The organism is Leisingera aquaemixtae, assembly GCF_001458395.1.
Lineage (GTDB): Bacteria > Pseudomonadota > Alphaproteobacteria > Rhodobacterales > Rhodobacteraceae > Leisingera > Leisingera aquaemixtae.
Genome location: NZ_CYSR01000040.1, coordinates 165,892 through 220,641 on the forward strand (window position 1 = coordinate 165,892; position 54,750 = coordinate 220,641).

55 protein-coding genes and 1 tRNA gene (2 of these 56 cut by a window edge) are annotated in these 54,750 nt (G+C 66.0%); 30 read left to right on the top strand and 26 right to left on the bottom strand.

Features of this window, described 5'->3' with window-relative positions; translation table 11 throughout:
* On the bottom strand, nt 1-1,339 hold the 5' portion of the coding sequence (locus PHA8399_RS20920) for an acetolactate synthase 3 large subunit (RefSeq protein ID WP_058288168.1). It extends 413 nt beyond the left edge of the window; only the first 1,339 of its 1,752 coding nucleotides appear in the window; it begins with the start codon at nt 1,337-1,339; its stop codon lies off the left edge, out of view.
* 405 nt (nt 1,340-1,744) lie between these two features.
* Between PHA8399_RS20920 and PHA8399_RS20925 the strand changes: the two genes are divergently transcribed.
* The 3 genes from PHA8399_RS20925 to PHA8399_RS20935 all read left to right on the top strand — a co-directional run bounded on the left by PHA8399_RS20925 (nt 1,745) and on the right by PHA8399_RS20935 (nt 4,943).
* Nucleotides 1,745-2,596 carry a HalD/BesD family halogenase gene (locus PHA8399_RS20925; protein WP_058288015.1) on the top strand — a complete coding sequence of 284 codons (852 nt, stop codon included), beginning with the start codon at nt 1,745-1,747 and terminating at the stop codon, nt 2,594-2,596.
* Nucleotides 2,597-2,673: 77 nt separating this feature from the next.
* The gene (locus PHA8399_RS20930; protein ID WP_058288016.1) at nt 2,674-3,675 is read left to right on the top strand and encodes a capsular polysaccharide export protein, LipB/KpsS family; all 1,002 of its coding nucleotides are present in this window, start codon (nt 2,674-2,676) and stop codon (nt 3,673-3,675) included.
* Nucleotides 3,676-3,797: 122 nt separating this feature from the next.
* Nucleotides 3,798-4,943: a lytic murein transglycosylase gene (locus PHA8399_RS20935; protein WP_058288017.1), complete on the top strand. Its 1,146-nt coding sequence runs from the start codon at nt 3,798-3,800 to the stop codon at nt 4,941-4,943.
* 12 nt (nt 4,944-4,955) lie between these two features.
* On the opposite strand, the gene PHA8399_RS20940 is transcribed toward PHA8399_RS20935, so the two are convergent.
* Together PHA8399_RS20940 and PHA8399_RS20945 are read right to left on the bottom strand one after the other, a co-directional pair.
* A complete protein-coding gene (locus PHA8399_RS20940; RefSeq protein WP_008553820.1) occupies nt 4,956-5,600 on the bottom strand; it encodes a response regulator transcription factor in 645 nt (214 codons plus the stop codon).
* A 61-nt stretch (nt 5,601-5,661) separates the two neighbouring features.
* Nucleotides 5,662-7,089, bottom strand: a complete 1,428-nt coding sequence (locus PHA8399_RS20945; protein WP_058288018.1) for a cache domain-containing protein — start codon at nt 7,087-7,089, stop codon at nt 5,662-5,664.
* Nucleotides 7,090-7,371: 282 nt separating this feature from the next.
* Between PHA8399_RS20945 and PHA8399_RS20950 the strand changes: the two genes are divergently transcribed.
* From PHA8399_RS20950 to PHA8399_RS20960, 3 genes are all read left to right on the top strand, one after another.
* The gene (locus PHA8399_RS20950) at nt 7,372-8,454 is read left to right on the top strand and encodes a TRAP transporter substrate-binding protein (protein WP_058288019.1); all 1,083 of its coding nucleotides are present in this window, start codon (nt 7,372-7,374) and stop codon (nt 8,452-8,454) included.
* 141 nt (nt 8,455-8,595) lie between these two features.
* Nucleotides 8,596-9,522 (top strand): TRAP transporter small permease subunit, encoded by a 927-nt coding sequence (locus tag PHA8399_RS20955; protein ID WP_058288020.1) that lies wholly within the window; start codon nt 8,596-8,598, stop codon nt 9,520-9,522.
* 14 nt (nt 9,523-9,536) lie between these two features.
* On the top strand, nt 9,537-11,891 hold the full coding sequence (locus tag PHA8399_RS20960; protein WP_058288021.1) for a TRAP transporter large permease: 2,355 nt from the start codon (nt 9,537-9,539) through the stop codon (nt 11,889-11,891).
* 170 nt (nt 11,892-12,061) lie between these two features.
* On the opposite strand, the gene PHA8399_RS20965 is transcribed toward PHA8399_RS20960, so the two are convergent.
* The 4 genes from PHA8399_RS20965 to PHA8399_RS20980 all read right to left on the bottom strand — a co-directional run bounded on the left by PHA8399_RS20965 (nt 12,062) and on the right by PHA8399_RS20980 (nt 14,377).
* Entirely contained in the window at nt 12,062-12,445 is a 384-nt protein-coding gene (locus PHA8399_RS20965; protein ID WP_058288022.1) for a VOC family protein, read from the bottom strand.
* A complete protein-coding gene (locus tag PHA8399_RS20970) occupies nt 12,445-13,269 on the bottom strand; it encodes an arginyltransferase (RefSeq protein WP_058288023.1) in 825 nt (274 codons plus the stop codon). The genes PHA8399_RS20965 and PHA8399_RS20970 overlap by 1 nt, the downstream gene beginning before the upstream one ends.
* Before the next feature lie 130 nt (nt 13,270-13,399).
* Nucleotides 13,400-13,831: an RDD family protein gene (locus PHA8399_RS20975; RefSeq protein ID WP_008553980.1), complete on the bottom strand. Its 432-nt coding sequence runs from the start codon at nt 13,829-13,831 to the stop codon at nt 13,400-13,402.
* Nucleotides 13,832-13,915: 84 nt separating this feature from the next.
* Nucleotides 13,916-14,377, bottom strand: a complete 462-nt coding sequence (locus PHA8399_RS20980) for a DUF2852 domain-containing protein (RefSeq protein WP_058288024.1) — start codon at nt 14,375-14,377, stop codon at nt 13,916-13,918.
* 167 nt (nt 14,378-14,544) lie between these two features.
* Between PHA8399_RS20980 and PHA8399_RS20985 the strand changes: the two genes are divergently transcribed.
* From PHA8399_RS20985 to PHA8399_RS21015, 7 genes are all read left to right on the top strand, one after another.
* Nucleotides 14,545-17,349 carry a [protein-PII] uridylyltransferase family protein gene (locus PHA8399_RS20985; RefSeq protein ID WP_058288025.1) on the top strand — a complete coding sequence of 935 codons (2,805 nt, stop codon included), beginning with the start codon at nt 14,545-14,547 and terminating at the stop codon, nt 17,347-17,349.
* The gene (locus PHA8399_RS20990) at nt 17,333-17,602 is read left to right on the top strand and encodes a hypothetical protein (RefSeq protein WP_058288026.1); all 270 of its coding nucleotides are present in this window, start codon (nt 17,333-17,335) and stop codon (nt 17,600-17,602) included. The genes PHA8399_RS20985 and PHA8399_RS20990 overlap by 17 nt, the downstream gene beginning before the upstream one ends.
* 117 nt (nt 17,603-17,719) lie before the next feature.
* The gene (locus PHA8399_RS20995) at nt 17,720-18,178 is read left to right on the top strand and encodes a MarR family winged helix-turn-helix transcriptional regulator (protein ID WP_082649600.1); all 459 of its coding nucleotides are present in this window, start codon (nt 17,720-17,722) and stop codon (nt 18,176-18,178) included.
* Nucleotides 18,175-18,552, top strand: coding sequence for a hypothetical protein (locus PHA8399_RS21000; protein WP_058288028.1), 378 nt, complete (start codon nt 18,175-18,177; stop codon nt 18,550-18,552). Before PHA8399_RS20995 ends, PHA8399_RS21000 begins: the two co-directional genes overlap by 4 nt.
* Before the next feature lie 31 nt (nt 18,553-18,583).
* On the top strand, nt 18,584-18,898 hold the full coding sequence (locus tag PHA8399_RS21005) for a monooxygenase (RefSeq protein WP_058288029.1): 315 nt from the start codon (nt 18,584-18,586) through the stop codon (nt 18,896-18,898).
* A 90-nt stretch (nt 18,899-18,988) separates the two neighbouring features.
* Nucleotides 18,989-20,203: an RSP_2647 family RNA methyltransferase gene (locus PHA8399_RS21010; protein ID WP_058288030.1), complete on the top strand. Its 1,215-nt coding sequence runs from the start codon at nt 18,989-18,991 to the stop codon at nt 20,201-20,203.
* A gap of 6 nt (nt 20,204-20,209) precedes the next feature.
* Nucleotides 20,210-20,752 (top strand): RSP_2648 family PIN domain-containing protein, encoded by a 543-nt coding sequence (locus PHA8399_RS21015; protein ID WP_058288031.1) that lies wholly within the window; start codon nt 20,210-20,212, stop codon nt 20,750-20,752.
* Nucleotides 20,753-20,827: 75 nt separating this feature from the next.
* Here PHA8399_RS21015 and PHA8399_RS21020 read toward each other — a convergent pair whose 3' ends face one another.
* Nucleotides 20,828-21,514 (bottom strand): M48 family metallopeptidase, encoded by a 687-nt coding sequence (locus PHA8399_RS21020; RefSeq protein WP_058288032.1) that lies wholly within the window; start codon nt 21,512-21,514, stop codon nt 20,828-20,830.
* A 161-nt stretch (nt 21,515-21,675) separates the two neighbouring features.
* On the opposite strand from PHA8399_RS21020, the gene PHA8399_RS21025 reads away from it, so the two are divergent.
* On the top strand, nt 21,676-22,848 hold the full coding sequence (locus PHA8399_RS21025; protein ID WP_058288033.1) for a threonine/serine exporter family protein: 1,173 nt from the start codon (nt 21,676-21,678) through the stop codon (nt 22,846-22,848).
* Here the strand turns inward: PHA8399_RS21025 and PHA8399_RS21030 are convergent.
* From PHA8399_RS21030 to PHA8399_RS21050, 5 genes are all read right to left on the bottom strand, one after another.
* A complete protein-coding gene (locus tag PHA8399_RS21030) occupies nt 22,845-24,296 on the bottom strand; it encodes an HD-GYP domain-containing protein (protein ID WP_058288034.1) in 1,452 nt (483 codons plus the stop codon). The two genes, PHA8399_RS21025 and PHA8399_RS21030, sit on opposite strands and share 4 nt — an antisense overlap.
* Before the next feature lie 185 nt (nt 24,297-24,481).
* Nucleotides 24,482-24,745: a cell division topological specificity factor MinE gene (minE, locus tag PHA8399_RS21035; protein WP_058288035.1), complete on the bottom strand. Its 264-nt coding sequence runs from the start codon at nt 24,743-24,745 to the stop codon at nt 24,482-24,484.
* Between the two features lie 4 nt (nt 24,746-24,749).
* Nucleotides 24,750-25,598 (bottom strand): septum site-determining protein MinD, encoded by an 849-nt coding sequence (minD, locus tag PHA8399_RS21040; protein WP_058288036.1) that lies wholly within the window; start codon nt 25,596-25,598, stop codon nt 24,750-24,752.
* A 38-nt stretch (nt 25,599-25,636) separates the two neighbouring features.
* A complete protein-coding gene (gene minC / locus PHA8399_RS21045) occupies nt 25,637-26,401 on the bottom strand; it encodes a septum site-determining protein MinC (protein WP_058288037.1) in 765 nt (254 codons plus the stop codon).
* A 199-nt stretch (nt 26,402-26,600) separates the two neighbouring features.
* The gene (locus PHA8399_RS21050) at nt 26,601-28,031 is read right to left on the bottom strand and encodes an alkaline phosphatase D family protein (RefSeq protein ID WP_058288038.1); all 1,431 of its coding nucleotides are present in this window, start codon (nt 28,029-28,031) and stop codon (nt 26,601-26,603) included.
* A gap of 175 nt (nt 28,032-28,206) precedes the next feature.
* Between PHA8399_RS21050 and PHA8399_RS21055 the strand changes: the two genes are divergently transcribed.
* Entirely contained in the window at nt 28,207-28,575 is a 369-nt protein-coding gene (locus PHA8399_RS21055) for a hypothetical protein (RefSeq protein ID WP_058288039.1), read from the top strand.
* A 224-nt stretch (nt 28,576-28,799) separates the two neighbouring features.
* Here PHA8399_RS21055 and PHA8399_RS21060 read toward each other — a convergent pair whose 3' ends face one another.
* From PHA8399_RS21060 to PHA8399_RS21075, 4 genes are all read right to left on the bottom strand, one after another.
* The gene (locus PHA8399_RS21060) at nt 28,800-29,984 is read right to left on the bottom strand and encodes a vWA domain-containing protein (RefSeq protein ID WP_058288040.1); all 1,185 of its coding nucleotides are present in this window, start codon (nt 29,982-29,984) and stop codon (nt 28,800-28,802) included.
* 21 nt (nt 29,985-30,005) lie between these two features.
* On the bottom strand, nt 30,006-30,173 hold the full coding sequence (locus tag PHA8399_RS22685; RefSeq protein WP_058288041.1) for a hypothetical protein: 168 nt from the start codon (nt 30,171-30,173) through the stop codon (nt 30,006-30,008).
* Nucleotides 30,174-30,206: 33 nt separating this feature from the next.
* Nucleotides 30,207-31,628, bottom strand: coding sequence for a DUF2927 domain-containing protein (locus PHA8399_RS21070; RefSeq protein WP_082649601.1), 1,422 nt, complete (start codon nt 31,626-31,628; stop codon nt 30,207-30,209).
* A 129-nt stretch (nt 31,629-31,757) separates the two neighbouring features.
* Nucleotides 31,758-32,597 (bottom strand): AAA family ATPase, encoded by an 840-nt coding sequence (locus PHA8399_RS21075; protein ID WP_058288042.1) that lies wholly within the window; start codon nt 32,595-32,597, stop codon nt 31,758-31,760.
* A 187-nt stretch (nt 32,598-32,784) separates the two neighbouring features.
* On the opposite strand from PHA8399_RS21075, the gene dksA reads away from it, so the two are divergent.
* Nucleotides 32,785-33,207, top strand: coding sequence for an RNA polymerase-binding protein DksA (gene dksA / locus PHA8399_RS21080; RefSeq protein ID WP_027243706.1), 423 nt, complete (start codon nt 32,785-32,787; stop codon nt 33,205-33,207).
* 102 nt (nt 33,208-33,309) lie between these two features.
* On the top strand, nt 33,310-34,476 hold the full coding sequence (locus PHA8399_RS21085) for an FAD-dependent monooxygenase (RefSeq protein WP_058288043.1): 1,167 nt from the start codon (nt 33,310-33,312) through the stop codon (nt 34,474-34,476).
* Nucleotides 34,477-34,596: 120 nt separating this feature from the next.
* On the opposite strand, the gene xth is transcribed toward PHA8399_RS21085, so the two are convergent.
* Nucleotides 34,597-35,403 carry an exodeoxyribonuclease III gene (xth, locus tag PHA8399_RS21090; protein WP_058288044.1) on the bottom strand — a complete coding sequence of 269 codons (807 nt, stop codon included), beginning with the start codon at nt 35,401-35,403 and terminating at the stop codon, nt 34,597-34,599.
* A gap of 282 nt (nt 35,404-35,685) precedes the next feature.
* Here xth and PHA8399_RS21095 point away from each other — a divergent pair, with 282 nt between their 5' ends.
* From PHA8399_RS21095 to PHA8399_RS21105, 3 genes are all read left to right on the top strand, one after another.
* Nucleotides 35,686-36,366, top strand: a complete 681-nt coding sequence (locus PHA8399_RS21095) for a DUF6749 family protein (protein ID WP_244270276.1) — start codon at nt 35,686-35,688, stop codon at nt 36,364-36,366.
* Nucleotides 36,367-36,461: 95 nt separating this feature from the next.
* Nucleotides 36,462-37,523, top strand: a complete 1,062-nt coding sequence (locus PHA8399_RS21100) for a DUF6902 family protein (protein ID WP_058288045.1) — start codon at nt 36,462-36,464, stop codon at nt 37,521-37,523.
* A complete protein-coding gene (locus PHA8399_RS21105) occupies nt 37,523-38,434 on the top strand; it encodes a DMT family transporter (RefSeq protein WP_058288046.1) in 912 nt (303 codons plus the stop codon). Before PHA8399_RS21100 ends, PHA8399_RS21105 begins: the two co-directional genes overlap by 1 nt.
* A gap of 110 nt (nt 38,435-38,544) precedes the next feature.
* Here PHA8399_RS21105 and PHA8399_RS21110 read toward each other — a convergent pair whose 3' ends face one another.
* The gene (locus PHA8399_RS21110) at nt 38,545-38,868 is read right to left on the bottom strand and encodes a HesB/IscA family protein (protein ID WP_058288047.1); all 324 of its coding nucleotides are present in this window, start codon (nt 38,866-38,868) and stop codon (nt 38,545-38,547) included.
* Between the two features lie 90 nt (nt 38,869-38,958).
* Between PHA8399_RS21110 and PHA8399_RS21115 the strand changes: the two genes are divergently transcribed.
* The 9 genes from PHA8399_RS21115 (at nt 38,959) to PHA8399_RS21155 (ending at nt 47,589) form a co-directional block, all read left to right on the top strand.
* A complete protein-coding gene (locus tag PHA8399_RS21115) occupies nt 38,959-40,110 on the top strand; it encodes a deoxyguanosinetriphosphate triphosphohydrolase (protein WP_058288048.1) in 1,152 nt (383 codons plus the stop codon).
* 394 nt (nt 40,111-40,504) lie between these two features.
* A complete protein-coding gene (locus PHA8399_RS21120) occupies nt 40,505-40,897 on the top strand; it encodes a GFA family protein (RefSeq protein ID WP_058288049.1) in 393 nt (130 codons plus the stop codon).
* Nucleotides 40,898-41,171: 274 nt separating this feature from the next.
* Nucleotides 41,172-41,471, top strand: a complete 300-nt coding sequence (locus PHA8399_RS21125; protein WP_058288171.1) for a YciI family protein — start codon at nt 41,172-41,174, stop codon at nt 41,469-41,471.
* Between the two features lie 184 nt (nt 41,472-41,655).
* Complete coding sequence (gene argS / locus PHA8399_RS21130) at nt 41,656-43,401, top strand: arginine--tRNA ligase (RefSeq protein ID WP_058288050.1); 1,746 nt, start codon at nt 41,656-41,658, stop codon at nt 43,399-43,401.
* A gap of 117 nt (nt 43,402-43,518) precedes the next feature.
* A complete protein-coding gene (locus PHA8399_RS21135) occupies nt 43,519-44,685 on the top strand; it encodes an SPOR domain-containing protein (RefSeq protein WP_058288051.1) in 1,167 nt (388 codons plus the stop codon).
* A 117-nt stretch (nt 44,686-44,802) separates the two neighbouring features.
* Nucleotides 44,803-45,807, top strand: a complete 1,005-nt coding sequence (nagZ, locus tag PHA8399_RS21140) for a beta-N-acetylhexosaminidase (protein ID WP_058288052.1) — start codon at nt 44,803-44,805, stop codon at nt 45,805-45,807.
* Nucleotides 45,800-46,594: a segregation and condensation protein A gene (locus tag PHA8399_RS21145; protein WP_058288053.1), complete on the top strand. Its 795-nt coding sequence runs from the start codon at nt 45,800-45,802 to the stop codon at nt 46,592-46,594. Before nagZ ends, PHA8399_RS21145 begins: the two co-directional genes overlap by 8 nt.
* Nucleotides 46,595-46,608: 14 nt before the next feature.
* Nucleotides 46,609-47,277, top strand: coding sequence for an SMC-Scp complex subunit ScpB (gene scpB, locus PHA8399_RS21150; RefSeq protein WP_058288172.1), 669 nt, complete (start codon nt 46,609-46,611; stop codon nt 47,275-47,277).
* Between the two features lie 111 nt (nt 47,278-47,388).
* A complete protein-coding gene (locus PHA8399_RS21155; protein WP_058288054.1) occupies nt 47,389-47,589 on the top strand; it encodes a hypothetical protein in 201 nt (66 codons plus the stop codon).
* Here the strand turns inward: PHA8399_RS21155 and PHA8399_RS21160 are convergent.
* Nucleotides 47,564-48,715 (bottom strand): MFS transporter, encoded by a 1,152-nt coding sequence (locus PHA8399_RS21160; protein WP_058288055.1) that lies wholly within the window; start codon nt 48,713-48,715, stop codon nt 47,564-47,566. The genes PHA8399_RS21155 and PHA8399_RS21160 overlap by 26 nt on opposite strands.
* 134 nt (nt 48,716-48,849) lie before the next feature.
* Between PHA8399_RS21160 and PHA8399_RS21165 the strand changes: the two genes are divergently transcribed.
* Entirely contained in the window at nt 48,850-49,317 is a 468-nt protein-coding gene (locus PHA8399_RS21165) for an Lrp/AsnC family transcriptional regulator (RefSeq protein ID WP_244270277.1), read from the top strand.
* 124 nt (nt 49,318-49,441) lie between these two features.
* Here the strand turns inward: PHA8399_RS21165 and PHA8399_RS21170 are convergent, their stop codons facing one another.
* The 6 genes from PHA8399_RS21170 to plsX form a co-directional block, all read right to left on the bottom strand.
* On the bottom strand, nt 49,442-50,521 hold the full coding sequence (locus PHA8399_RS21170; RefSeq protein ID WP_058288057.1) for a 2'-deoxycytidine 5'-triphosphate deaminase: 1,080 nt from the start codon (nt 50,519-50,521) through the stop codon (nt 49,442-49,444).
* A gap of 125 nt (nt 50,522-50,646) precedes the next feature.
* Nucleotides 50,647-50,723, bottom strand: a tRNA-Pro gene (locus PHA8399_RS21175).
* A gap of 162 nt (nt 50,724-50,885) precedes the next feature.
* Complete coding sequence (locus tag PHA8399_RS22855; RefSeq protein WP_244270278.1) at nt 50,886-52,634, bottom strand: MerR family transcriptional regulator; 1,749 nt, start codon at nt 52,632-52,634, stop codon at nt 50,886-50,888.
* Nucleotides 52,635-52,650: 16 nt separating this feature from the next.
* Entirely contained in the window at nt 52,651-52,953 is a 303-nt protein-coding gene (ihfA, locus tag PHA8399_RS21185) for an integration host factor subunit alpha (RefSeq protein WP_008207184.1), read from the bottom strand.
* Between the two features lie 101 nt (nt 52,954-53,054).
* A complete protein-coding gene (locus tag PHA8399_RS21190) occupies nt 53,055-54,029 on the bottom strand; it encodes a beta-ketoacyl-ACP synthase III (protein WP_058288058.1) in 975 nt (324 codons plus the stop codon).
* A gap of 16 nt (nt 54,030-54,045) precedes the next feature.
* Nucleotides 54,046-54,750 carry the 3' portion of a phosphate acyltransferase PlsX gene (gene plsX, locus PHA8399_RS21195; RefSeq protein WP_058288059.1) on the bottom strand. 408 nt of this gene lie beyond the right edge of the window, so only the last 705 of its 1,113 coding nucleotides appear in the window; its start codon lies off the right edge, out of view — the gene reads right to left on this strand; it ends in the stop codon at nt 54,046-54,048.

Sequence of the window (54,750 nt, forward strand, 5' to 3'; positions counted from 1 at the left end):
CGACGTTGATCACCAGCGCCTCCGGATGCGCCATCTGCGCACCGATCGAGGCCGGGAAGCCATAGCCCATGGTGCCGAGGCCGCCGGAAGTCATCCAGCGGTTCGGGTCCTCAAAGCCCAGGTACTGGGCCGCCCACATCTGGTGCTGGCCGACCTCGGTGGTGACATAGCGGTCGCGGCCCTTGGTCAGCGCCTCAAGGCGCTGCAGCGCGTATTGCGGCTTGATGGTCTTTTCCGAGTTCTTGAACGACAGGCAGTTCACCGCGCGCCATTCGTCGATCTGCTTTTGCCATTTGGCCAGCGCCTCGCGGTTCACCTTGCGGCCGCGCGATTTCCAGACCTTCAGGATGTCTTCCAGCACATGGGCGACGTCGCCGACAATCGGGATATCGACCCGGATCACCTTGTTGATCGAGGAGGGGTCGATGTCGATATGCGCCTTTTTCGATTTCGGGCTGAAGGCGTCGATGCGGCCGGTGATCCGGTCGTCGAACCGGGCGCCGATGTTGATCATCAGGTCGCAGCCGTGCATCGCCATGTTGGCCTCGTACAGCCCGTGCATTCCCAGCATGCCCAGCCAGTTCTTGCCGGACGCAGGGTAGGCGCCCAGGCCCATCAGGGTCGAGGTGACCGGAATGCCGGTGCCGTCCACCAGCTCGCGCAGCAGCTGGCTGGCCGCGGTGCCGGAGTTGATGACGCCGCCGCCGGTATAGAACACCGGGCGCTTGGCCTTTTCGATGGCCTCGACCAGCTCGGTGATCGCCTCCATGTCGCCTTTGACCTGCGGCTGGTAATGCGAGGCCGAGGGTTTCGGCCCTTGGTAGGTGCCGCTGGCGAATTGGACGTCCTTGGGAATGTCGACCAGAACCGGGCCGGGGCGGCCGGACTTGGCGACGTGGAAGGCCTCATGCAGGGTGCGGGCCAGCGCGTCGGTATCCTTGACCAGCCAGTTGTGCTTGGTGCAGGGGCGGGTGATGCCCACGGTGTCGGCCTCCTGGAAGGCGTCGGAGCCGATCATGAAGGTCGGCACCTGGCCGGTCAGCACCACGATCGGGATCGAGTCCAAAAGCGCGTCGGTGAGGCCGGTGACCGCATTGGTGGCACCGGGGCCGGAAGTCACCAGAACCACGCCGGGTTTGCCGGTGGAGCGGGCATAGCCTTCCGCCGCGTGGACCGCGCCCTGTTCGTGACGGACCAGAACGTGGCGGATGTCATTTTGCAGAAAGATCTCGTCATAGATCGGCAGCACGGCGCCGCCAGGGTATCCGAAGACCACATCCACCCCCTGATCCTTCAGGGCCTGAACAACCATTTTCGCGCCGGTCATCTCACGTGTCATCTGCTTTTTGCTCCAATTGGCGGCATCGTCATTACGCATAAAAAAAGCCCCCGATTTCAAGTCGGAGGCGCATGGGTTCGATTATGGTCAACCGTCACCGGCCCATGCGCTTGGTTCCTACGATTACGACTAGGGTGGTCACGTCCACAGGCTCCTCATTGCGTTGCAGCGGACATTATGGGCGGCGGACAGGGGCGTCAACCGGCAAACGTGTCAAAAAGGACGCTCCCGGAGACATTTTCTTGCTTGCGCCCCGGGGTGCGGCGAAATTTCCGCGAAAGCGGCGGCCCGCTGAGGCGGGAAATCGTTCAAATCCGGCACGCCCGTGTCCCGTTTGTGCCAGATCGGTGCTCCCGCAGCAGGCAAGCTCAGCCTCAGCAAAGGATAGAAGGGAAGGAAGCGGACATGGTTCAACTCTCCGATCTGGTGGATCTCGGACGCTATCCCATCGACCGGCCCGGCTCCAGCGCCTGCGCCCGGCTGATCGCGGATCTGCAGCGCGATCTTGCAGCGGACGGCTGTGCGGTGCTGCCCGGGTTCGTGCATCAGGACGGCGTTGCCAGGCTGGTGGCGGAGGCCGATGCGGTGGCAGGCCAGGGGCACAGGTCCTTCAGCCGCACCAATCCCTATTTCTCCCAGGACGACAGCACCCTGCCGGAAACCCATCCGGTGCGGCAGTTTTTCGGCCGCTCCAACGCCTTTGTCCCTGCGGACAACTTTGGCCCGGACAGCCCGCTGCGCGCGATCTACGAGCACCCCGGATTCATGCCGTTTGTCCGCGAAGCGCTGGGAGAGCCGGAGGACCGGTTCTTCCGCTATGACGATCCGCTGGCCGATGTGATCATCAACATGGTCGAGGCGGGGCAGGGCTTCCCCTGGCATTTCGATACCAACAATTACACCGTGACGCTGGCGATCCAGAACGGCGAGAGCGGCGGCGCGTTCGAATACGTGCCAATGCTGCGCACCCCGGCGGATGAGAATTTCGAGGGCGTTGCGCGGGTGCTGGCGGGCGGCTCGCCGCTGCTGCGCAGGCTGGTGCTGCGGCCCGGCGACCTGCAGATCTTCCGGGGCCGCTATTCGTTGCACCGGGTGGCCCCGGTCGAGGGGGCGCGCAGGCGCTATGTCGGGATCTTCTCCTTTGTCGAGCAGGAGGGCATGTGCGGCGGGGTAGAGCGCACCCGGCAGCTTTATGGCAGGGTCCTGCCGCGCCATTACGAGCGTGAGGGACTGCGTGCCGACGCGCTGCGGGATTAACCGGGCCTGCGTCAGGGGGCTGGACCTGCCGCGCGGGATCGGGATACTCATTTGCAGTATTCCGCAGGAAGCCGCCGGTGCCCAAAGTCATTATCCATCTGCGCAAAAAGCATATTGAGAGCGACCTTTCACGCGGCTTCCTGCAGCTTTTCGGCGTGATTCAGAAAATGCTGGCGGCAGAGGGGATCGGCTGTGACATCCGCGCCTTGGACGCCGGCATCACCAGCCGCATGCGGCAGGTTCCCGGGGATTGCTTCGCGGACGGCAATCTGCACATTCTGGATGACCGCAGCGTGCAGATGCCGAATGTGCTGAATGCGGCCTTGGCGTATCTGGACGGTTTCTGGCATCTGGACCCGGAGGGAACCCGCGGGTTCAGCTCCATCGCGGCCCGGGATTTCCGGGAGGACATGATCCCTTACCAGTACGCCAAGCAGTTCTTCGGGCGGCTGCAACGGACGTGGAAGGACGCCCGCCGGACCCGGTACAGCGCGCCAAGGGAGCGGGAGGATATTCCGCAGGGGTGTATTTCGGTATTTTTCCAGGGGTCTTACCCGGTCCGGACCGGGGCAACAGAATTTACCGATATCGCGATGCTGCAGGATGTGCTGCAGGGGGCAGGACACCGGACCGTGCTGGTCAAGCCGCATCCCTTGCTGGCGAGCATCGCCACCATGGCGGAGTTGGCAGAGATCGCGGCCGGGGACAGACGGGTGGTGATCAGTGGCGCCAACATCCACGATATTCTCGCCGCCAGCTGCGTGACGGTCTCGATCAACTCGACTGCGGCGATGGAAGGGTTCCTGCACCGGACGCCTGCCATTCTCTACGGCACGTCCGATTTTCACCACATGGCGGAAACCATCACCGGGCCGGGGCAGTTCGCCGGGGCGCTGCAACGGGCGCTGGCGCGCAAAGGCGGCTATGCGCAGTTCCTGACCTGGTATTTCCGCAAGAACTGCCTGGAAATCGGCGCGCCGGACGTGGAGCAGCGGATCTGGGAGATCTTTGGCCGCGCAGGCTTCCCGCGGGCGCGCTTCACGGCCGAACGGCCACCGGACCGGCTGGCAGGGCGCTAGGGCGGCAGGTCTTCGCTCTGGCGCTATTCCGGACCTTGGCGGCCCGCGCTGTTTCTGGCAGCCTGTCCTGCAAAGGCCCTGCTGCACAAGGCAGGCGGCAATCAGCAGAACGGGCAGATAACATGAACATCACACGGCGTCATTTCGGGTTTGGTCTTGCAGCGTTTGGGCTTACGGCCTGCAGCAGCACGGTTCCGGCCGGGGGCAGCTCCCGCAGCACCGGCCTGCCGGCGGATCTGCGGCCGGTGCCCAATGCCGGATATGACCGGTGGGTGGCGGCCTTCCGGTCCCGGGCTGAGGCCATGGGCATTTCCCAATCCACCCTGCGCGCCGCGTTTCGCGGGGCGGGGTATCTGCCGGGGGTCATCAAGCGCGACCGCAACCAGACCGAGTTCAAGCGCTCGCTGGAGGATTACCTGTCCATCGCCGTCTCGGACGAGCGGCTGGCCAAGGGCCGCGCCGCCTTTGCCCGCCACGGCGCCACCCTGCAGGCGCTGGAGCGGGCCTATGGCGTTGATGCGGAAATCATCTGCGCCATCTGGGGGCTGGAAAGCTTCTTTGGCGAGCGCCGCGGTGACGTGCCGGTGATTTCCGCCACCTCGACGCTGGCCTACGACGGGCGGCGCGGGGCGTTTTTTGAAAAGCAGCTGCTGGCGGCGCTGAAGATCCTGCAAAGCGGTGACATCACCCCCGCCCGGATGACCGGCAGCTGGGCTGGCGCCATGGGGCATACCCAGTTCATTCCGACCTCCTACCAGGCCTTTGCGGTGGATTTCACCGGCGACGGGCGGCGCGATATCTGGTCGGAGGATCCCAGCGACGCGCTGGCGTCCACAGCCGCGTATCTGCAAAGGAACGGCTGGACCCGCGGGCTGAAATGGGGCGGCGAGGCCGGGGCGCCCGGCACCCCCGCAGGCCGCATCCTCCAGCCGCAGGCGGGCGGGCCGAAGTTTGCCGTCACCAGCAATTTCAACGCCATCAAGCGCTACAACAACTCGGATGCCTACGCGATCGGGGTGGGCCACCTGGCCGACCGTATTGCCGGAGGCGGCCCGCTGCGAGCGGGCTTCCCGCCGGACACATACGGTCTGACCAAGGATGACCGCATCCTGCTGCAGAAACGCCTGACGGCCAAAGGCTTCGATACCGGCGGTGCCGACGGCGTGCTGGGCCCGAAAAGCCGCGCTGCGATCAGCGGCTACCAGTCCAGCCGCGGCCTGCCGGCGACGGGCGATCCGTCCCCGGCGCTGCTGGCCAGCCTGAACTAGGGGCAGGGAGGATCAGAACGCGGCGCCGGTGCCCTGCAGCACCCCATGCTCCAGCGCATAGCGGGTGAGGCCGGCGGTGGAGGATATGCCCAGCTTGCGCTTGATGTTCTTGCGGTGAGTTTCGACGGTTCTGACAGAGATATCAAGCGCTTGGGCGACTTCCTTGTTGGATTTGCCCTGCGCCAGCTCCAGCAGGATGGTCTGCTCGCGCCCGGTCAGCGCCTCGCGGGCGCCGTTATCCTTGGGCTTCAGGGAGCCAGCCGCACCGGTGCAGAGATAGGTCTGCCCCTCCATTACCGCGTCGATGGCCTGCTTGATCTCATCGGTCGGGACATCCTTCAGCACATAGCCCATCGCGCCGTGGCTCAGCGCGGTGGAGATATATTCGGCGCTGTCATGCATCGACAGGATCAGGATGCGGGTGCCGGGGTGCTGTTCCAGAATGATCTCGGTGGCGCTGAGGCCGCCCAGCTTGGGCATGTTCAGGTCCATCAGCACCACGTCGGGCGCCAGCCTGCCCATCTGGTTCACCGCATCGCGGCCATCGGTCAGCGAGCCGACCACCTGGATGTCGTCATAGCTCTCAAGGATCGACTGGATGCCTTCGGCCACCATCGGGTGGTCATCCACGATCAGAACCTTTACCGGATCAGCCATCATTCCCCCAATGCAGCATTCCATTGCCCGGGAGCCTCGCACCTTGCCGCATCCTCCCCGGTCACGGCAGCTGTGCAGGCGTTCCCTCCTCGCCCGGCGGCAGCAAATGGCTGAGAGGCAGGCTTGCCTCGATCACCGTGCCGCTTTGGGTGCCCCGTGATGACAGAATGCGCAAGGTGCCGTCAAGCTGCTCGATCCGCTCCTGCATGTTGCGCAACCCGATCCCGGGGCCGGTGCGGGCATCCCTGGGCGGCAGGCCGCGGCCATTGTCGGTGATCCGCATGGTGGCGCCCTTGGTATGGCCGCGCAGGTCGATGCTGACCTTGGTAGCCTCGGCATGGCGTTCGATATTGGTCAGCGCCTCCTGGGCGATGCGGTAAAGCGCAATCTTGGAGTCTTGGTCCAGCCGGTTGCGGAACACCACGGTGGAGAACGCCGTCTCGATCCCTGTGCGGGCCGCGAAATCATCGGTCAGCGCCTTCAGCGCCGGGCCCAGCCCGAGGTCGTCCAGCACGCCCGGGCGCAGGTCGCGGCTGATCCGGCGCACTTCGGTGATGGCGGTCAGCAGGCTTTCGGTGCCTTTCTCCAGGGGCGCCGCCGCGCCCTCGCCATCGCCGCGGGTCAGGCGGCGGCGGGTGTTGTCCAGCGCATAGCGCACCCCGACCAGCAGCTGGCTGATCCCGTCATGCAGCTCCCGCGCCACCCGGCCGCGCTCCTCCTCCTGGGCGTCGAACACGCGCTGGGTCAGCTCCTTCAGCTTGGCATCTGCCAGCCGCCGCTCGCGGATGTTCAGGAACATGCCGGAGGCAAAGACCAGCCCCAGCGAAATCAGCGTGATCGCCCCGATGTAAAAGAAGGTGCGCCGCACCCGCGCCTCCACCTCCGCCCGTGAGGCGGCGACGGTGGCCAGCACATCGTCGATGAACACGCCGGTGCCGATCGCCCATTGCCAGTCCTGCAGCCCCAGCACATAGGCGATCATCTGCGCCTCCTCGCCGGTGGAGGGCTTTTCCCAGGTGAAGCTGTGCCAGCCAGCCCCGTCGCGCGCCAGGCGGATGAACTCATCCACCACCGGCACGCCGGCGCTGTCGGTCAGGCCCGCCCAATTGCGGTTGATGAACTCGGTCTGCCGCGGGCTGACCAGATTGGTGCCGTCGTAGTCGTAGACAAAGAAGAACCCGTCCTTGCCGTAGATCATCGCGCTGAGGATCTGCGCCACCTGTTCCTTGGCCTCTGCATCATCGGGTGCTGCCAGGCCATAGATATGGGCAAAGCCGTTGCGGGCCTGGGTCACGTAGTTGCGCAGCTCCGCCTTCTTGGCGGCCAGCAGTTGCATCTCCAGCGCCTGGATCTCGCGCTCTGCCAGGGCGCGCGACTGATAGCCCACCAGAACCGCAATCGCCGTGCCTGCCACAATCAGCGGCAAGGTCATCAAAAGCGACAGTTTCTGCGCGTAGGTCGGGCGCAAAAGGGTTTGGAACAGACGCATCAATGGGGTCCCGGAATTGGTCAAAAACTTGTACCGAATCATTGCCCGGCCGCCCAGAGGAATCAAAGGCACGCGACACATTTGCGCCCCAGGCGTGTGCCGACATTCAGCGATTCGCGCCAAAAATGCGCCAACTGACCCGGTGCAGCCGCGAAAAACGTGCCGTTCTACGCAGTACTTGGTATTCACATAAAATTCGCCGCCGCTAGGCTGGCCCCACTCGAACCGATCCGCCCGGGGGGACCTTCCGGGCAATCCGAATGATTATGGGAGGAAAACTTTATGGATCGCCGTTCTTTCTTGAAAACGTCCGCACTGGGCGGCTCCGCCGCAGCAGCCAGCACCCTGGCCGCACCGGCATATGCCCAGGGCAAGCGCACCCTGACCATGGTTACCACCTGGGGCCGCGGTCTGGCCGGTGTGCATGATTCTGCACAATATGTTGCCGACTCCATCACGGCCATGTCCGGTGGCGACCTGACCGTTGACGTCAAAGCCGCAGGCGAGTTGGTTGGCGCGTTCGAAGTGTTCGACGCCGTGACCGCCGGCCAGGCCGACATGTACCACGCTGCCGACTATTATTTCGTCAGCCAGCACCCGGGCTATGCGTATTTCACCGCGGTGCCCTTTGGCATGACCCCGCAGGAACTGACCAACTGGTACTACCACGGCGAAGGCATGGCGCTGCATGATGAACTGGGCCAGATCTTTGGCCTGAAGTCTTTCATCGGCGGCAACACCGGCCCGCAGTCCGGCGGCTGGTTCAACAAGGAAATCTCTGGCCCCGAAGACTTCAACGGCCTGAAGTTCCGGATGCCGGGCCTGGGCGGCAAGGCGCTGGGCAAGCTGGGCGCCTCGGTGCAGAACATTCCGGGTTCCGAAGTGTATCAGGCGCTGTCCTCCGGCGCCATCGACGGCACCGAGTGGATCGGCCCCTGGGCGGACGAGAAGGCTGGTTTCCAGGAAATCACCAAGACCTACTACACCGCGGGCTTCCACGAGCCGGGCGCGGCGCTGTCGGTTGCCACCAACCGCGAAGTGTTCGAAAGCCTGTCGCCGGCCCATCAGAAGATCATCGAGATGGCATCGGCCGCCGGCCACCAGTGGAGCCTGGCGCAGTTCATGAACAACAACGGTGCAGCGCTGCAGCGCCTGCAGTCCGGCGGCGTCAAGACCCTGGAATTCCCGGACAGCGTCTGGGACGCCTTCGGCAAGGCCACCAAGGAAACCCTGGACGAGTTCATGGGCGACGAGCTGTTCGCGAAAATCCGCGGCAGCGTCGAATCCTCGATGAAAGCCTCCTCCGGCTGGATCACCAAATCCGAAGGCGCCTACCGCGTTCAGCGCGACCGCGTCCTGGCCTGATCCGCCTGACCGTCATTAACCGGATCCCCCGCCGCAGGCGGGGGGTCCATATGCAGTTGCCCTTAGCGCGGGCCGGCCGGCCAGCAGCGCCGTGTGCCCAGCCCTCAGCCGCAACTTCGCAGCAATCTTCCCGGGGGAAACATGCAGGAAGAGAGTGGCATCACCTTCTTTGGCGCAATCTGGGGCGGACTTGTCTGGCTGATCCAGAACATCGCCGGCGCCTTTTATAATCTCGGCTACGCCGTCACCCATCCGCAGCTTTGGCTCGACTGGTCCGACAAGGCTTCGATCATGCGCTTCGTCTACTATGGCGGCTCGGTCGAATTCTTCTTTGTCGTGTTCACCACCTTCCTGGTGCTGACCGCCATCGGCCTCTATTTCCGCAGCTTCATGTGGGCCATGGTCCGCGGGCTGGAGGGGATGGCCAACACCATTGGCCGCTTCTTTGCCTGGGCGGGGCTTCTGATGGTGGTGCAGCAGATCATCATCGTCTTCCTGCAGCGCGTGTTCGCGCGGCCCGACATCAGCTTCGGCTTTGGCATCCCGTTCAGCCAGGACATCAGCTGGTTTGCGGAGGAATTGAAGTTTTACAATGCCTTGGTGGTCTGCCTTTGCGTGACTTACACCTTTGTGCAGGGCGGCCATGTGCGGGTGGACCTGATCTATTCCGGCATCAGCTTCCGCGCCAAAAAGGTGGTGGACATGATCGGCTCGCTGATCTTCATGATGCCCGCCGCGGTGCTGACGTGGATGTACGGCTGGTTCTTCCTGTGGCGGCACCTGATCGTGCCGAACCCCTCGGCTTCGGACACGCTGGAGCGGCTGGTGATGAAATCCCGCGCCCTGCGGTGGAACGTGGAAACCATCGGCTTCAGCCCCAACGGGTTCAACGCCTACTTCCTGTTCAAGATCCTGCTGATCGCCTTCGCGGGCCTCGTGTTCCTGCACGCCATCGCCTTCTTCTACCGCTCCTTCCTGGAGTTCGTCGAAGGCCAGGGCAGCGAAAACAAATACCTCGACAAGGACAGCCTTGGAGAGGGTGAAGAAGCCTACGAAGGCACGCATTAAGGGACGTCGGAAACATGCTATTTGGACTTGATGGCGTCGAGATCGGCCTGCTCATCGTATTTTTCTGCCTCTTCGGGGGCATTCTCTCCGGCTTTCCGGTGGCCTTTGCCATCGGCGGCGCCGGGATCATCTCCTTCGGGATCATCGCCGCGCTGGACAGCGCGGGCATCCTGATCCACCAGGCCATCGACACCTCGTCGCAGGCCTACCGCGACCTGGTGAACTCGGGCGTCAGGCCGGACAAGGTCTCAGTCTTCCGGTACCCGGATTTGCCAAGGATGGCGGAACCGGTGTTCGTCCAGGGCTGGGAAGTGGCGCTGGACCGCAACGTCTCCTTCATCGTCAACCGGATGAACGAGCGGGTTCTGGCGGGCGCGTCGATTGAAACCCTGCTGGCGGTGCTGATGTTCGTTCTGATGGGCATCACTCTGGAACGCTCGAAGATCGCCAACGACCTGCTGACCACCATGGCGCGCGTCTTTGGCCCGCTGCCCGGCGGCCTGGCGGTGTCGATCGTGGTTGTGGGCGCGTTCCTTGCGGCCTCCACCGGCATCGTCGGCGCGACCGTGGTGACCATGGGCCTGCTGGCGCTGCCTACCATGCTGCGCAACAACTACTCGCCGGAGCTGGCAACCGGCGTGATCGCCGCCTCCGGCACCCTGGGCCAGATCATTCCGCCGTCCATCGTGATCGTTCTTTTGGGCACCCTGGCGGGCGACCTTTATTCCACCGCGCAGGAAACCCGCGCGATGGAGGCGGGCTGCTCTGACGCGCTGACGTATCTGGGCGAGCCGGCGGTGGTGTCGGTCGGCACCTTGTTCCAGGCGGCGCTGCTGCCGGGCATCCTGCTGGCGATCCTCTATGCCACCTATGCCTTTGGCTATGCGCTGCTGAACCCGCACAAGGCGCCCGCGGTCGCCATCGAAGGCGGCACCGGCGAAGTGATCACCCGCAACGAAGGCCTGACCTGGTTCCTGGCGGTTCCGGCCGCGCTGATCGGCGGCGCGATCCTGCTGTCGAGCTTTAACGTGATCGGCAGCCAGAACATCACCGTCTCGACCTTCTCGGATGCTGGTGAAACCGCCTCGCTGCGCACCACTGTCGGGCCGCAGTGCAAGGAGGCCATGATCGAGCTGCACGGGCAGGACGCCTGGGATGCCGCCGTGGCGGAGCAGGAAGCCATCGACGCGGCTGGCGGCGTGGCTCTGTCTGCGAAGCTCAGCGAAGAGCAAATCGCCGCTGCCCGCGAAGCCAAGATCGCCGCTGCGGCACCGATTGGCACCGGCATCAGCGTGATCATGATCGTGCTGGGCCTGGTGCTGGCGTTCGGCCGCGGCGTGGCGCCTTCGCGTGATGCCAAACCGCTGATCCTGGGCGCAATCGGGGTTCTGCTGATTGCGCTGGTGGATCTGGTGGCGATTGCGCCGACCACCTCGGCGGGCGTGACCGTTCTGTGGATTGCGCTGCCGCTGCTGCTGGCGCTGTGGGGCTGCCGCGAGGCCGCCGCGCGCTGCGCGGGCAACGATCTGATCCGGGTGGTGTTCCCGCCGCTGGTGCTGATCGTTGCGGTGCTGGGCTCGATCCTGGGCGGCATCACCAACCCGACGCCGGCCGCGGCGCTGGGGGCAGGCGGCGCCATCATGCTGGCGGCCTACCGCAAGCTGAAGGATGAAGGCCGCTCCGGCAGCATCATCATCTGGTCCACCTTTGCGGTGATGCTGTGCATCCTGGTCGGCATGAACTTCGACCTGCGGGTGAACCAGGGCGGCGTCAGCGTCGAAAGCTGGATTGCCTTCCTCGTGGCCTACGCCGCCTATCTCTATGCGCTGTTCGGGCTGCTCTATGGCTGCTGGGTTCTGTTCCGCTCCGGCGTGCTGACCCCGGTGGTGCGGGAAACCGCCAAGGTGACCTCGATGGTCTTCACCATCCTGATCGGCTCGCAGCTGCTCAATCTGGTGGTGATCTCCTTCGGCGGGGAGCACTACATCCAGCAGTTCCTGAAGAGCTTCGACAACGAGATGACGGTCTTCCTGATCGTGATGCTGGTGCTGTTCTTCCTGGGCTTCGTTCTGGACTTCCTGGAGATCATCTACATCGTGATCCCGATTGTGGGGCCGGTGATCTATGGCGGGTCGTTCGATCCGAAATGGGTGACCATCATGGTGGCGGTGAACCTGCAGACCTCGTTCCTGACACCGCCCTTCGGCTTTGCGCTGTTCTACCTGCGCGGGGTCGCCCCCAAGGAGGTGACGACGGCCCATATCTATCGCGGGATCGTGCCCTTCGTGCTGATCCAGGTGGTGGGGATCGCCATCCTGTGGGCCTTCCCGTCGATCGTGACCATCGTGCCGGCGCTGATCCCGAACTGATCCGGCGGCAGTGTAGGTAAACGGAAAAGGGGCCCCAAGCGGGCCCCTTTGCTTTTCTTGCCGGGTTAGGGGCGCTGCCCCTCTGCGCGCGCGGGGCGCATTCACCCCGGGATATTTTCAGCCAGATGAACAGGGGATCCTTGCGCAGACGGTCCGGCCCGCGGGCCGGCTCAGGCGAACTGGATCAGGTCCCAGCGGTTGCCGAAGGGGTCGCGCCAGACCGCTACGGTGCCATAAGACTCATGCCGGGGGTCCTCTTCGAAGGTGACGCCCTGAGCCAGCATCGCGGCGTGGTCGCGGGCGAAATCATCGCTGGCCAGGAACAGCCCGACGCGGCCGCCGAACTGGTTGCCGATGGCGGCTTCCTGCGCGGCACCTTCGGCGCGGGCCAGCACCAGGCTGCCCTGCGCAGCGCCCGGCGGCAGGATCCGCACCCAGCGCTTGGCTCCCTGATCAATATCCTCGGCCAGCTGCCAGCCAAGCTGGCCGCAGTAAAAGGCGATGGCGGCGTCATAATCCGGCACCACCAGCGAGACGGCGTGGAGATGCTGCATCAGCGGCTGCGGTGGATGGGCTGTTCTGGCAGCTGGATATTGGCGACCTGTTCGGCAATCGGATCGGTCGACAGCGGATGGCTGGCAGCCGCGAACTCAGACGGGTTGGTCATTTTCGTCCAGCTGCTTTGGTGATAGATCTCAAGGCCGGAGAACTTGGCCTTGTATCCCATCTTCTGGCTGCCGGGGACCCAATAGCCCAGATAGACGTAGGGCAGGCCGGCCTCCCGCGCGATCTGGATATGATCCAGGATCATGAAGGTGCCGAGCGAATTCTTCGGCTGGTCCGGCGCATAAAACGAGTAGACCATGCTGAGGCCGTCCTCCAGCACATCCGTAAGCGATACCGCGGTCAGCCGGTTGCTGCCCGCCTCGGCATACTCCACCACCCGGCTGCGCACCGGGGTTTCCTCGATCATTGCGGCGTATTCGAACACGTCCATGTCGGCCATGCCGCCATCCGCGTGGCGGCTGTCCAGATAACTGCGGAACAGGGCAAACTGGTCCTCGGTCGCCCAGGGCGACGTCGCCCGCCGCTCCAGATGGGCGTTGCGTTTCAGGGTGCGTTTCTGGCTGCGGGTGGGGGAGAAGGCCGCCACGTCGATCCGGGCCGACAGACAGGCCGAGCATTCCGAGCAGGAGGGCCGGTACAGAACGTTCTGCGAGCGCCGGAAGCCCTGCTGGCTGAGACTGTTGTTGAGCTGCTCCACCCCGTCGCCCTGCAGTGCGGTGAACAGCTTCCGTTCCATCCGGCCGTCCAGATAGGGGCAGGGCTGCGGCGCTGTCACGTAAAACTGCGGTGCAATGGGAAGGGTATGGCGCATCGGAACTCTTCAGCGGTTTCGCGGGAAAAACGGAACAAGCGGCAGCTACTTCGGGTGATGATAGCAACGCGGTTCCGGTGCGCCAAGTAGCGTTGTGGAAAATGGTTTAACGGTCGCTTGCGGTTTTCATTCAAACCCGCCGGTTCAGCATGACGGTGCCGAGGAAATGGTCCGTGAGGCCCTGGCCGCGCGGCGAGGTCAGCATCAGGATGATCGAGATCACCTGCAGCACCGGGAAGCCCAGGGACAGCGAATAGCCCGCGGTGTGCAGCGCTGCCATGCCGCTGTCGAGCCGCTGGCCCGCACTGTCGCGCAGCTCAATCCCGGCAAAGCGCATCCCCCAGGTGGCGGAGCCGTTGGCAATGGTCACGGTCCGGTAGGCAAAGCCCACCGCCAGATACAGCAGCGGCCAGACCAGGAGCCCGGTGAACGCGGTCAGCAGCACTGCGCCGGCGCTGAGCGTAAAGATCAGGATGCTGTCGATGACCCAGGCGATCAGCCGCTTGGCGGGTACAGACGCATAGAATTCTGCCTGGTAGTCGGGATCGGGCAGGGCGGTCATGTATGGGATCCTTTGCTAAAGGAAGAGACAGGAAGCGGAAGCCCCGCCCGGACGGGGGCGGGGCAGCCGGAGGAGGGGCGGGGCTTAGCGGCGCTTGGGTTCGCCGCCGGCTTCGTCCTCATCCTCCGCGTCATCGCCGTGATCGGCGGTGCGGGCGCGGTCATCCATGAACTGGTCGAACTCGGCCTTGTCCTTGGCGTCGCGCAGGCGCTCCAGGAAGGCTTCGAAGTCATGCTGCTCCTGCTCCAGGCGGCGCAGCGTGTCGGCCTTGTAGGCATCAAAGGCGCTGTTGCCCGAGGGTTTCATCGCCGAGAAGCCGTGGCGCGCCCAGGTTTTGCTTTTGTGGCTGCAGGAGAATTTGCTGAACATGCGTTTGCTCCAGATCATGTAGAAGAGAAGGGCCAGACCCACCGGCCAGAAGAACACAAAGCCAAGCACCATGACGGCAATCCAGGCGCCTTTGCCCTTGCTGTCCAGCCAGGCTTCGCTGCGGGAAAACCAGCCCTGCACCGGTGTGTGGGGGGCGGTTGGGGTGAAACTCGTCATCGGGGTCCTCCAGGTTGCGGGTGTATGTAAATCCCTTTCACATTACTGCATATCGGAAGCCGCAGCGGGGGTTTCAAGCCCGTATGTGAATCTTTTTCACATGGTCTCCGCCATGCGCGGCATTTCGGCCATTGACGCGGCGGTGCCGCAGGAACAGTGTCGGGAGCATGACGACCGCCCTGCAGATCACCCGCATTCCCCGCCCCTTTGACCCTGAGCTTGGCGCCGAAGCGCGCGGGCTGGTGCCTTCCCTGTCCGGCGATCTGGCCGGTCTGGTGGCCGGGGCCTGCGGCTCAAGCCCCTATCTCAAGGAACTCACCGCGCGGGAGGCGGACTGGCTGCCGGAGGCGCTGCAGGACCCCGGCGCGGCGCTGGAAGCCGTTCTGGCAGACTGCCGCGCGCTGGAGGGCGCGCAGCTGAAGCCCGGCCTGCGCCAGGCCAAGCGGCGCCTGGCGCTGCTGACCGCGCTGTGCGACCTCAGCGGCGGCTGGAGCCTGGAGCAGGTGACCGGCGCGCTGACCGATTTCGGGGCGCTGTGCGCAGATGTGGCCATCAAGGCGGAAATCGCCAATCTGATCCGCCGCAGGAAACTGCCGGGCCTGACGGAGGATGACATCGAGACCGCGGGCGGCCTCTCCATTCTGGCGATGGGCAAGATGGGCGCGCATGAGCTGAACTACAGTTCCGACATCGACCTGATCTGCCTGTTCGACGAGACCCGGTTCGACCCGGATGATTTCTATGAGGCGCGCCAGGGCATGGTGCGGGCGACCAAGAACATGTGCGCCGCGCTCAGCGACCGCACCGGCGACGGCTATGTGTTCCGCACCGACCTGCGGCTGCGCCCGGACCCGGCGGTGACGCCCGTCTGCCTGGCGATGGAGGCGGCGGAGCGCTATTACGAAAGCCTCGGCCGCACCTGGGAGCGCGCCGCCTATATCAAGGCCCGCCCCTGTGCCGGCGACATCGCCGCAGGGGAGCGGTTCCTGAACACGTTGCGGCCCTTTGTCTGGCGGCGGCACCTGGATTTTGCCGCCATTCAGGACGCCCATGACATCCGCTTGCGCATCCGGGAAAGCAAGGGCACCGGCGGCGCGCTGAGCGTGCCGGGGCACGACATGAAACTGGGCCGCGGCGGCATCCGCGAAATCGAGTTCTTCACCCAGACCCGGCAGCTGATCGCGGGCGGGCGCGATGAATCCCTGCGCCTGCGCGGCACCGTCGAGGGGCTGGCGGCGCTGGCGGACAAGGGCTGGGTGCCGCAGGACGCGGCAGAGCAGCTGGCCGCCCATTACCGCGCCCACCGCGAGGTCGAGCACCGGATCCAGATGGTGCATGACGCCCAGACCCACCGGATGCCGAAATCCGAAGACGGCATCGCCCGCATCGCCTGCCTGATGGACCGCGACCCGGAACCGCTGATGGCGGACATCAGGGAGCGCCTGGAACAGGTGCACGCGCTGACCGAAGGGTTCTTCTCTGGGGGCGCCGCGCCGCGGCCTGCGGCGCTGCCCGAGGAGACGGCAGAGCTTGACGGCGCCGTCATCGCCCGCTGGCCGACCTACCCGGCGCTGCGCTCCGCCCGCGGCGCGCAGATCTTCGAACGGCTCAAGCCGGAGCTGCTGGCCCGCGTTGCCAGAACGGCCAAGCCAGGCGAAACCCTGCTGGCGCTCGATGGCTTCCTGGCCGGGCTGCCTGCCGGGGTGCAGCTGTTTTCGCTGTTCGGCGCCAATCCGCAGCTCATTGACCTGCTGGTCGACATCGCCGGCACCTCCCGCGAGCTGGCCGGTTTTCTGTCGCGCAATTCCGCCGTGTTCGACGCGGTGATCGGCGGGTCCTTCTTTGATCCCTGGCCCGGGGCGGGCCGGCTGAAGGCGGGACCGGCCCCCCGCCCGGCCCTGGAAGACGATTACGAACCCCGCCTCGACACCACCCGCCGCTGGTGCAAGGAATGGCACTTCCGCATCGGGGTGCACCACTTGCGCGGGCTGACCGACGGCCAGCAGGCCGGGGCGCAATACGCCGAACTGGCCGAAGTTGTGATCGCCGGGATCACCCCCGAGGTGGTGGATCATTTCGCCCGCAAGCACGGCCCCGCGCCGGGCCGCGGCGCCGCAGTTCTGGCGATGGGCTCGCTTGGGGCGGGGCAGATCCATGCGCAATCCGATCTCGACATCATCGTGATCTACGACCCTGGCACGGCGGAGATGTCGGAGGGCAAGCGCCCGCTGGCCACGCGCCCCTATTACGCCCGTCTTACCCAGGCCTTTGTAACCGCGCTGTCGGCGCCGATGTCGCAGGGCCGCCTCTATGAGGTCGACATGCGGCTGCGCCCCTCCGGCACCCAGGGTCCGGTGGCGGTCAGCCTGGCGGGCTTCACCCTCTACCAGCAGAACGAGGCCTGGGTGTGGGAGCATCTTGCGCTGACCCGCGCCCGGGTGGTCGCCGGGGAGGACAGCCTGGCCGCAGAGATCGAGGACTTCCGCGCGGGCCTCCTGGAGCAGCCGCGGGAGCGCGGCAAGGTGCTGCAGGAGGTGGCGCAGATGCGCGCGCGCCTGGCTGCCGCCAAGACGCCGGCAGGGGTCTGGGACGCCAAGAACGGACCCGGGCGGATGATGGATGTGGAGCTGATCTCGCAGGCGGGCGCGCTGACCTCCGGCTCCGGCGCGCGCGATGTGGCTGCGGGCCTGGCGGGGGCTGTCGCTGCCGGATGGCTGAATGACGCGGATGCGGAATACCTCGGCGCCAGTTACCGGCTATTCTGGTCAGTGCAATGCGCGGCGCGGCTGCTCTCCGGCAAGGCCATCGAGGCCGATGCCATCGGCGAGGGCGGGGCGCAGTTCCTCTGCCGCACCACCGGCTATGCCCGGCTGGACGCGCTGGAGCAGGAGCTGCAGGCCCGCTACAGCGGCTGCGCTGCGATCATAGCGGACGCCGTGCAAGGGGAAGGAACGGATGAAGGGCAGCAGTGAACACGACCCGCGCGGTCTGATCTATGAATCCTACCGGATCGACGGCATCACCGGCGCGCAATGCCGCAGCATCTTCTTTGACTGGGCGCTGGGTATGGACGCCGCCCGTGACAGCCGCGCCGACATCCAGGCGCTGCTGGAGCTTTACGGCAAGGACCAGCCGGACCACCCGATGACGGCGGTTCTGCGCGATGGCCTGCAGGGAACGGAAAAGCCGCGCCGCCGCGGCGGCTGGCGCTCGCGCACGCGCTAAGGACCACAAAACCATCAGCGGACGCGCTTTCTGCGGACTGGCGCCGCAGGCGGCGGCCCTGCGGCGTTTTGCGCGACGGGCCTTGAATATATCCCTAACTAGGGGTATATCGGCGCCATGACACAGGATAACCGCAACCGGGAAAACCAGACTCTTGTGCTGGCGCTGCTGCGCAGCCACCAGCGGTTCATGCGCGCGGTGGGGCCGGTGTTCCGCTCGGCAGGCCTGACCGCGCCGCAATGGGACGTTCTGGAAACGCTCGGCACCAAGGGAGCGCTGTCGGTCAACCAGCTGATGCAGCTCACGCTTTCGACCTCGGGCAATCTGGATGTTGTGGTCAAGAACCTGATCCAGGCCGGCCTTGCCGAAAAGACGGTCGATGAAAAGGACAAACGGGCGCGGGTGCTGCGCCTGACGGAAGCCGGACGCGCCAAGGTGGCGGAGTTCATGCCGGTGCACAACCAGGCGCTGGAGCAGGTTTTTTCGGGGATCAGCCGGCAAGAGCAGCGCCAGACCATTACGGCACTCAACCAGCTGCGCAGAAAACTGCCGCAGCCGCAGAAAGACGGAACATGACCAGCAAGACCTTCCTCACCGCGCATGCTGCGGTCTATATCTTCTTCGCCCTCGCGCTATTCCTCGCACCGCAACTCCTCTGGCCGCAGTACGGGCTGCAGGTGAATGACCACTATGCGGTGTTCCTGTCGCAGCACAATTCGATCTTTCTGGGCGGCATCGGGATCATCAGCTTCCTGTTCCGCACGGCGGAACCAGGCAGCGATGCCGCCCGCACCATCCTGACGGGCCTGATGTGGACCAATGTTCTGGGCGCCGCCGTCACGCTGTACGCCTGCATTGCGGGCCTCTTCACCGGCTTCGGCTGGTCCGACCCGGTCTTCTTTGCGCTGCTTGCGGTTCTATGCGCTGCACAGCTCCGCAAAAACGGCTGAAATCCTCTCGCCTTCCCACAGGAGAACGAACATGAGCACACAGAAAATCTGGGACCTGCATATGACCTATGACGGCCCCGTCACCGAAGAGTTCCTGGAAGGGACCAAGGAGCTCGCCCGGAGCATCGCCGGAGAACCGGGGATCCTCTGGAAAATCTGGACCATTGAAGAGGGCACCTCCCGCTTTGGCTCCACCTATCTGTTCCGCAGCCGGGAGGATCTCGACACCTACCGGGAGATGCACCTGAAACGCCTGGCGTCCATTGGCATAACGGTGGCGTCGGACCACATCTTCGACATCATGGAGGAGGTGAGCGCGATCACCCGCGCGCCGCTTTCGGCTTAAGGTTCCGGCCCTGGCAGAACAGCACCGGGCAGCCGCGCCGCCGCGTGGCTGCCTCTTCCCCTGCGCAGCACTTGCGGCTAAGAGGGCCTCATGACAGCCTCCCCTGATGCGCTCCAGCGCCCCCGCGTGAAAATGAAGCCCAAGTCCAACGCCCGCGCCATCCGGCACGGGTTTCCCTGGGTTTATGCCAACGAACTGGTGACCGACCGCCGCACCCGCAAGCTGGCGCCGGGCACCCTGGCGGTGCTGGAGGATGAGGCGCAGCGCCCGCTGGGGCTGGTCTCGGTCAACCCCGAAAGCAAGATCATTGCCCGGATGCTCGACCGCGACCCGGAAGCGGTGATTGATCAGGCCTGGTTCGCCGCCCGCCTGTCCCGCGCGCTGGAGATGCGCGAGCGCCTGTATGATGCGCCCTTCTACCGGCTGGTCCACGCGGAATCCGACGGGCTGCCCGGCGTGGTGATCGACCGTTTCGGCGCGGCCTGCGTGGTGCAGCCCAACGCCGCCTGGGCCGAAGCGCATCTGGACATGCTCACCGCCGCTCTGGCCGAGGTGACCGGCGCCGAAGTCATCCTGAAAAACGCCTCCGGCCGCACCCGCTCCCTGGAAGGGCTGGACGATCAGAACCAGACTCTTCTGGGCGAGGCCCCCGCCGCGCCGGTGCCGGTCCAAATGAACGGCGCCACCTATATGGCTGATCTCACCGGCGGCCAGAAAACCGGCCTGTTCTTCGACCAGCGCGAAAACCACGCCTTCGCCGCGCGGCTGACCGCGCCCGGCGCCCGGGTGCTGGATGTGTTCTCCCACGTCGGCGGCTTCGGCCTTGCCATGCTGGCAGGCGGGGCAGGGCAGGCGACCTGCGTGGACGGCTCCGCCGCTGCGCTGGAACTGGCCGCCCAGGGCGCCGGGGCCGGCGGTTTCCAGGACAAATTCACCGCCCGCCAGGGCGACGCCTTCGATGTGCTGACGGCGCTGGGGGAAGAGGGCGAAAGCTTCGACGTTGTGATCTGCGACCCGCCCGCCTTTGCCCCCTCGAAACAGGCGCTGGAGGCGGGCCTGCGCGCCTATGAACGCGTTGCCAAACTGGCGGCCCCCTTGGTGAAACCCGGCGGTTACCTCGGCCTCTGCTCCTGCTCGCACGCCGCCGATCTCGCCAGGTTCCGCAACGCCTCTGCCCGTGGCATCGGCAAGGCGGGCCGCCGCGGCCAGCTCATCCACACCGGATATGCAGGCCCCGACCACCCGCAGCTGCCGCAGCTGGCCGAAAGCGGCTATCTGAAGGCCGTGTTCTTCCGGCTGGACTGATCCGGGGTGAAGCTGCTCCTCGATACGTGCGTCCTCTATCCGACGGTGATGCGGGAAATGCTCCTGGGCGCGGCGCGCCTGGGCCATTTCACCCCGCTCTGGTCCGCCCGGATCCTGGGCGAATGGGAACGTGCGGCGCTGAAGCTCGGCCCCGAAGGCGCGGCGCAGGCCAAGGCAGAGACCGCGCTGGCCCGCGCGCACTGGCCCAAGGCCGAAGTTGCCCCCGCACCGGGCATAGAAACCCGCCTCTGGCTGCCCGACAGCGCCGACATTCACGTGCTGGCCGCCGCCATCGCAGGCCATGCCGACGCTATCGTGACGGTCAACAACAAGGACTTCCCCCGTCACACCCTGGCCGAAGAAGGGCTGGAGCGCCTTGGCCCGGACGAGCTCCTCTACCGCTTCTGGCTTGAGGACAGCGCCGGCATGGATGCCCTCGGTGCGCAAGTGCTGGCTGAGGCCAACCGTCTATCCGGGGGCCGCTGGGAAATCCGCCCGTTGCTCAAGAAAGCCCGCCTGCCGCGGCTGGCCAAGGCCCTGGCGGGCTGACCGGTGTTTCATCTTTCCTGAAATACTCCGGGGAGTTTGAGGGGCCGGCCCCTCAATCCCGCCCTTGCCGCAGGCTCAGCCCCTGGACCATTTCGCTTCCAGCCGCTCCAGCGCGGCCATGCGCTCATCGGTCTTGGGATGGCTCATCAGCCAGGCCGGCGCCATGCCGGCGCGCGCCTGCGTCAGCTCTTCCAGCTTGGCAAACAGGCTTTTCTGCGGCGCCAGGCCGATCCCCGCCTTGGTCAGCAGCGCCGCGGCATATTCATCCGCTTCGTATTCATCGCCGCGCGACAGCCGCGCCGCCAGCAGCGAGGTCAGCGCCCCGGCAATCCAGGGGCCGATGAAGGGAACGTACCGGCCCAAGATCAGCATCAGCGCCGTGCGCAGCGCATTCTGCCCGGAGAAATCGACCATCCGCTTGCGCGCATGCCCCAGCGCCACATGGCCCAGCTCATGCGCAATCACCGAGGCCAGTTCCTCTGCGCTCACCTCGCCATTCTGGTACTTGCGGTAAAAGCCGCGGGTGATGAAGATCCGCCCGTCCGGCGCCGCCAGCCCGTTGACCGGATCGACCTCATAGATGTGGACAGGGATACGCGCGATGTTCAGCGCCGCCGCCAGCCGGTCGGTCAGCCGCTTCAGCCGCGGGTCCGCCAGCTCGGTCGAGCGCTGATCCAGCTCGCGATTGGTGCGCCAGACGGATATCCGGTACATCACAAGGCCATAAAGCACGGCCAGCAGAATTGGCATGAAGCGCAGCATGCTTCAGATATGGGCCGAAACCGCGCCGCCAGCAAGAGGCAGCGGCCGCGAAGCCTTGCACCCAGCGCAGGCCGCCATGCAAAATCCGCACTCGCCGCCGCGCGCCGCATCCATTAAGGGGGCTGAACCCCAAGGCACCCCAGAACAACGGCATCCGGCACATGGCACTCCTGTCTCAGCTCCGCAACATCGCCGACACAGGCGAGACCCTGCACCGCAGCGGCTGTGCGCCCTACAAGATCGAGAAATACCTGCAGTTCTATGCCAGAAAGCAGGGCATCAACGTGATCGTGCAGGCCACCCCCACATCGATCTCCTGCCAGTTCCCGGACGAGGACAACCAGTTCATCATCCGCCGCCTGGAGCCCGCCCAGATCAACCTCAGCCTGCTGGCGCGCACCATCATCCGCATCAACGCGGTGGAGGATCCGGGGATCGAGGAGCCGGGCCGGTACCCTGCCTGGCTGATCATGGTGGCCAATATCGCCATACCGCCGGCCTTCCTCACCCTGATCGGCAGCGCGCTGACGACAATTGCGCTGTCGGCGGTGCTGGGCTTCCTGGTCTGGCTCTGCCAGCTGTTCTGCCGCGGTGACCGGGTGATCCTGGTCGAATTCCTCTCGGCGCTGGTCGCGGGGCTGGCGGTGTCGCTGGTCAGCAGCATGGGGGTGGAGGTGCCGGTCTGGGGCACCTGCATCGCCGCCATCGTGCTGTTCGTGCCGGGGCTGTCGATCGCCAACTCCCTGGAATGCCTTGCCTTCAACGACGTGATCTCCGGCTCCAGCCTGTTTGCCCAGTCGATCTTCGTGCTGATGAAACTGTTTATCGGCATCTACATCGGCGTCAGCATCGGCGCCGAGCTGTGGGGGGCGACGCCGCAGGTGAAGAACGTGAACGAAGTCCTGTGGTGGATGCCCTATCTGGCGCTGCCTGCGCTGTCGTTCTCGATCGGGGTGATCTTCAATGCCCGGCTGGTGGATATCGTGCGGGCGCTGCCAGTCACCGTGCTGGGCATGTGGGGGCCGCTCTACCTCGGCTTCGGCAGCGGCTGGATCGTCGGCACCTGGGTCACCGCCATGTGCATCACCCTTTACGGCACCTGGCTGGCCAAGACACTGAACCTCACCGGCGCGATCTACATCGTGCAGGGCATCCTGATCCTGGTCCCCGGCAGCCGGGTGCTGATGAGCGCGACGCAGTCGCTGTTCAATGAAACCCTGATGGCGGACGCCAGCATCGGCCTGTCGGCACTGCTGATGTTCTCGGCCATCGTGGCGGGGCAGGTGACGGCGCTGGCGCTCTATTCGCAGAAGAACCGCAACCTCGCCAGCTAGGCGCTGCGCTCAGCCGCCGGCAGGTCCCATTCCGCCGCCGCCAAGGGCGCGTCCGAGGCCGAGGGCCAGCCGCTGGCGGTCACCGCATCCTGCAGCGCGGCATAGCAGTCCGGGTCGATGGCGGGGCCAGCCATGCCGTCCATGATGGCATAGGTCTTCTCCAGCGGCATTGCCGCACGGTAGGGGCGCTCGGCGGTCAGCGCGTCAAAGATATCGGCCACTGCCATCACCCGCATCTCCTGCGTCAGCTGGCTGGCATCCATTCCGTACGGATAGCCCTTGCCGTCCAGCCGCTCATGATGTGCAGCGCTCACATCCGCAAGCTCCTGGAAGGCGGCAATCCGGCTCAGCACCTCGTGGCCCAGCACCGGGTGGCGCTTCATCAGGGCAAACTCCTCATCCGTCAGCTTGCCGGGCTTGTCCAGGATGGTGTTGGAGATCCCAAGCTTGCCGATATCATGCAGCAGCGCTCCGCGCACCATCCAGCGGCGCCGTCCGGGGGCATAGCCCAGCTGGTCGCAGATCAGCCCGGTGTAACGCGCCACCCGCTGCGAATGGCCGTGGGTAAACGGGCTTTTGGCGTCGATCACCAGCGAAAACGCCCGCGCGATCTCATCCAGGTAGTCTTCATCCACAGTATGGATATGCTGCGCCTGCGGGGTGGCAAAGACCTCCGCCTCCAAGCCCGGGTCCTGCAGATCCGCCAGGAAGCCGGGGCGGCGGATCACCGCGGTGAATACCGGCACAAGGTCCGGGTCGAACCAGCTGCCTGCGCGTGCTTCCAGCTCCGCCGCGGCGGCCTCAGCGCCCGCACTGGCGGCAAAGACGTCCGCCACCTGCGCCATCAGCGCGATGCGCGAAAACAGCGGGATTGCCGCGCCCTTCAGGCCCTGCGGCTGGCCGCCGCCGTCCCAATGCTCATCCAGGCTGGCGATGCCCTCCGCCACATCCTCGGAGAAGCGCATCTGCCGGGCGATACTGGCGCCGCGGTTGCAGCGGGTCTCGATCAGCTCGCCGGCCAACTGGCCGTTCCTGGCAATCACATGGCCCAGCGTTTTCAGCTTCTGCAGCGGGCTGGCCCCCAGCGCGGTGTTGCGCAGCAGGAACTCGATGCCCTGCCGGGAGCCGCTCACCGTCTTGAAGTTCTGTTTGAAGGACAGATCATCGGTCAGATACAGCTGGCAGATGCGGGCCGCATTGGAGCTGCACCCCAGATCCTTCAGCAGCAGCGTGAAATAGAGGTCGGAGGGCGCCTGCGGCGGCAGCTCCAGCTCCCGCGCGGCCTGCATGCCGATCCAGCAGCAGCGCACGCAATGGCCCTTGGGCTGGCCTTCGGTCAGATCCAGCGCATGGCTGAGCGCGCCCAGCAGCTCCCCCAGCCGCAGAATGTCCTGCGGTGCGGCACCGCCGGCCGGGCCGGGACTGGTCGGGGAAAAAATATATGTCATAGGCCTTCGGCAGTAAAATGCGGAAGGACCATGACTAAGCGGACAGGATTAACCTGCCCTTACCCGGCGCAGGATAGGGGCGGGGTCTCTGCGCCCGATTTTCGTAAAATGCCCGGGGCCGCCGTTTGGCAGCCCCGCGGTCAGAATGCAGAGGCCGCCGCCTGGCAGCCCCCAGGGTCCCGGCCCTAATTCACACCCAGCTTGCCTGGGAACTCTATGTTGATCTCCAGGCTCGACAGCTCGTCGCCGCGCTCCATGCGGATGTCGATCGCCTCGTCGCCGATCTGCATGTGGCGGCGGATCACTTCCAGGATTTCGCGCTGCAGCTGCGGCAGGCAGTCGGGGCGGGCGCCGCCGCTGCCGCTGCGCTCATGCGCCAGCAGGATCTGCAGCCGCTCCTTGGCCGTGCTGGCAGAGGCTTTGCGGGGGCGAAGGGAAAATCCGAACATCCGCTTACACCGCCCGGCGGAACAGGCGCTGCAACAGGCCGCGACGAGGGTCCGCGGCAATCCGCATCTCGATCTGCTCGCCGATCAGCCGGCCCACTGCGTCCTCATAGGCCGCCGCCGCCGCCGAGGGGTCATCCAGCACCACCGGCACGCCCAGGTTGGAGGCGCGCAGCACCGCCGGGCTTTCGGGGATGATGCCCAGCAGCGGCACCGCCAGAACCTCCAGCACATCCTCTACCGTCATCATCTCGCCGCTCTCGATGCGGGATTTGTCGTGGCGGGTGATCAGCACCTGCGCCTTCACCGGCTCTGCGCCGGCTTTGCTGGCGCGTTCGGTGATGCTGTTCAGCAGCCCCAGCACCCGGTCGCTGTCGCGGACAGAGGAGACCTCGGGGTTGGTGACAACAATCGCCTCATCGGCAAAATGCATCGCCATCTGGGCGCCGCGCTCGATCCCTGCCGGGCTGTCGCAGATGATATAGTCGAATTCCTCGCGCAGCTCGTCCAGAACCCGTTCAACGCCTTCCTTGGTCAGCGCATCCTTGTCGCGGGTCTGCGAGGTGGGCAGCACCGACAGGGTTTCCAGCCGCCGGTCGCGGATCAGCGCCTGCTTCAGCTTGGCGTCGCCCTGGATCACGTTGATGAAGTCGAACACCACCCGGCGCTCGCAGCCCATGATCATGTCCAGGTTGCGCAAACCGACGTCGAAGTCGATTACCACCGTCTTGTGGCCGCGCCGGGCCAGCTCGGCGCCCACTGCCGCCGAAGTTGTGGTCTTGCCGACACCGCCCTTGCCCGAGGTGACAACAATCACCCGGCCCAGCGGCTCTTCCAGTTTCAGGTCCTTGCTCATTCGTCCTGCCTCTCTCATTCCAGCCCTCTTTACAGCCTTCATCCCAAGGCTTCCACACACAGCCGCTCGTCCTGCAGGAATACCTGCACCGGGCGGTTCAGCAGCTCCGGCTCCAAATTCTCGCTCGTCCGGTACAGCCCGGCGACCGCCAGCAGCTCGGCGTCCAGGCTGTGGCAGAAGATCCGGGCAGTCTCGTCGCCCTCGGCGCCGGCCATCGCCCGGCCGCGCAGCCGGCCATAGACATGGATGCTGCCGCGCGCGATCAGCTCGGCGCCCGAACTGACCGGCCCGACCACCACCAGATCGCCGCCTTCGGCCACCACCGTCTGGCCGGAACGCACCGGCTGGGTGATCAGCCGGTTTTCCGGCGGCCTGAGTTTCTTGGGGAGTTCGCGGCGGGGACCGGGCCTGGTGCTGCCTTCCATGTTGAGCGGCGCATCCTTGCCGCTGGCAATGGTGATCAGCCCGGCGTCCTCAGCCGCGGAGATCTGTTCCGGCGTGGCATTCTGCACCCCGAACACCGCCAGCCCGCGGCTGCGCAAGCAGTCCGTCAGTGCCCGCAGCTCGGCCGGGCGGGACAGGCCGGGCGCCTGCGCCAGATCCAGGATCAGCGGCGCGCCGTCAAAGAAATGGGGGTTCCAGCGAAGCTGCGCGTCCAGCGCTGCATAGAAGGCCTGGTCCAGCGGCCCGTCTTCCGGGCGCAGCGCAACAGCGGTGAAATACCGCCCGCGGATCTGGAAAGGCTTAACGGCAGCGGCGGGGGCGCCGCCACGGGGGGGTATGTCTTGATGCGGCACGCTCACGCGATGCTCCTGCTCGGGGAATGCGGCTTTGGTCCGCGGCTTCTTTTCCTCTTGGGTAGCGTTTGGAGCGCGGCCCGTTCAACCGGGGAACGGCGGCTTCGGCGGACATGCGCCGGATGCCGCAGGCACCGGCGGATTTCCGCACGCGGGCTGCTTCCGGTTGCGTAGAAAACCGTTGCCAGCCCGCGGCTGGCGGCGGCTAAAGCGGCAGCGGCGCGGACTGGCCTGAGGTTTCCAGGTCCCAGATTGCGGCCCACTGCGTGTCCTGCCGCTCCAGGATCAGATAGTTGCGCTCCGCCGCATAGCGCCCGGCCTGGCCGGGGATCTTGCGGATGCGGACAGGGTGGCCGGGCAGGGGCGCATCGCCCAGCCAGGACAGCATCCCCAAGACCCGCGCCCAGGCCCTGGGCGGCGCCCGGTGGGAAATGCCCGAAGCCACCAGCTGGTGCAGCATCTTGCCATCGCCCAGCGGCATCTCGCCGCGCGCGGCCAGGTGGATCTCACCGGACACGGCAGCGATCTTCTGGCCGTCCAGCGCGGCGATATCGCGCGCCATCCGCAGCATCCGCCGCCAGGAGGCCCGATGCGCCCGGCTTTGCCATTGGTCGCGCAGGTCGTCCTCATATTCCTGCATCCGCGGGGTGAGCACCATCAGCAGCTCCAGCAGCGACAGCCGCGGCCCCAGCAGGGGCACGCTGGACAGCAGGAAGGTCTGCCCCGGTGCCTCCCGTTTCACCTCGGCTTTCATCATCTGCCAGCCGCCGCGCGCCATCACCCGGCGGCGGCTGCGCTCCGAGCGCAGGTCGGGCGCCAGCAGCCGCAGCCCCGGGGCCTCGATGCGCCAGCCCAGATGGGTGCCTTCGGGGTCCGCAAACCGCGCGGGCAGGTCGCCGTCGCAGCAGCCGTGCTGAAACAGCAGCGCCGCCTCGCGGGCCATCGCAAACAGCGTCTGGCCCACCGGCGAATAGGTGCTGGAGCGCCGCAAGCTGCCCCATCCGTCGCATATGTCATGATCGTCCCATTGCATCAGCGAGGGCACGCGGGCCGCGAGCCACGCAAGCTCCGGCGCGCTGTAAACCGCGAGGTAGCGGCGCAGAAAGCCTTCCCGCAGATGCTGGCGCAGGCTGGCCAGATCCTCCCGCGAGGGGTCGCTAGGCAGTTTGTCCGGCCAGCCATTGCTGAGCCGGTGGCCCTGCGTGACCTCATCGGCATAAACCTGGTCGCCGCCATGCAGCAGCAGTGAGAAAGGGCGCTTTTGATGTTCCGCGCCCATCCGCGCCCACATGGCGTTGCGCTCAGCCCCGTCGCGGTCCAGGTCGCCGTGCTCCTCGCCGTTGCAGGAGGCATAGGCGATCCGCATGTCCCCGCCGAACCCGCCCGCGACTTCATACCGCGCGCCGTCCCACTGGTAGGAGGAGGGCCGGCCCGCAGGCAGCGCAAAACGCGCGCGCAGCACCGAGACGTTTGCGTAATCCGCCAGCCGCTCGGGCCGAAGGTTCATGCCGCCGGCAGAAACAGGCGGCACAGGCAGACCCTTGGGCGCGATAAACAGCGCCGCAAGCTGCATCTGGCCATCGCGCAGATCGTCGAGGATCAGGATGGGGCCGGTGATCGGGGTGCTGCTGCTCATACAGCAACAGGACCTAGGTGCGACGGCCCGCGCAATCAACCGCTGCGGGGGAATGCGGCGGGATATTTGCCCGCACTGCGGCTGAATTGCGCTGGCGCTGCGCAGAAGGGCATGGTCAAGATGTGCCGGGCCGCCTGCCAGGGGGCGGATTTCCTCATAGTTCAGGAGGCTTAGAATGCAATGGGCTTTACTTGCGGCATCCCTGCTGGCCGCGCTGTGGACGGGTGTTCATGCCATCATCGGCGGCCGGGAATGCGCAGCGCCGCTGGCGCGGGACCGGCAGCTTCCGGATGCGGTGCGTGAGACCACCTTGTTATGCTGGCATCTGGTGACCGGCTGCCTGGGCCTTATGGCTGTGTTTCTCTTTGCAGGTGCCCGCGGCTCGGCCGAGATGGCCCTGGCCGGAACAGGCATGGCAGCGGTGATGGCGGCGACAGGCCTCCTGATGCCGCCGCTTCGCAGGGTGAAATACGGCCTGCTGCCGCAAGGCTGGCTGTTCGTGCCGGTTGCGGCCTTGGGCGCATGGGGCCTGTGGGGCGGCTAGCGGCAGCGCGCGGGGGCAGGCGGCGCTCCCGCCCGTGCGGCCTGCATTGAGAATGCCGTCCTCCCGGTTGGGCCCGGCGCCGGACCTGAAGGTCCGGCGCGCATCCTGCCCGGCGCGCATCCTGCCCGGCGGGCAGGATGCCATGCCCAAGGCTGCCAAGGGGCGGCGGCGTCAGCCGCGGCACCTGCAGGCGCGGGAGCGCTTCAAGGTCTGTGTGAAAGGCCTCAGCGCGACAGCTCGCGCATCCCGCGTTCCAGCCCGTCCAGGGTCATCGGAACCATCCGGTCCTCAAAGATCTCGCGGATCATGCCGATCGAATGGGTGTAGTCCCAGTATTTCTCCGGCACCGGGTTGATCCACAGGTTCGCCGCCCAGGCGCCGCGCGCGCGCTGCAGCCAGACCTGGCCCGCTTCCTCGTTCCAATGCTCATTGGCGCCGCCGGGATAGGCAATCTCATAAGGCGACATCGAGGCATCGCCCACGAAGATGCACTTATAGTCCGGCCCGTAGGTGCGCAGCACCTCATGGGTAGGGATCTTCTCGTCCCAGCGCCGCCGGTTGTCGCGCCAGACGCCTTCATAGAGGCAGTTGTGGAAGTAGTAGTATTCCAGATGCTTGAACTCGGCCCGCGCGGCTGAGAACAGCTCCTCCACCACCTGGATATGCGGATCCATCGAGCCGCCCGCGTCGAGGAACAACAGCACCTTCACCGCATTGTGCCGCTCCGGCCGGGTCTTCACGTCCAGATAGCCGTGCTCGGCGGTGGAACGGATCGTATTGTCCAGATCCAGCTCCTCATGTGCGCCCTGGCGGACCCAGCGGCGCAGCCGCTTCAGCGCCACCTTGATGTTGCGGGTGCCCAGCTCGACATCGCCGTCGAGGTTCTTGAACTCGCGCTTGTCCCAGACCTTGACCGCGCGTTGGTGCCGGCTCTTGTCCTGCCCGATGCGCACCCCCTCGGGGTTATAGCCATAGGCGCCAAAGGGCGAGGTGCCCGCGGTGCCGATCCATTTATTGCCGCCCTGGTGGCGGCCCTGCTGTGCCTTGAGGCGATCCTTCAGCGTCTCCATCAGCTTGTCAAAGCCGCCAAGCGCTTCGATCTCGGCCTTCTCCTCGGCGCTCAGATGCTTTTCCGCCATCTTGCGCAGCCATTCCTCGGGGATGTCCACCGCCTCCATCACGGCTTCGGCGGGGATCGCCTCCAGCCCCTCGAAGGTGGCGGCAAAGGCGCGGTCGAACTTGTCGATGTTGCGCTCGTCCTTCACCATCGCGGCGCGGGCGAGGAAGTAGAAGGCCTCGATGTCATAGGTGGCCAGCCCTGCCTTCATGCCCTCCAGGAACGTCAGGTACTCGCGCAGGGAGACCGGAATGGACGCCTTGCGCAGGTTTTCAAAGAAGGGCTGGAACATCGCGGGGGCCTCCGGCTCGGGTTACGCCAGCACCCGGTGGGTCACGATGGTTGCCAGCAGGCCGAGAATACCAAAAACGATGGCATAGACAGCCCCGTATTGCAGCATGTCCAGGGTGTTGCCGCCACGTTTGCGGGCCTTCATTGCGCCAATAAGGGCGCCCAGCACCAAGCCGGCAATTACGATCATGTCTCTATCCGTTTCTGTTCTGTCACTGCCGGATCAGGGGGCAGAGGGGCGCAGCGCGGCGATTTCCTCCAGCCGCGCCTCGACCACCCAATCCGGGCCAAAGCCGTACCTTGCCCATCCCAGGCTGTCCAGCCTGACCCGGCGGGCTTCGACGCTGCGGCCCTCCAGCTCCAGCGCCTCCGCCTGCAGCATCAGCAGCGTCGACAGCAGCGCCGCGTTCTCATGCGCGGCCGCAGTGTCCGCCGCCGGCCCCAGCCGCGCCAGCGCCGCCGCCCCGTTGCCGGTGGCAATCTCATAGGCGGCCAGCTGCACCGTCAGCTTGGCCTGGTGCATCCGGGTGCCGGGCAGGCCCCGCAGGTAGCTCATCGCGGTGTGGAAATGCCGCAGCGCCAGCTCTGGCTCGCGCACATGCAGCATCCGGCCCAGGGTGTAATGGCTCAGGGCGCGGCGGTGGTCCTGCCAGCCCAGGCTGCGGGCAATCTCCGCAGCCCGGTTGGCGGCCCGCAGCCGCTCCCGCAGTGAGGCGCTTGGCCCCAGCGCCTGCTCATAGGCGGTGATCCAGGCCCGCGGCGTTTCCGGCAGCCAGACGGCGGCCGTGCCGGCACCGCCCGGATTAAGCCGCGCCAGGACCGCCGGCAGCCGCTCCGCCACTTCGGCCCGGCTCATGCCGGTGCGCAGCTCGGGCGCATAGGTGGCGCGCAGGATCAGCATGTCAAAGCCGGTCAGCACCGCGTGGACGTTGTCGTCATTGAAGATCGAATCCGGCAGCCGGTACAAGTCGTTCAGCGGGCCAAGCGCCTGGGCCAGTTCCTCATGCAGGCAATCGCGCACCTCCTGCGGGCTGACGTCATTGGGGATGAACACCGCCAGCCGCTCTCGGCTGCGCAGCAGCGACCAGTTGGTGCGGGCGCTGCGCCGGTTGCGCCGGTATTCCGCCAGCGAGGACACATTCGGCACCACGAAACAGGCCGCCTTGGGCAGCGCCCGCCGGATCTCCGCGCGGGAGACCGACTGGATCGTGATGCTGGCACTGTCGCCGGACACCCGGCGGACCGGGATCCCGGCCTCGTCCCGCAGCCGCGCCAGGAGCGCGTTGAGGTCGCGGCTGAACCCGGGCGCGGGGCTGCCCGTCACCCGCAGGGTGATCGGGCCTTCGAAGCGGGTGAACTGGGGCAGGGTGCTGCCGCCTTCCAGCCGGAAATGCAGGTCAAGGAAATCGCGCGCGATATCGGCGTTGGAGCGCTGCGGCGGCTGCGGCCACCGGGCGGGGAACACCTTGACCGGCGGCAGCGCGGCCGGGGCCGCCGCCGCCCGGGTCGGCGCCTCCACCCGGGCCGAAGGCACGGCACAGGCGGCCAGCGCCAGCAGTGCCGCCGCCGCGGCAGCACCCCGCAGCAGGCGCAGGCCCAGGCGGCAGGCAGGCAGGTGTGAAACCGGGGCAGCGTCAGCAGGCAATCAGGCGTCTCCTATCAGCCCGGACACGTCAGCCCGGCTCTTACCCTTCTGATAGGGGAATGCGGCAGCAATTAGAAGGGAAACGGGCAGGCGCCGGAAATGGCGCCCGCCGGGTGGTGCAAGCGGGCGTCAGCGCCGCCCGCGGGCCATGAAGGCGAGGCGCTCGAAAAGATGCACGTCCTGTTCGTTCTTCAAAAGCGCCCCATGCAGCTTGGGCAGCGCATCGGCGCCGCCGCGGGCAATGTCCGCAGGGCTCAGATCCTCGGCCAGCAGCAGTTTCAGCCAGTCGATCACCTCGGAGGTCGAAGGCTTCTTCTTCAGCCCCTGCGTTTCGCGGATCTCGTAGAACTGGGTCAGCGCCGCGGTCAGCAGCGCGTCCTTGATGCCGGGATGATGCACCTCGACGATCTTCTTCATCGTCTCCGCATCCGGGAACCGGATGTAGTGGAAGAAGCAGCGGCGCAAAAAGGCGTCCGGCAGCTCCTTTTCGTTGTTGGAGGTGATGATCATGATCGGGCGGTGCTTCGCCTTGACCGTCTCGCCGGTCTCGTAGACGTGGAACTCCATCTTGTCGAGTTCCTGCAGAAGGTCGTTGGGAAACTCGATATCGGCCTTGTCGATCTCGTCGATCAGCAGGACGACTTTCTCGTCCGCCTCAAACGCTTCCCACAGCTTGCCTTTCCTGATGTAGTTTTTCACGTCGTGCACGCGCTCGTCGCCCAGCTGGCTGTCGCGCAGGCGGCTGACGGCATCATATTCATACAGGCCTTGCTGCGCGCGGGTGGTGGACTTCACGTTCCACTCGATCATCCTCAGCCCGAGGGCCTCTGCAACCTGCTTGGCCAGCTCGGTCTTGCCGGTGCCCGGCTCGCCCTTGACCAGCAGCGGCCGCTCCAGTGTCACCGCCGCATTGACCGCAACTTTCAAATCATCCGTTGCGACATATTCTTTAGTGCCCTGAAATTGCATATCTTTCCTGTTCCAGTCATGATCGGTGCCGCAGCGCCCAGTTCTTATCACGGTTTTAACCAAACCGCGCCACTATTGTGTAGTGACATTCCTTCCCGATAGGGATAAACGCTGCGGCAGAGGGGGAAGCCAAAATGTTCAGGTGCCGATTATGACCAGCATTATGGGCCAGACCGAAGGAGCCGAAATGAAGCAAGAGGTGTTTCTGCCGGACGACTACCGACCGGCCGAAGATGAGCCGTTCATGAACGAACGGCAGCTTGAGTATTTCCGACGCAAGCTATTGAATTGGAAGCAGGAACTACTGTCTGACAGCCGCGAGACCATTGAAGGGCTGCAGGGCAATACCCGCAACATTCCCGATGTCGCGGACCGTGCCAGCGAAGAAACCGACCGCGCGCTGGAACTGCGCACCCGCGACCGCCAGCGCAAGCTGGTCGCCAAGATCGACTCTGCGCTGCGCCGCATCGACGAGGGCGAATACGGCTATTGCGAGGTGACCGGCGATCCGATTTCGCTGAAGCGTCTGGATGCGCGCCCGATCGCCACCATGAGCCTCGAAGCGCAGGAGCGCCACGAGCGCCGCGAAAAGGTTCACCGCGACGACTGACCGCTGTCTGCAGCGGGCAAACCGACAATTAGTTGACGCCGGGGTCTTTTGCTCCGGCGTTTTTTGTTTCATTGGGAGCGGGCGGAGAATCTGCAGGAGCCCATGGAACTCAAAGGCCTGAAAATAACTGTCATCGGCGCCGGGATCGGCGGGCTGACCGCGGCGCTTGCGCTGCGCCGCCAGGGGGCTGCCGTGACCGTTCTGGAGCAGGCCGAGGCGATTTCCGAAGTCGGCGCGGGCCTGCAGATCACCCCGAATGGCGTCGCGGTGCTGAAGGCGCTGGGGCTGGCCGATGACCTGGCCTGGTGCTCCCAGCGGGCGCGCGCGGTTGTGCTGCGCGGCCACCGCCGCGGCAATCAGGTGCTGCGGCTGGACCTCGATGAATACGCGGCCGGATTGCCCTATTACTTCGTGCACCGCTCCGATCTGGTCGGCATTCTGGCCGGTGCCGCGCGCCGCGAGGGCGTGCAGGTGCGGCTGCTGCAAAAGGTGGAGCGGGTGGAGCCCGGGCCGCAGCCTGTGGTGCATCTTGGCAATGGCGCCCAATGCGGCGGCGACTTGGTGATCGGCGCCGATGGCTTGCACTCGAAAACCCGCGCCGCGCTGAATGGCGCGGACAAACCGGTCTTTACCGGCCAGGTCGCGTGGCGCGCCACTGTTCCCAACCATCTGAACCTGCCGCCCGAGGCGCAGCTGTTCATGGGGCCGGGGCGGCATCTGGTGGCCTACCCCTTGCGCGATGGCAGCCTGGTCAATCTGGTGGCGGTGCAGGAGCGCCGCGCCTGGGCCGAGGAAGGCTGGAACTTCCAGGACGACCCGGCCAATCTGCGCGCTGCCTTCGCGGGCTTTGGCGGCAGTGCCGCGGCGCTGCTGGACGCGGTGCAGGAGGTGCTGCTGTGGGGCCTGTTCCGGCACCCGGTCGCAGCCCGCTGGCAGGGCGAAAACACCGCCATTCTGGGGGATGCCGCGCATCCAACGCTGCCGTTCATGGCGCAGGGCGCCAATCTGGCGCTGGAGGATGCCTGGGTGCTGGCCCGCGCGCTGCAAGAGGCCGAGGGGGTCAGCGCCGGTCTGGCACTGTATCAGTCGCGCCGTCTGGAGCGCGCGCAGAAGGTCGTGCAGGCCGCCAGCCGCAATGCCTGGAAATACCACTTGCGCGCACCGCTCAGCTGGCCTGCGCATCAGGTGCTGAAACTGGGCGGGCGGTTCGCCCCCGATAAGATGGTCAGCCAATTCGACTGGATCTACCGCCACGACGTCACCGCCTGAGAGGCGGGGCAGGCAGGGGCCTCCCGCCCGTCGCAGGCTCATTTGTGAAATGAGCCGCTCCCGTTGGGCCGGGCGCCGCGCTGGCGCGCGGCGCGGACCGGGCCTGGATGTCCAGTTCGCCTAGATGTCCAGTTCGACCCAGACCGGCACGTGATCGGACGGCTTTTCGCGGCCGCGCACGTCCTTGTCGATCTGGCAGTCCAGCAGCAGGTCGGCGGCCTGCGGCGTCAGCAGGAAGTGGTCGATGCGGATGCCGTCATTCCGGTTCCAGGCGCCGGCCTGGTAGTCCCAGAAGGAATAATGCCCCGGCCCCTGATGGCGGGCACGGAACGCTTCGGTGAAGCCCAGGTTGACGATCCGCTGGAACGCGGCCCGGCTTTGCGGGCGGAACAGCGCATCCTCCGCCCAGGCCTCCGGCCGCTTGGCATCCTCGGCCTGCGGGATGATGTTGTAATCGCCCGCCATCAGTGCAGGCATCTCATCGGCCATCAGAGCCTCGGCGCGGGCTTTCAGCCGCTCCATCCAGGCAAGTTTATAGGCGTATTTGCCGCCCGCCACCGGGCTGCCGTCCGCCTCCAGCTCCACCGGGTTGCCGTTGGGCAGGTAAAGACCGCAGATCCGGATCGCCTGCTTGCCCGTCACGGTGGCCTCGATCCAGCGCGCCTGTTCGTCGCTATCGTCGCCGGGCAGGCCGCGGCGCACATCCTCCAGCGGCAGTTTCGACAGGATCGCCACCCCGTTGAAACTCTTCTGGCCGTGGGTCTCCACATTATATCCGCGGTCTTCGAAGAGGTCGCGCGGGAACGCCTCATCCACCGATTTGATTTCCTGCAGCACCACCACGTCCGGCTGCGCCTCATCCAGCCAATCCGGCAGCGCCTGGGCCCGGGCCTTGATGCCATTGATATTGAAGGTGGCGATTTTCATGGCTTGTCTCCGGCCCAGGTTGCGGTATTTGAAGCCGATCTATCGCTGAATCGGCGCCCCGGGGCAAGCCCGGCGCCTGCAGCGCGAATCACCGGTGCGCCGCCGAATCGGCAGGTTTTGCGCCGGTGAAAAATAACCCCCAGGTTGATTATACTTATTTTGCAAAATTGAGCGTGTGAATAACGCGGTGAGTAATTTGTGGATTAATCGAATTAAATTAAAATTCGCAAAAAATAGCGAGGCGAAGTTAAAGTTGCGGTTTTAAATAAATGCAATGTGGGATTGCATTTTTCGTTTGCGCTGTGCGCCAGCCGTGCCAGCGTCGAGGAGCCTTTTGTCTCTAACGAATGGGGTTCCAACATGACTGCTCAGCGTAAAACCAAGGACATCCGCGCAACCCGTCCGGCCGCAGGCGCAAGCCTGTTTGCGGGTGATGCGACCGAGATGTTCTCCTCCGGCTCCGCGCCGGAATGTACTGCGGATCTGACGGCAGGGGAGGGTTTGACGCTGTTTTCCTCCGGCTCGCTGCCACAGAGGGCCGACCGCTGGGCTGGCGGGGAAACCGGTCTGTTTTCATCCGGCTCGGCGCCCTTGGCCAGCGGCGGAACCGCAACCGGCGATCTGGTGGAGATGTTCTCCTCGGGATCGGCACCGGCGGCGCAAAGCGATGCTGCCGCAGGCGATCTGGTTCAGCTGTTCTCCTCGGGGTCGGCCCCGCAAGCGCAATCAGAAGTTGCCGCGGGCGATCTGACAGAGATGTTTTCTTCCGGCTCCGCCCCGGCGGCGGGTGAAACTGCATCCGGGGATCTGACGGAAATGTTCTCCTCCGGCTCTGCGCCCGCGGCAACGGCAGAGGCCGGCGCAGGCGACGGCACGCATCTGTTCTCCTCCGGGTCCGCACCGGCACCGAAGGCGCGCACCAGCGCTGGCGATGCGACCCGGCTGTTCTCTTCGGGCAGCTGACCGGAACGGGGCCGGTCTCCCTCCCGGCCCCTGACCAGGAGCGGCTCCGGTTTCCGGGGCCGCCGCCGCGCCGCACCCATCCGAAAGAGGTTTCCATGGCCCAGATCATCCCGTTTTTCTCTCCTGCCGCCCGCCAGTCCCGGGCCGATGCGCAAGGGGCGCTGATCGCCGGTTTCGCAGCCCGCCGGCGTAGCCAGGAGGATGTGTTCTGGCTCAAGGAAAATGCGGAGCTGCTGAACATTCTCGAATGCACCGGAGCGGATGTAAGGGCTGAGGCCCTGGCGCCCCTGCAGCCGTTTTACGAGGGCGCGGCGCGCCACATCAGTTTCTTCCGCCAGTACTACCGCTTCATCTTGTCGATCTGCCTGGATCTGGAGGATCTGGGCCTGCCGGGGCAGACCGGGGCGCAGATTGCCCAGTGGGTTTGCGCCCAGGGGCTGCCCGCGGCGGAGCTGTCCGACCTGCAGCGCGCCGAGGCCCGGCGCCTGCTGGCACGGCGCGGCATCCCCCTCCGGGACGACGGGCTGGACGACCGGCTCCGCAGCTTTATCTCCCGCCCGCAGACCTTCGCCATTCCCAACAAAAAGGCCGCCTACGAGCTGACCCACATCGTGTTTTATCTGTCCGAGTACGGGCGCCGGGATCCGGGGCTGCCAGCGGCTGCCGTGACCAGCCTCGAATTCGCGGGTCTGGTAGCCTTTCTCGACCAGAATGCCGACCTGCTGGCGGAGATCTGCATTGCCATGCGCTATGCCGGACAGCAGCCGCCGGCCGCGTGGGAGGCTTGGCTCGACAGGCAGGTTTCCGCCTATATGCTCGCTAAAGATGAATTTTGTGGACTTCATGATGCGTATCACGAGTATTTTGTGACCAACTGGCTCATGCTGCTGTCCGGCCGTCCGGCCTTCCGGCAGCCGGTCCCCCTGGGGGCGGTGCATGTGTCGGCGCAGCAGGGAGGGAGCATTTTGAGGAGCCTGTCTGAAGCCGTGTTTGATGCCGGAACGGCGCGGGCCAGCTGGAGCGCGGTGAAAGCGCGCGCCGAGGCGGTGCTGAGCGAGGAGCAGCACCGGATCCTGACCGCGGCAGAACGCAGCTGCGCCGGGTTTGCCGGATTTTTCGAAGGGTTTGCCCGCGCGGGCAGCGCAGGGGCGGCGTGATGCGCTGTTCCCGCAACCAGGCGCTGGCCGGGGCGCTGCTGGTGGTTGCCTACACAGGGCTGATTGCCTCTGCCGACGGGATCACCAAGCTGCTTGCGGGTCAGTACGCCGCGGCCCAGCTCTATGCGCTGTCGGGTGCCATGGTTGCAGGCTTCTGCCTGCTGGCGGACCGGCTGCCGGCCGTGCGCGGCGGTTTCCGCACCAAGTGCCCGCGGGCGATGGCGCTGCGCTCCGGCGCGACACTGGTTGCGGCGGTGTGCTTTTTCTATGCCTTCCGGCTGCTGCCCTTTGCTGAGGTGTTTGTGTTCATCGGGCTGATGCCGCTGCTGGCGGGCGCCATGTCCGGGCTGGTGCTGAAGGAGCCGGTGCGCCCGGCTGCCTGGGCGGCGCTTGGCGCTGGATTTGCGGGGGTGCTGTTCCTGTTTCCGGGCGGGGTCGCCTCCGCCACGCCGGGCCATCTCGTGGCTTTTGCCGCGGCGGTTTCCGGCACATTTTCCATGACACTGGCGCGGTTTATCGGCCGCTATGAAAGCAATTCGCTGGCCCAGGTCTTTTATCCCAACCTGACCCTTTGCCTGGTTATGCTGGTGCTGCTGCCCTTTGTCTGGGTCCCGATGCCGCTGGCGGATGCGGGCTGGGCCGCGGCCTATGCCTTCCTGCTGTTCGGGGCGCGCTGGCTTCTGGTGGTGGCGCTGCGGCTCCTGGCCTCCTACGCCGTCACCCCGCTGATGAATTTGCAGTTCATCTGGATGGCGGTGATCGGCGCGGTGTTCTTTGGGGAGTTTCCGCCCGCTGCCACCTATTTCGGCGGCGCCATCGTCATTGCCTCTGGCCTTTATCTGGTCTGGGACCAGTTCGCCCCGGCGATGCCGAGGCTGCGCAATCCGGGACGGCTGCAAACCGATCCGTGACCTGGCTTGCGGGCGCCCAACAGCGCCGGAATTCTCGGCACCTCAGGCCCGGAAAACACGCGTTTTCCGGGTCGTTTCCCGCGCCGGGAAACGTGCCGGCAGGGGCGGGATCACATGGAGAACGAGGTGCCGCAGCCGCAGCTGGAGGTGGCGTTGGGGTTTTCGATGGTGAACCGCGCGCCGATCAGCTCTTCGGTGAAATCAATCACCGCGTTCTCCAGGAACGGAAGCGACACGGCGTCGACCACCACTTTTTCCCCCTGTCCCTCCAGGACCAGATCATCGGGTTTCGCCTGGTCCAGCGCGATCTCATACTGGAAGCCGGAGCAGCCGCCGCCTTCGACCGCGACGCGCAGCGCCTGGCCCTGATCCGCGGCGCCGATCTCGGCCAGCCGGGCAAAGGCGCGGTCGGTGACTTTCGGGGGCAGGTTCATACGGTCTCTCCAAAGCTGATGTTGCAGCGCAAGTCATTATATAGAAAGGTGCCATCCAGGCAGCAAGATTTGCCAGGGAAAAGATTTGATATGCATGCGCCTTATGCCACGATGCCGGACCGCAGCCGCGGGCGGCAGGTTCCGGAGGAGGAAAGCTCCTTCCGCTCGCCCTTTCAGCGCGACCGCGACCGGATCATCCACGCCAGCGCCTTCCGCAGGCTCAAGCACAAGACGCAGGTGTTTGTGGAGCATGAGGGTGACAACTACCGCACCCGCCTGACCCATTCGATCGAGGTGGGGCAGGTGGGCCGCACCATTGCCGGCGCGCTGGGGCTGAACCAGGAGCTGACCGAGGCGGTGGCGCTGGCGCATGACCTGGGCCACACGCCGTTTGGCCACACCGGCGAGGACGCGCTGCATGCGCTGATGGAGCCCTACGGCGGCTTTGACCACAACGCCCAAGCGATCCGCATCGTGACCCGGCTGGAGCGGCACTATGCCGAGTTCGACGGCTTGAACCTCACCTGGGAAACCCTTGAAGCGATTGCCAAACACAACGGCCCGGTGGTGGGGGAGCTGCCCTGGGCGCTGGCCGAATGCAACGCTGAGGTCGATCTGGAACTGCACACCCACGCCAGCGCCGAGGCGCAGGTGGCGGCGCTGTCCGATGACATCGCCTATAACAACCACGATCTGCACGATGCGCTGCGGGCGGAGCTGTTCACCGACGATGACCTGGCCCGGCTGCCGCTGCTGGACAAGGCTTACGGCCAGGTCGACACGCTATACCCGGGTCTCGACCCGAACCGCCGCCGCCACGAGGCGCTGCGCCGGTTCTTCGGAGTGATGGTGAGCGATGTCATCGACACCGCCCGCCTCCTGCTGGCGGAAAGCGGCGTGCAAAGCGTCGAGGAGGTCCGCGCGCTGGGGCATCCGGTGGTGAAATTCTCCGATCCCTTGTGGCGTGACCTGAAGGAGATCCGCGCCTTTCTGTTCACCCGCATGTACCGCGCACCCTCGGTGATGGAGAAGCGCGCCAAGGTGGCCAAGGTGGTGGAGGCGCTGTTTCCCTACTTCCTCGACAATCCGCTGGAGATGCCGGAGCGCTGGCAGGCCGACATTGCCGCAGCCGAAGACCGCACCGCGCTGGCGCGGATCGTGTCCGACTACATCGCCGGCATGACCGACCGCTTTGCCCTGCAGCAGCATGAACGGCTGATCGGGGTGAAGGTCGAGGTCTGAGGGCTTCCAGCTGCTGTTTCTGTCCTTTCGCATGTGCCGTGCAGTGGCAGGGGCAGAGTAGAGAAGGCGGCGCCGCCAACGGGGGCGGAGGATAGGGCCGGAACGCCAGCGCGCCCCGGGTCCGGTCAAAAGCTTCGTCAGTCAGACGCCCCTGCACCTTTTGTTGAGGTGGTCTTTGGGGTCCTGGGCTCCTGTGCGCGCGGGGTGCCAGATCCGCGCCATGTGCTGCAGCGGAAGTAACCATCGCAGATCCCGGTTAAGGCCGTGCAAGCAGGGCGTGCGCTGCGGCGGGCTTTGGCGCAACGCCGTGCGGCGGGCTTGTGCAGGGCTGAATGTTCCCGTAATGTTCCCGTAATGTTCTCGTGAAGATCATTTGACTTTGAGGATTGCCGGAATGATTGAAGGAAGCTGCTGCTGCGGTGCGGTGAAGTTTGAACTGCTGGCGCAGCCTGCGCTGATGGGCACCTGCCATTGCTCCCGCTGCCGCAAGGCCGGGGCCAGCACCATCGTCTTTGTCAAGAAAGGCGACCTGCGCTGGATCGAGGGCAGGGAGGAGGTGGCGCTGTACCAGCCCGCGCCGCCGTACAAATACGGCCGCTGCTTCTGCCGGATCTGCGGCAGCTCCCTGGGGGAGATCCTGTCGCAGGAGGACAGCTTCCCCATCGCCGCAAACGCGCTGGACGGGGAACTGGAGGTCAGGAACAGCTTTCATGAGTTCGTTGGCGAGAAGCCCGGCTGGTCCGAAATCTGCGACGGTGCAAAGCAGTCGGAGGGGCATCCTGCGTAGGAGCTCTGGCATCTGCAGGTGCCGTTCGTTTCGGGGGCTGCTCCCTTGCCTGTATTGGCAGGTTTGAGGGCAGGGGCGTGTATCCCCATTCAAATCACAGCCCGGGCCGTTTGCGGCCCGGGCTGTTCTTGCCGGCCCGGCCTGCGCTTGCCGGTCTGTGCCGGTCTTTGTGTTCTCCTCGCCGAATTGGCTTTAAACCGTGCTATGATCTGGCCCTATGATGCCGCAAGGCATCGGCGCTATCCGCTGGGAGAGGCAGAACAAGGGGCAAGCCATGGCACGCTGGACCGTCACCTTCACAGACAAGCCGGAAATGGACCGGGTGCGCAGCGACAGGAAGCGGCGCGAGGCGCATATCGCCTTTGTGCGGTCGCGGCCCGAGCTGCAGATCGGCGGCGCGCTGGCGATGCGGCCGATGCAGGACTTTCCCGGCGCGATCTGGAACGTGGAGGCCGAAACCCGCCAGGATGTGGAGCGGCTGATCCTGCAGGACCCGTATTATGTCGCCTCCCTGCGCCGCTACACGATCACGGAATGGGGCACCGCCTCAGCCGTGCAGAACATCCTGTCCTGACCCGCTGACGGCCAGGCCGGACGGCGCGCCGCGGCAGCGGCGCATTTTTCCGGCGCGGAAAAATGGCCGGAAAATTTGAATTTTCCGGTGCCGCCCGCCTGAGGCCCGGGGCTGCCCCTGCAATCCTGTTGACCCTTCCTGCGGCCCCCGGTATCCGCAGTGCTGAACAGTTGGGACGCCAGATATGAACCTCTTCACCGATATCCGCTCGCTCGTGATCGACAGCCTAACCGCCATGACCGGCGAGGGCGCGCTGCCCGAGGGGCTCGATTTTGCCAATGTCGCGGTGGAGCCGCCGCGCGATGCCGCCCATGGCGACATGGCGACCAATGCGGCGATGGTGCTGGCCAAGCCCGCAAAGATGAAGCCGCGCGACATTGCCGAGGCGCTGGCTGCCAAGCTGGCAGCGGACGATCGGATCACGAGCGCAGAGGTCGCAGGCCCCGGCTTCCTGAACCTGCGGCTGGCCCCGGGCATCTGGCAGGGCGTGCTGAAATCGGTCCTGGACGCAGGCACGGATTTCGGCCGCTCGGACGTCGGCGCGGGCAAGCGGGTGAACGTGGAATATGTCTCCGCCAACCCGACCGGCCCGCTGCATGTGGGGCACACCCGCGGCGCGGTGTTCGGGGACGCGCTGGCGGCACTGCTGGCCTATGCCGGATATGACGTCACCCGCGAGTATTACATCAACGACGGCGGCGGCCAGGTCGATGTTCTGGCGCGCTCTGTCTACCTGCGTTATCTGGAAGCACATGGGCAGGACGTGGCCTTTGCCGATGGCACCTATCCGGGCGATTATCTGAAGCCGGTGGGGCAAGCGCTGAAGGACAAGGCGGGCGATGCCTATCTCGACCAGCCCGAAGAAGTCTGGCTGGCTGAGGTCCGTGAATTTGCTACCGATGCGATGATGCAGCTGATCCGCGAGGATCTGGCCCAGCTCGGCATCGAAATGGATGTGTTCTACTCCGAAAAATCCCTCTACGGCACCGGCAAGATCGAGGCGGCGCTGAAGGAACTGGATGCCAAGGGGCTGATCTATCAGGGCGTTCTGGAGCCGCCGAAGGGCAAGAAGCCCGACGATTGGGAGCCGCGCGAGCAGACCCTGTTCAAATCCACCGATCACGGCGATGACGTCGACCGGGCGGTGAAGAAATCGGATGGCACCTGGACCTATTTCGCGCCCGACATCGCCTATCACTACGACAAGGTGGAACGCGGCTTTGACGAGCTGATCGACATTTTCGGCGCCGACCACGGCGGCTATGTCAAGCGGATGAAGGCCGCGGTGTCGGCGCTGTCCGATGGCCGGGTGCCGCTGGATATCAAGCTGTGCCAGCTGGTGAAGCTGTTCAAGGACGGCCAGGAATTCAAGATGTCCAAGCGGGCAGGGACCTTTGTCACCCTGCGCGATGTGGTCGATGCCGTCGGCGCGGACGTCACCCGCTTTATGCTGCTGACGCGCAAGAACGACCAGGGCTTCGATTTCGACCTCGACAAGGCGCTGGAGCAGTCCAAGGACAACCCGGTGTTCTACGTGCAATACGCCAACGCGCGGATCTGCTCGACCCTGCGCAAGGCAGAGGAGCAGGGGATTGCGGCGGATGATGCGGCGCTCAACGCCGCCGACCTCACCCTGGTGTCCGATCCGGCGCAGCTGGCGGTGGCCAAGAAGCTGGCCGAATGGCCGCGCCTGGTGGAAATCGCGGCCCGCACCCATGAGCCGCACCGGGTGGCCTTCTATCTTTACGATCTGGCGTCGGAGCTGCACGGGCTGTACCACCTCGGGAAATCGCAAGAAGGTTTACGATTTGTTAACGAGAGCAGCCAATCGGCAACACATGCGAATTTGGCCCTGGCCAAAGCCGTTTCCGTTGTCATTTCGGCTGGTCTTGGTATTCTTGGCGTGAAACCGGCAGAAGAGATGCGATAACCAAAACGGGGCGTCAGCCCCTGCGGTTAAAATTGCACACCGCCGGAGTGAGGCAGTTGAAGAGACTTGGGGCGCGGCGCCGTTTCGGCGCTGCCAAACCGGGCAGTGAGGCGGAAAATGGCGTATTTTGCGCAGGCGGGCCAGGGGCACGCCTACATACAGGGTGGTGTTCAAAGGCAGGACACCGCAACTGGCGGGGCCTACGGGCAGCAGTACTCCGATCAGCATTACACCGGCCCGGGCGCGGAGCCGGCATACGGTTATGAAGATCCGGCCTACGGGTATCAGCCTGACGGCCAGGGCTATGATGCGCAGGAGTATGCAGCCTACGCCGCGCCTGCCGGGTTGCGGGCGCGATTCTCCCGCAGCCTCAGCCTGCTGGGTGCTGCGGCCTCGGTTGCGCTGGTCGCGGGGATTGGCGTCTGGGGCTACAAGCTGGTGATGCGCGATGTCAGCGGCGTGCCGGTGGTGCGCGCGGCCGAAGGGCCGATGCGCGAACAGCCCGCGAATCCGGGCGGCTCCCAGGCGGATCATCAGGGGCTTGCGGTGAATGCGGTGGCCGCCAGTGGCAGCGCCGAGGCACCGGCTGACCGGCTGACCCTGGCACCGCCTGCGATCCGGCTAACCGAGGACGACAAACCGCTGCCGCAGCTGGCCGCGGAAACCGCCCCGGCGGAGCTGCCGGCCGTTCCGGCAGAACCGGAGGCGGCTGAAGCCCCCGGTGTCAGCGAGGACGCGGTGGCCTCTTTCCAGAACGGCGATATCGACGCGCTGGTCGCAGAACTCGCCCGCGAGTCGGAAACGCTGTCGGCTGCGGTGCCCGCCTCGGCGCAGGCGCCTGCCATCGTGCAGCCGGAACCGCTGCAGCCTGGCCTGGCCGCGGCAGCGCCGTCGCCCGCCGTTCTGAATGCGCCCGGCGTCAAGCACTCGCTGCGGCCCTCGGCCCGGCCCGCACGGTTCAGCCCCGCTCCGGCCGCAGCCGCACCGGCAGCCCCTGCCGCTGCCGTTGATGTCGACCCGGCCACCCTCCCAGCCGGCACACGGCTGGCGCAGCTCGGCGCCTATGAAAGCCCGGAAGTCGCGCGCGCCGAATGGGACCGCATCCATGCCCGCTTTGCCGATTACCTGGAAGGCAAGCAGCGGGTGATCCAGCGCGCCGAAAGCGGCGGCCGCACCTTCTACCGCCTGCGGGCGATGGGCTTTGCCGGACTGTCGGATGCCCGCCGCTTCTGCTCGGCGCTGGTGGCTGGAAATGCCGACTGCATTCCGGTAACCACACGGTAACGAACCGCCTGGCCGCAAGGCCGGGCAGCGCCCGCCCCGCCCCCAGGGCGGGCGCTTTGCACCCACCCCGGGCCGGGCGCTGCCCTCCCGGATCCAAGGGGGCGATAGGGCACACTCATGACTTTTGGAGCCACCATCCTCGACGCCGACGGCCTGCGCCTGAGCGCAGATGAAAAGGCGTTCTTCCGCGATGCCGATCCCTTCGGCTTCATCCTGTTTGCCCGCAACATCGAAAGCGCCGATCAGGTGCGCGCGCTGTGCGGCGACTTCCGCGAGACTGTGGGCCGCGACTGCGTGATCACCATCGACCAGGAGGGCGGCCGGGTGCAGCGGCTGCGCGCGCCGCTGGGGCGCAACTGGCTGCCGCCGCTGGAGCATGTTGAGCGGGCCGGCGCCGGCGCCGAACGCGCCATGTACCTGCGCTACCGGCTGATCGCGCATGAGCTGCACGGCCTCGGCATCGACAGCAACTGCGCGCCGATTGCCGATGTGGCCTGCGCGGAGACCCACGAGTTCCTGAAGAACCGCTGTTACGGCGAAGACACCCGGTCCGTTGCCGCCATCGGCCGCGCGGTGGCGCAGGGGCATCTGGACGGCGGCGTGCTGCCGGTGCTGAAGCATATCCCCGGCCATGGCCGCGCCACCGCCGACAGCCATCTGGACCTGCCGCATGTGGCCAGCGCTCCGGAGACACTGGAGCAAAGCGACTTTGCCGCCTTCAAAGCGCTGAACGATCTGCCGCTGGGGATGACCGCGCATCTGGTCTATGACGCCTATGACAGCCGCCCGGCCACCACCTCGCCGGTGATGATGCAGCTGATCCGCGAGCAGATCGGCTTTGACGGGCTGATCATGACCGACGATATTTCGATGAAGGCGCTCAAGGGCGCGCTGGCGGACATCACGCGGGACTCGCTGGCGGCAGGCTGCGACGTGGTCCTGCTGTGCAATGCGCCGCTGGCGGACCGGATCGCCGTGGCGGAGGCCGCGGGCCGCATGACAGCGGCAGCGCAAACCCGCGCAGACCGCGCGCTGGCAGCCCGCAAACCCCCTGCGGATCTTGACATTCAGGCCGCCGAAGACGAACTTGCCGCCCTCATGGGCGGGCAGGTGTATGGCTGAGCAGACACTCTTTTCAGACGCGGACACATCGGTAGAGGAACGGCTGGCGGCCGAGGACCTGATCGTGGACGTGGACGGATTCGAAGGCCCGCTCGACCTGCTTTTGACGCTGTCGCGCACCCAGAAGGTGGACCTGCGCAAGATCTCCGTGCTGGAGCTGGCGCGGCAGTATCTGACCTTTGTCGAGAAGGCCAAGGAGCTGCGGATCGAACTGGCGGCGGATTATCTGGTGATGGCGGCCTGGCTCGCCTTCCTGAAGTCCCGCCTGCTGCTGCCCCCCGACCCGGAGGAAGAGGGGCCATCGGGCGAGGAACTGGCCGCCCACCTGGCGTTCCAGCTGGAGCGTTTGCAGGCGATGCGCGACGCCGCCGCGCGGCTGATGGGCCGCGACCGGCTGGGCCGCGACTTCTTCGGGCGCGGCGAGGAAGAGACCATCGCCCGGATCAAGACCGTCACCTATACCGCCAATCTCCTGGATCTGATGCAGGCCTATGCCCGCATCCGCACCAAGGAGGATTTCCGCCCCTTCGTGATGGACCGCGACTCGGTTTTCACCATGGAGGAAGCGCTGGACCGGATGCGCCACCTGTTGGGCTTTACCGGCGATTGGACCGACCTGATCAGCTATTTGCCGGACGGCTGGCACAGCGATCCGGTGAAACGCCGGTCGGCCACCGCGGCGACCTTTGCCGCCTCGCTGCAGCTGGTCAAGGAAGGCAAGGCCGAGCTGCGCCAGAGCGAAACATTTGCGCCGCTCCAGCTGCGCAGCCTGAACGAGGATAGCTGATGGAAGACCAGATCATGGACGGTCAGAGCCAGGGCGCTCCCGTCCGCGAAGACAATGACTCGCTGTTTGACGCGCCGCCGATGGCGGAGCAAGAGCGGATGGTGGAGGCGGTGCTGTTTGCCAGCGCCGAGCCCGTCACCCTGCGCGATCTGGAAAGCCGGATGCCGCATGGCTGCAACCCGCGCGAGGCGGTGGAGCATCTGCGCAAGCGCTATGAGGGCCGCGGCGTGCGGGTGGTGCGTCTGGGCGATGCCTGGGCGATCCGCACCGCGCCGGACCTTGGCTTCCTGATGCAGAAGGAAACCACCGAGCTGCGCAAGCTCAGCCGCGCCGCGATCGAAACGCTGGCGATTGTCGCCTACCACCAGCCGGTCACCCGCACCGAAATCGAGGAGATCCGCGGCGTGTCGGTGTCGCGCGGCACCATCGACCAGCTGATGGAGATGAACTGGATCCGCCTGGGCCGCCGCCGCATGACCCCGGGCCGCCCGGTGACATTTGTGGTGACGCCGGACTTCCTGGATCACTTCGGCCTGGAAAGCGCCCGCGACCTGCCGGGCCTGAAGGAGCTGCGCGCCGCGGGCCTGCTGGAAAACCGCCCGCCGCCGGGCAGCCTGCCGCTGGGCCAGAGCGGCGACGAGGACGACGAGCCGGAAGAACAGGCGGAACTCTTCGAGGAGTGATGCCCCGGCAGCGGCAGCTGCCGGGCGCTTGCCCGGCGCACGCCGCATGCCCCGAAATGGTCTCAATCTGGCGGTACAGTCCCAGGCAGAGCAAAGCATGGGGCCAGCACGGTGAATATCAACTGGATCATCAACATGGTGCTGCGGCGGCTTGTCAGCCGCGCGGTGGGCGCCGGTGTGAACGCAGGCATCAACGCCGTCGCCAGGCGCAGCAAGCCGCAGGACCGCGGTCAGGGGCAGAGCGCCCCGCCGGTGCAGCAGGCGGGCCGCTCGCGCATTCCCTCCGTCAAGCAGGGGCGCCGCCAGCGCTAGGCGCCGCCGGTTTCAGGCCAAGCGCCTCCAGCGCGGCACTGGCCGACAGCAGCGCCGACACGCCCAGGCAGCCCGCAAGCCCCCAGACGGCATAAGCGGCCGCTCCGGTAAAAGGCGCTGCAAAGACACATAAGTAAGTCACGGTGCTGAACAGCCCCATGATGGCGCCGCGCTGCCCGGGGTCCAGCAGCGTCACCCGCGCCACCACCAGGTTCAGCGCCAGATGCTGGCCGATCCCCCACAGCACCGCCAGCCCCAGCAGCAGCCCATAGCTGTCCGCCCAGACCATCATCAGCAGATAGCTGGCCGTGACCGCCAGGAACACCGGCGGCGTGGCGCGCGCCAGGCCCAGCCGGTCCAGCAGCGGATCAAGCAGCACCGCCAGCCCGAACCCGATGCCGTAAAACAGCGGCAGAAGCCCGGCTTGGGTAATGCTCAATCCCAGGCCTTGGGTGATATGCGCGCCGGTGAAGAAATAGCTGCTGTAGAACCCCAGCATCATCAGTGCGGTGGACAGCAGCCCGCGGACAATTCCCGGCACCCGCAGCGCCGTCAGCGGCGAGGTCGCCTGGCTGCTGGGGCTGCCCGCAGCGCGCAGGGAGGCGGAGGCGGCCCAGAGCAGCAGCGCCACAGCTGCCAGCGTGCCATAGACCGCGCGCCAGCCCGCCAGATCGGTGGCCCAGGCGCTGACGCTGACGCCCAGCACCAGCGACACCGTCCAGCCCGACAGCACCAGCCCCAGCACCCGCGCCTCGCGCCCCTTGGGGGCAATCACCATCGCCAGCGTGTAGATCGAGGGCAGGGCGGCCCCCGCCGCCAGCCCGCAGACCGCCTGCGCCGCCATCAGCATCCGGACATCCGCCGCCGCCGCGCTGGCCGCCAGCCCGGCGCCCAGCAGCAACAGCGCCGCCCGCAGCAGCCGCCCTGCACCGATCCGGTCCGCCAGCGGCGCCAGCAGCAGTGCCGCCGCCGCCACCCCTAGCCCATAGGCGCTGGCCGCCCGCATCACCTCTGCGGTGGTGGCATTCAGGGTTTGGCTGACAGCGGACACCACCGGCGACAGCAGCAGCGAGTTCGCACCAATCACGCCTATCGCGCTCATCAAGATCAGAATCGGGGTTCGCATGGGTTTACCTTTAAGAATGTTCAGGTAAATCTGCTATGCGCTGAACATGGTTCTGTGAAGGGCGGGCGAAGATGGCAGAAGAAAAAACAGATGGGATTCGGAAAACGGCTGGGACTTCCCGCGCGCTGGACGCTTTGGACCGAAAAATATTAGGCGCGCTGAGCCGGGATGCGACACTGTCCTACGCCGCAATCGGCCAGGACGTCGGACTGTCGGCGCCCGCGGTGCATGAGCGGGTCAAGCGGCTGCGCGCGTCGGGCACCATCGAGGCAACGGTGGCGCGGCTCGACGGTGCCGCGGTGGGCAAGCCGCTGCTGGCCTTCATCCATGTGGATACCGAGGGCTGGGGCGTGACCACCGGCCTGCTGGCGCTGCAGGAGATGCCTGAACTGGAGGAGGTGCACAGCTCCGCCGGGGACACCAACCTGATCCTGAAGGTCCGCGTCGCCTCCCCCAAGGCGCTGGAGGGGCTGCTTGCGCGGATCTATGAGGTCGGCTGCGTGCGCGCCACCCGCACCTATACGGTGCTGTCAACGCATCTTGACCGGCCGGTGCAGGCGGGCACGACACAGAATCTGGCAGAAGGCGGGCCGGTGAAATAGTCCGCCCGGCCGAAAGGCCGGGCAGCGCCCGACCCTCCCCGTCAAACCGAAGGTTTGCCTGCGGCAAAACGGGGAGGGCGCTTTCAGCACCCGCCCCGAGGGCCGGGCGCTGCCCTCACCGCGATCAGGCTGGCGTCTTGAAATGCTTGGACAGCTTCAGCCCCTGGCCCTGGTAGTTCGACGCAATACCGGCACCGTAAAGCTGCTCCGGCACTTCGGCCATCTTCTCATAGACCAGACGTCCCACCACCTGGCCGTGCTCCAGCACAAAGGGCGCCTCGTGGCAGCGCACCTCCAGCACCCCGCGCGATCCGGCCCCGCCCGCGGCGTCATGGCCAAAGCCAGGGTCGAAGAAGCCCGCGTAATGCACCCGGAATTCGCCCACCATCGCCAGATAAGGCGCCATCTCGGCGGCAAAGGCGGGCGGGATATGCACCGCCTCGCGGCTCACCAGGATATAAAACGCGCCGGGATCCAGGATGATGCGGCCATCCTTGGTGCGCACCTCCTCCCAGTATTCCTGCGGGTCGTATTCGCCAATCCGGTCCAGGTCGATCACCCCGGTATGCGGCTTGGCGCGGTAGCCGACCAGGTCGGTGCCCGGCAGTTTCAGATCGACGGAAAAGCCCAGCCCGTCCTCGATCACGGCCTCGCCATCGACCAGCGGGGTCCCTGCGTGCAGCATCTTCAGCTCTGCATCCGACAGCACCGCCTGGCCGCGGCGGAAGCGGATCTGGTTCAGCCGCATGCCCGGGCGCACCAGCACCGAGAAGGAGCGCGGACAAATCTCCGCGTAAAGCGGGCCGGTGTAGCCGGGCTTGATCCGGTCGAACTCCTCGCCGCCGTCGGTGATGGTGCGGGTCAGGAGGTCCAGCCGCCCGGTGGAGCTTTTGGCATTGGCCACGGCGGAAACATCCTGCGGCAGCGCAAGACCTTCCATCAAGGGCACCACATAGACGCAGCCCTTTTCCAGCACCGCGCCGCCATCAAGGCTGATGCGGTGCATCTCGAATTCCGTCAGACGGTCGGAGACGCTGCGGCCCTGGCCCGCCAGAAAGGACGCGCGCACCCGGTAGGCAACATTGCCCAGCCGCAGGTCGAGGCTGGCAGGCTGCACCTGACCCTCCACCAGCGGGGTGCTGACGGTGATAGCGCCGTTCTCCAGCATGTTTTCAATGGTTTGGCTGGGCAAAACGCCTGTCATTTTCTGTCCCTCCCTGCGCCGGATTTTCCGGCGATGCTGGCCCAATCGGCCCCGCTGCGCAATCGGCAATTCAGGGCCGGGATATGAAAACGCCCGGGTGCCGAAGCACCCGGGCGTTTTTCAAATGGTCGGGCTAGCAGGACTCGAACCTGCGACCTTCCGTCCCCCAGACGGACGCGCTACCAGGCTGCGCCATAGCCCGTTGAACAGCCTTCTAACCGTTTTCACGGCAGGGGCAAGAGGGGGCGGCAAGATTTTTTGCGCATCCGCCCGGAAATCCTGCCGGCTGAGGCAGTTGCAGGCCCGCGCGTGCAGGCCTTCGTGTGTGCGGGGGCGCTTCCCGGCGCGGGAAACGCCCGTGAAATCAGGGGAGGTCCAGACCGGACCCGGCGCCGGAGACCGGTGGCCCTGCAACTGCGCCGCGGGCCGCCAGGGCGCGCAGATCTTCGGCGCAGGCAGCGATTGCGGCCACCGTCTGCGGCGGCAGGCTGCGGACAGCGGCCAAATGGGACAGAACACCGGGGTGTGGCAGGACATGGGCAGGGGCGTCGGCCGCCTCGCCGGTTTCGGCCTCAGGCGCTGCCGCCGGGCTGTCTTGCGGCTGGTCCGGCTCAGCATCCGCATCCGCGTCAGGGTCAAAGCCGGAGCCAAATTCCAGCGCATCAACCTGCCGGGCGGCCTGGTCCAGATCGTGCGGCGGGAAGGCGGCGGCAGGATCGGCCGCGGCGTCTGCGTCATCCGCGCCGGGGTCTGCCTCCATGGCGGCGGCAAACGGCTCTGCGCCGTTGCCAAAGTCCAGCGGCTCTTCCGGCTGAACGCCCGCCGCGGCAGCCAGGGTGTCCAGGGACGGGTCAGGTTCGGGTGAGGGGGCTGCCAGCGGATCAGCCGCTGCAGGGCCTGTGTGGTCTTCCGCCGTTTCCTGGGCCGAAAACTGTTCCGGCAGATCAGCCGTGTCCGAATCCGCCGGGAAGTCCGGAGCTGCTTGCGGTGCAGGGTCCACAGGCTGCGCGCTGTCTGCAGGCTCTTGCGCGTCCGCCCGGAGGGTTTCCGCAGCGGACGTATCCTCCAGCACGGGCGGCTCTGCTGCGGTCAAGGGAGGCTCATCCGGAAGGGTTTCAGCGGAACCGGTTTCAGCCGGTGTGCCAAAGCCGTCCGGCGCGTCCGGCTGTGCCTCTGCGGCGGCAGGCGGTGCCGCTGCCGGCTCGGTTCCCGCCTCCCAGCCCGCGCTGTCATCGCCGTCTTGCGGGTCTTGCCGGTCTTCCGGTGCGGGGTCGAGCGGGGCGGAGTCTGCGGGGGCAGCCGCTGTTGCTGTGGTCTCTTCAGCCGAGTCCTCAGCGGCGGCCTCGCTCCAGGGGGAGGCGGTGTCTGGTTCCACCGCAGGGGCATGGGGTGTCTCTGTGGCCTCTGCCGCCGCGGGCGCGGTGCCATCCGCTGCCGGGTCTTGCGCCTCAAGGGGGGAAGGGGCGGATGGGCCAGGTTCTGATTCTGCCGCCGCCCCGGTCTCGTCCTCCGCACCGGTCTCTGCGGCGGGCGCAGCCAGATCCATCCGCATCTGCGGCTCTGGCGCAGCGGCGGGTTCAGCGGCGTCAGCGGCGGTTTCCTCAGTTTCCGGGGCATCCGCCGGGGCAGCGGGGATTACAGCTGCGGGGGCGTCTGCCGGGTCCTGCAGGATGTCGTCTGCCGCGGCGTCCTGTTGCGGGAAGCCGACCACATTGCTGGCTTCGGAACCCGTGTCCTCTTCTGCCGCCTGCTCATGGCTCAGCTCCAGCGAGCTTTGCCAGTCATCGCCCAGCCTGTCCGCCGGCGGCACCGGCGCGGAGCGCTCGGCGGCTGCGCCGTCGACGGGGTGCGAGAACTCCGCCACATGAGCGGGGCCATGCTCGCGCAGCAGCGCCTGAACGTCCTTGATCGACATCCCGTCGTCATGCAGCAATTTCTTGATGCCGCCCAGAAGCCGCATATCCGCAGGCCGGTAATAGCGGCGCCCGCCGGCCCGCTTGACAGGTTTGACCTGGGTGAACTTGCTCTCCCAGAAGCGCAGAACATGCGCCTGCACGCCCAGCCAGTCCGCAACTTCGCTGATGGTGCGGAAGGCGTCCGGTGATTTTGACATGGCTCAATTGGTCCCGTTATTTACGGTTGCCGTCTGCCACGCGGTCTTTCATCAGGTGGGAAGGCCGGAAGGTCAGCACGCGGCGCGGCTGAATCGGCACCTCTTCGCCGGTCTTCGGGTTCCGCCCGACCCGGGCAGACTTATCCCTTACGCTGAATGTCCCGAACGAGGAGATCTTCACCTGTTCACCGCGCACCAGGGCGTCCGACATATGCTGCAGCATGCTTTCCACCAGCTGCGCGCTTTCATTGCGCGACAGGCCGACTTCCCGGAAAACAGCTTCACTCAAATCCATTCGTGTCAGTGTTTTTTCGCCCATACCAATCCCCGTTGTTTGCCAAAGCATAGGGCGCAGGGAAATTCCCTGTCAATATCAATGAATTGCGCGGGGTGTTTCGGGCGGGATTCCGGATGGAAGAGTTACCAGCGCAGCACAACGGCACCCCAAGCCAGACCGCCGCCGATGGCTTCGGTCACAATCAGGTCGCCTTCTTTGATCTGGCCGCGCTCTTTGCCGACAGACAGGGCAAGCGGAATGGAGGCCGCGGAGGTATTGCCGTGATCCTGCACGGTTACCACCACATTGTCCATGCTCAGGCCCATTTTCTTGGCGGTGCCCTGAATGATGCGGATATTGGCCTGATGCGGCACGATCCAGTCCACATCCGCCGCCGACAGCCCGGCGCGGTCCAGCGCGGTGTTCGCGGTAGAGGCGAGTTTTTCCACCGCGTGGCGGAACACCTGGTTGCCCTGCATCCGCAGATGGCCGGTCGACTGGGTCGAGGACACGCCGCCGTCGACATACAGCAGATCCTTGTAGCGGCCGTCCGAGTTGAGATCGGTTGCCAGAATGCCGCGGTCCTTGTTGGTGCCCGCCAGCTCCTGGCCCTCCAGCAGCAGCGCGCCGGCGCCGTCGCCGAACAGCACGCAGGTGGCCCGGTCGGTCCAGTCCATGATCCGGCTGAAGGTCTCGGCGCCGATCACCAGCACCCGGCTGGCCTGGCCCGAGGCGATCAGCGCATTGGCGTTGCTGAGCGCATAAACGAAGCCCGCGCACACCGCCTGCACGTCAAAGGCAAAGCCCTTGGTCATGCCCAGCTTGGACTGCACCATGGTGGCGGCAGAGGGGAATGTGAGGTCGGCGGTGGAGGTGGCCACGATGATGGCGTCCACATCGTCAGCGGTCAGGCCCGCATCTGCCAAAGCGCGTTCTGCGGCCTTGGCAGCCATATCCGATGTGGTTTCTCCCTCAGCGGCGAAATGGCGGCGTTCGATGCCGGACCGGGTGCGAATCCATTCGTCCGTGGTGTCCAGCGAGGTCTCGAATTCCGCGTTTTCAACCACCCGTTCAGGGAGATAGTGCCCTATGCCAACAACTACCGCGCGTCGCGTCATCCGGTGCCTGCCTATTTCAGTCTTTTTCGGTGGCCGCCCGCGGGGTGCGGGAAGCAGTATTATCTTGGGTATGCGCGCCGGCAGATGCAACCCGCGCGGCCAGTTTTTCGGCGAAACCGTGCTGCGCCAGGCGGAAGGCGAGCTTCACCGCCGCCGAAACGCCGGTGGCATCCGCGCCGCCGTGGGATTTCACCACGGTGCCGTTCAGGCCCAGGAATACTCCGCCATTGACGCGGCGCGGGTCCATCCGCTTGGACAGCCGCTTGAGCGAGGTCATCGCCAGCAGCGCCGCAATCTTGGACAGGAAGGAGTACTGGAAAGCTTCGCGCAGTGCGGTGCGCATCACCCGGGCGGTGCCTTCGCCGGTCTTGATCGCCACATTGCCGGTGAAGCCGTCGGTGACGATCACATCCACCGCGTTGCCGGGAATGTCGCTGCCCTCGACAAAGCCCACGAACTCGTAACTCGCCTGCGCCGCATTGTCCGCAATCAGCCCGAAGGCCTCTTTCAGCTCGGCGCGGCCCTTGTGTTCTTCGGTGCCCACGTTCAGCAGCCCCACCCGCGGGCAGGCGATGTCCATGGAATTGCGCACGTAAGAGGTGCCCATCAGGGCGTATTGCAGCAGGTCCTCGGCATCCGCCTTCACGTCGGCCCCGACATCCAGCATCACGTTGAAGCCCTGCGGGTTCAGCGACGGCCACAGGATCGCAATGGCGGGGCG

Bases quoted from the DNA above. Each gene is read 5' to 3' on its own strand.
- PHA8399_RS21005 (WP_058288029.1), top strand. From the start codon at position 18,584: ATGAGCACACAGAAAATCTGGGACCTGCATATGACCTATGACGGCCCC.
- PHA8399_RS20935 (WP_058288017.1), top strand. From the start codon at position 3,798: ATGAACATCACACGGCGTCATTTCGGGTTTGGTCTTGCAGCGTTTGGG.
- PHA8399_RS21160 (WP_058288055.1), bottom strand. From the start codon at position 48,715: ATGCGAACCCCGATTCTGATCTTGATGAGCGCGATAGGCGTGATTGGT.
- PHA8399_RS21010 (WP_058288030.1), top strand. From the start codon at position 18,989: ATGACAGCCTCCCCTGATGCGCTCCAGCGCCCCCGCGTGAAAATGAAG.
- PHA8399_RS20965 (WP_058288022.1), bottom strand. From the start codon at position 12,445: ATGCAGCATCTCCACGCCGTCTCGCTGGTGGTGCCGGATTATGACGCC.
- PHA8399_RS20975 (WP_008553980.1), bottom strand. From the start codon at position 13,831: ATGACCGCCCTGCCCGATCCCGACTACCAGGCAGAATTCTATGCGTCT.
- PHA8399_RS21025 (WP_058288033.1), top strand. From the start codon at position 21,676: ATGGCACTCCTGTCTCAGCTCCGCAACATCGCCGACACAGGCGAGACC.
- minD (WP_058288036.1), bottom strand. From the start codon at position 25,598: ATGAGCAAGGACCTGAAACTGGAAGAGCCGCTGGGCCGGGTGATTGTT.
- PHA8399_RS21085 (WP_058288043.1), top strand. From the start codon at position 33,310: ATGGAACTCAAAGGCCTGAAAATAACTGTCATCGGCGCCGGGATCGGC.
- PHA8399_RS20960 (WP_058288021.1), top strand. From the start codon at position 9,537: ATGCTATTTGGACTTGATGGCGTCGAGATCGGCCTGCTCATCGTATTT.
- minE (WP_058288035.1), bottom strand. From the start codon at position 24,745: ATGTTCGGATTTTCCCTTCGCCCCCGCAAAGCCTCTGCCAGCACGGCC.
- PHA8399_RS20980 (WP_058288024.1), bottom strand. From the start codon at position 14,377: ATGACGAGTTTCACCCCAACCGCCCCCCACACACCGGTGCAGGGCTGG.
- PHA8399_RS21135 (WP_058288051.1), top strand. From the start codon at position 43,519: ATGGCGTATTTTGCGCAGGCGGGCCAGGGGCACGCCTACATACAGGGT.
- PHA8399_RS21115 (WP_058288048.1), top strand. From the start codon at position 38,959: ATGCATGCGCCTTATGCCACGATGCCGGACCGCAGCCGCGGGCGGCAG.
- PHA8399_RS20925 (WP_058288015.1), top strand. From the start codon at position 1,745: ATGGTTCAACTCTCCGATCTGGTGGATCTCGGACGCTATCCCATCGAC.
- PHA8399_RS21075 (WP_058288042.1), bottom strand. From the start codon at position 32,597: ATGCAATTTCAGGGCACTAAAGAATATGTCGCAACGGATGATTTGAAA.
- PHA8399_RS21105 (WP_058288046.1), top strand. From the start codon at position 37,523: ATGCGCTGTTCCCGCAACCAGGCGCTGGCCGGGGCGCTGCTGGTGGTT.
- PHA8399_RS20995 (WP_082649600.1), top strand. From the start codon at position 17,720: ATGACACAGGATAACCGCAACCGGGAAAACCAGACTCTTGTGCTGGCG.
- PHA8399_RS20955 (WP_058288020.1), top strand. From the start codon at position 8,596: ATGCAGGAAGAGAGTGGCATCACCTTCTTTGGCGCAATCTGGGGCGGA.
- PHA8399_RS21145 (WP_058288053.1), top strand. From the start codon at position 45,800: ATGGCTGAGCAGACACTCTTTTCAGACGCGGACACATCGGTAGAGGAA.
- PHA8399_RS20945 (WP_058288018.1), bottom strand. From the start codon at position 7,089: ATGCGTCTGTTCCAAACCCTTTTGCGCCCGACCTACGCGCAGAAACTG.
- ihfA (WP_008207184.1), bottom strand. From the start codon at position 52,953: ATGGGCGAAAAAACACTGACACGAATGGATTTGAGTGAAGCTGTTTTC.
- PHA8399_RS20940 (WP_008553820.1), bottom strand. From the start codon at position 5,600: ATGGCTGATCCGGTAAAGGTTCTGATCGTGGATGACCACCCGATGGTG.
- PHA8399_RS21125 (WP_058288171.1), top strand. From the start codon at position 41,172: ATGGCACGCTGGACCGTCACCTTCACAGACAAGCCGGAAATGGACCGG.
- PHA8399_RS21120 (WP_058288049.1), top strand. From the start codon at position 40,505: ATGATTGAAGGAAGCTGCTGCTGCGGTGCGGTGAAGTTTGAACTGCTG.
- PHA8399_RS21030 (WP_058288034.1), bottom strand. From the start codon at position 24,296: ATGACATATATTTTTTCCCCGACCAGTCCCGGCCCGGCCGGCGGTGCC.
- scpB (WP_058288172.1), top strand. From the start codon at position 46,609: ATGGACGGTCAGAGCCAGGGCGCTCCCGTCCGCGAAGACAATGACTCG.
- dksA (WP_027243706.1), top strand. From the start codon at position 32,785: ATGAAGCAAGAGGTGTTTCTGCCGGACGACTACCGACCGGCCGAAGAT.
- nagZ (WP_058288052.1), top strand. From the start codon at position 44,803: ATGACTTTTGGAGCCACCATCCTCGACGCCGACGGCCTGCGCCTGAGC.
- PHA8399_RS21100 (WP_058288045.1), top strand. From the start codon at position 36,462: ATGGCCCAGATCATCCCGTTTTTCTCTCCTGCCGCCCGCCAGTCCCGG.
- PHA8399_RS21055 (WP_058288039.1), top strand. From the start codon at position 28,207: ATGCAATGGGCTTTACTTGCGGCATCCCTGCTGGCCGCGCTGTGGACG.
- PHA8399_RS20990 (WP_058288026.1), top strand. From the start codon at position 17,333: ATGAAGGGCAGCAGTGAACACGACCCGCGCGGTCTGATCTATGAATCC.
- PHA8399_RS22855 (WP_244270278.1), bottom strand. From the start codon at position 52,634: ATGTCAAAATCACCGGACGCCTTCCGCACCATCAGCGAAGTTGCGGAC.
- PHA8399_RS20985 (WP_058288025.1), top strand. From the start codon at position 14,545: ATGACGACCGCCCTGCAGATCACCCGCATTCCCCGCCCCTTTGACCCT.
- PHA8399_RS21060 (WP_058288040.1), bottom strand. From the start codon at position 29,984: ATGTTCCAGCCCTTCTTTGAAAACCTGCGCAAGGCGTCCATTCCGGTC.
- PHA8399_RS21000 (WP_058288028.1), top strand. From the start codon at position 18,175: ATGACCAGCAAGACCTTCCTCACCGCGCATGCTGCGGTCTATATCTTC.
- PHA8399_RS20950 (WP_058288019.1), top strand. From the start codon at position 7,372: ATGGATCGCCGTTCTTTCTTGAAAACGTCCGCACTGGGCGGCTCCGCC.
- PHA8399_RS22685 (WP_058288041.1), bottom strand. From the start codon at position 30,173: ATGATCGTAATTGCCGGCTTGGTGCTGGGCGCCCTTATTGGCGCAATG.
- PHA8399_RS21050 (WP_058288038.1), bottom strand. From the start codon at position 28,031: ATGAGCAGCAGCACCCCGATCACCGGCCCCATCCTGATCCTCGACGAT.
- PHA8399_RS20970 (WP_058288023.1), bottom strand. From the start codon at position 13,269: ATGCGCCATACCCTTCCCATTGCACCGCAGTTTTACGTGACAGCGCCG.
- PHA8399_RS21020 (WP_058288032.1), bottom strand. From the start codon at position 21,514: ATGCTGCGCTTCATGCCAATTCTGCTGGCCGTGCTTTATGGCCTTGTG.
- PHA8399_RS21190 (WP_058288058.1), bottom strand. From the start codon at position 54,029: ATGACGCGACGCGCGGTAGTTGTTGGCATAGGGCACTATCTCCCTGAA.
- argS (WP_058288050.1), top strand. From the start codon at position 41,656: ATGAACCTCTTCACCGATATCCGCTCGCTCGTGATCGACAGCCTAACC.
- PHA8399_RS21170 (WP_058288057.1), bottom strand. From the start codon at position 50,521: ATGACAGGCGTTTTGCCCAGCCAAACCATTGAAAACATGCTGGAGAAC.
- PHA8399_RS21110 (WP_058288047.1), bottom strand. From the start codon at position 38,868: ATGAACCTGCCCCCGAAAGTCACCGACCGCGCCTTTGCCCGGCTGGCC.
- xth (WP_058288044.1), bottom strand. From the start codon at position 35,403: ATGAAAATCGCCACCTTCAATATCAATGGCATCAAGGCCCGGGCCCAG.